The sequence below is a fragment of the Anaerobacillus sp. genome, from assembly GCF_046314235.1.
Taxonomy (GTDB): domain Bacteria; phylum Bacillota; class Bacilli; order Bacillales; family Anaerobacillaceae; genus Anaerobacillus.
Genome location: NZ_JBKBWN010000024.1, coordinates 1 through 40,745, shown reverse-complemented (window position 1 = coordinate 40,745; position 40,745 = coordinate 1). Strand labels below are relative to the sequence as shown.

Below are 40,745 nucleotides of genomic sequence, written 5' to 3'. Positions count from 1 at the left end.
TTTTTATAATCATGAAAGATACCAAAAAAGATTAAACGGCCTTAGCCCTATGGAATTTAGAGCTAAAGCCGCTTAAATCATTTTTATTATTTCCACTGTCTACTTGACAGGGGGCAGTTCATTTATTATGTGATCGTCTTTTTGCACTTGACTAGATAATATAGATAACTTATGGTAGTTGCTCCATCAGGTACCTCTTCCTCAAATCCACATATCCCTCAATTTCCTTCCAATACTCCTCCTCATTTTTAGGAATAGGAGACCAATCTTTATCTGGCCAATTGTTTTGGACCTCTTCGAAATTTTTCCCCTTCAAGTATTCATAATCAACTGTGCAGCCCTGCTGTTCTCTTATTGGCTTTGTGAAGATGTAGCCGTCGGACACTTCTTTTAGGGTGAAGTTTTTATAGGTCCTAGAAGCACGGGGACGGTTCTGCTGCTTCATAGGATAAGCACCACAATTATCAGTAAAATTCAAACATGCCAGATTAACTCATGTATTACGCAGTAGACTAGATACAGCGCAGCAAGGAATTAACCAACTACTCATAGATACGAGTAGTTGGTTAATTCTTTTCACACCTAATTTGTTATTTTCTGGTATGATTTATTTATGAAATTACTTTAGATTTGTGATTCGTTTCACTTAAAGTAACGAAGCAGAAGAGTTGAATAAGCAGTAATAGACTTTTTGTAATTCTGGATGGAAAATCTATCAAGAAGTGGAACTTAAAATTTTTTCAATCGTATCAAAATATTAGGGTGAAGGAGTGAAAGATTTGAAGAAAATATTTGTATTAGTATTTTTGGTATCTATTATATCAGCTTGTAATTCATCAACATTGAGTTTAAGCGAAGTTAAAAATGTACCTAATAATGTACAAGACAAAGTTGATTCCGATTTAAAACTTCAATCAATCACTGATGGTGGGAAAGGTTATTATATTGTTTTTCACTCAAGTGGAGATGTAGAAACTGATTTAGAAACAGAAGGGGATACAGTTATTATAAAGTTTAATGAAACCAATTTAGGAGAGAACGTTGTTAAGCAAAATACATTTTATCTAACAACAGACCCAGAACCCAATGTAATAGATGTTCACGTAAATGGTGAATCAACGCCTTTTGATAACGTGACAGTTCAATAACTAAATTGATGTTCCTGTATTAAGTTTAAGCGAAGAAACTTTAAAATAATGGGGAGTCCTTATTAAGCTAAAGAGTGCGATAGCTTAATAATGGTTATCGCCTTTTCTTTACCGAAGTATTGAGCAGAATACATCAGCAAATTAGTTGGTCCTATGTAACAATTTAATAATTAAATAAAATAAAATTTAGGTGATTGAAACTATGTTAGACTTTAATGAGCTTGTATTTAAGCTGAAACAGAAGAATAAAACAGAACCTAACAATACAACCATAATGAATGAACTTGCAATTGCTCTGATGGAAGTAAACGAATATGAAGAAGCTTTGTTGTATTTTGAAAAGGCTGCTCACATAAAACCTTCTATTCAATCACTTCACAATTTAGGCTACTTCTATTATACAGAGGGCGTCCCTCTAGGCGACGGAATTTGGGAGTATCGAGAAGACAAAGCTCTTGAGATTCTAAAAAAAACAATAGAACTAGAGCCTGTATCTCACTATCCGTATACGTTGCTAGGGGAAATTTATTCAGTAAAAGGGGAGTATACAAAGGCAATAGAATTACTAAAAAAGTCAATCTCTTTTCAACCTACGCTGGAAAATTTAAATAATCTTGGGGTTTGCTTATACCACACCTGTGAAATAAAGGATGCAACCAACTACTTTCGTCTTGCAAGTTTAGAAAGAGGGAATGGCAATAATAGTTTACATCCCTTACTTAGTTATGGTTACTGTTTAGCGAAATTAGGAAAACATGCAGAAGCTAGGCTTATTGTTAATGATTTAATCACACTATCTAAAGAGCCTGATTCAGATATAGAACGTGAGCAAATAGCGGATATTTTTTATGAGACGAATGATTTTGTCGAAGTTGTAAAAATTTATGCAGATACCATGTTTGAATATGCGAGTTATTGGGTTCCTCTCTATATGTATTCTCTTAATCAAATCGGTGATAAATACAAGATGAAGAAAGTTCTTGATGATGTTCTTTTAAAAACAGAGGAAAAAATTGAAGAAACACTTAATGATGATGATGTAGATTGGGATTACAAAGACAAGATGAAGTATATTGATGAATTGAGAGATGAGTTATCTTTCTATAAAAACTCATATAAAGAAATCTTAGTTGGTAAACGTCCAGCCTTAGAATATCTACCTAGCATTGAAAGAAACTGTTATCTTTTTGGTTGTACTAGACACAACAATCCAAATTGTAATGAATAAGACTGTTGAAAAAAAGTAATGAAGCGTTAACAGCCTTTATTTATTATTAAAAAGATAGATGTACGAGATTGCGAAACTACAAACTTAAACTAAAGGATGCTTTAGTTGAGGAACTGTTGTAACGGCAGTTCCTACTGTTGTTCAAGTACGAGCAGAGCGTATACATTTGTAGTTAATCATAGGGGTGAAAGAATGACCAAAGATGAGTTTAAAGAATTTCAAGAACGAATTGGTTGGGGAGAAGAATTTAATTTCTATTATAGAGATGCAGAATATTGGATTAGTCAAAATTCAGATGGATATTATTTAACAAAAGTTAAAGGTGCTATTACCCAGAAGTTTAATACAAGTGAACAGCTTTTCGAACTGGGGACAGTTGGGGGTAAACAATTAACAGAAATATTCGGGGAAATAGATTGGTAATACATTTTATCAAAATTCGTTACCGATATTGAAGTACCCAATGCTTACTAAAAATCAAGGAGGAAGTAATGAAGTTGCCAAAATGTAATGTGTGTAACCATCAATTTGGATGGAAAAAGACCTACAAATCACTCTGTAAAAGTAAGACAATACATTGCGAAGAATGTGGAACGGAGCTTAAAGCAACTAATAATGGAATGCTTATTTTGTTAGTAATAATACCAATGATGGTAACAGGTATTATTACTAATAGGGATGATTCTGATTTTTATTTTGCTATTAGCTTAGGAGCGAGTGTTTTTGTAGGTCTTTTAATTACATTACTTTTACCCTATTTAATAAAATACAGTTCAGACAAGTAACTTTTCAACTAACGAAGGCAATAGTTTAACAAGGTGTTGCTGCCATTGATGTGCTAACGAGCAGAAGAGTTGAATAAAATTTCTAAAATCGAATGCTTTAGGCAACTTTATTATTTGGAGGGGTAAAGGTTGAATTATCTATTAAAGTGCATTATGTGGATTTTTTTCCTACTTAGTTCAGCGTGGCTTTTCGAAACATCCTGGGGATGGGAAAATACCACATTTTGGTCTACAACACCATTTTTACATTTTTTATCAATTGTAACGCCAATATCGATACTAATTTTGTTTGGGGTTCTTCTTGGTGGAGGGCATTTGATTAAAGAGTTAAAAGCAGATGGAAGATGGAAAATTAACTTTAAAATGATGATTACGCTTGGCATCTTACCACTTGGAATAGTTCTACTCCTATTAACTTTTTATGTAAAAGGTTTAGTGGATTTAGGTAGATTTAATCATATCTATTTACGGAACTTTGCTTTGATTTTATGTGGTTACTATATTTCCCATAGCATACATAAAGTAAAAAAATAATTATCGCTATTGAAGTAATGAAGCAGGTTTGTTAAATAGTAACGACAAAGAAAGGAGGGATTTAATTTGAAAAATAAATCATCAACAATACTAATTATATTATCAGTTTTGATTGTTATTGGTGGTATGGTTCTTAATTTTAATGAGTTTTTAATGGGAAGCCCTGCAACAATAAAGAATGTAATTGTCACATGTGCTTATATACTATTTTGGATTCTAATTTTAATCATTGGTATAAAAAATAAGGACAGTGGAGTAATGAAGTATTGTTCTATATTTTGGATGTTAACACTGCTTACTGCCCTTATAACTGGATATGTTAATGTAACAGACGCTAACATTGATTTTGTAATTATTTTTGTGATTTTACTCTTAGGACAATGGTATGGTATCAAGTTTATTGTTGGGAGCTTTCTTACTGCTTCAATTATAATTGCTGTTATATCTTTAATTATGTTTATTATTTCCGACACCTATTACACCCATTGCGATACAATAATATAAGACACCAAGACCTCGACTTATCCCATCGGTTTCAGTTAAGTACCACCAGACACTTCCTAAACTTAAGATAGCAACATTTAATAAAAAACCCGATAGAAACGGTATCAAAAATTTTTCAGTCCTTTTCATTTGAAGCCGTCCTATAATTATCGAAACCACCAATGAAATTATCATCAATCCAAAATATATAAATAGCTTCATATTTTCCCCGCCCATCTAACACTCGTAATAATTTCATTACCTTTTATCTAATCTACTCGTTAAACGACTGGCATTTCCTGTTCCGCTAAAGCTTAATATCAAACAGTAATTTACTGATATTTGTTTGTATCTTTGATTGAAAAAACACATTTATAGTAATGGCGCTAGAGGTGGTTGAAAGTGTGATGGAGGCCCATATACCGACATTGTTAGGGTTTTTAACAATAGTTTACTATATAAACTTCTTAGAAAGTAAAGTTGGAATTAGTAGTAAGTTAATCTGGATTAGAAATATAATTCTTTCCTTAATATTGGCTGGCATTTATTTTTCTTTATACAAGTAAACTCACAATTCTCTCAATAATCAGGGTGTTTAAGTTGTACAATTAATAAACAGATTAGTAGGCTTCCAGATTTTTTGAAAGCCAATTCCATTATAAAAAACAACATTAAATATTAATAGAGCCATTTAGATACCACTATATATTCACGAAGCAATTTATTAGGAGCAAATGTGTTTTTAATTCAACTAACGGAAGCGATAGCACAGTGGTTCAGCGTGAAAGGAGATGGTTTAAATAAAAAACTTGAGTAGGTTATTACTTATCATTCTTATGTCAGTAATGTTTTTGGGTTGTTCGGCAAATGAAGTAATTCGTATTGGTACTCCATTCAATGATAAAAGGGGCGAGGGCGTAGATTTTCATACAGAAGTTACTGATACGGAAGCAATAACTAAGGTGCGAACTATCATTAATAACTTAGAGGAAATAGAAGAGCCACTTTATTTAAAGGATATTGCTGATGTTTTTATATCGTTAGATAGATTAGCAGACAGTGTTACTGAAATAAGACGATATATTTGGTATCAAGATGATGGTAGTGCGATTTTATATGGTGATGGAAATGCTAAATATTACAATATGACAGAGCAACAACACAACGAGTTGAAAAGAATATTAGAGGAAAGTTAATGTGTCTTGTTAAGCTAACGAATGCGACAGCTGAATAAAGGTTATCGCATTCCCTTGTTAAAATAACAAGGCAGAATACATCAATAGCGGAAATCTAAAAGTGTGGTGATAGAGTGAATTTCAAAAAAAAGGTGAATTTAATACTTTAGAACAGTTAGTTAGGTCAATTGATTCAATTTCTAAAAAACAATCAACCTTATTAATTGGAATAGATGGATGTGGGGGTTCAGGAAAAAGTACATTCGCAAAAGAATTGAAGGATAAATGTTCTAATGTAACTATTGAACATATGGATGATTTTTATTTACCATCCTCACAAATTATAAAAACACATCCAGAGAATAAGCCAGTAGGTGCAGATTTTGATTGGAAACGTGTATTAAATCAAGTTCTTGAAGCTATTAGTCAAAACAAAGAAGGACATTATCAACGATATGATTGGGAGAATGATGATTTAGCAGAATGGCATACTGTTCCCACTGGGGGTATTGTCATAATAGAGGGTGTTTATTCTATTCGTAAGGAATTAGCTAAAAAATACGATTTTACTATTTGTGTTGATTGTCCACGAGAACTAAGGCTTTTACGAGGTCTTGAAAGGGACGGAGAAGAGGCGCGTGATATGTAATCGGGGCGTCACAGTGACTTAATATCGAAACAAAGCCTAAAGAGAGTGTGATCATTGAAGCAACAGCCATTGACCTTAAGCTTTTGTATAGCCTGTTAACTGGAGACGAAAAAGAAATAAAAGGAACAAAGAATGATATTTATGAGGCGATCTTCCGTAATATTCGTGCTAGAAGAAGAGGGGAAGCGTTTATGAAGACAGTGTGATAGACGAATCTATTTGAAGGTCTAAAAGGTTTAATTCCAAAGACTTTAAGGAGCTCGTTTCCAAAAAACGGCTTCTTTTTTTGTAGTATAGCAAAAATGAAAAAGAGGGTCCATGTCTTATACAAGCGACCCTCTACTTATATGATTTTTAGAATTAAGGATTATTGCTGTTGTTGGAGGAGTTTAATTTTTTGTTCGTGTCGCAAGGTCTTTGTGGCTACCCAGTGTAATGTTTCCAGTGTTTCGGAGAGTTCTGTACTTTTCCCGTCAACTTTCTTTTCAAGTTCGTCAAAGCGACTATCCATGCGGATTTCTAGGTTGTCAATTCGTTGGTTCAATTCTTGAGCATTTTCATTAATTGCTAGAAGGATCATCTTTAAAGTAACTTCCATCTTTTTTCACCTCCTTTTCTACGTTAAATTATAAATTTAACGTAGAAAAAAGTAAATGGTAATCATAGTCTGAGAACTATGTCATTTTCCGGTGCCTGGCACTCCTCGAAATAATTAACAAAATAACAGACAAAGAGGTATGGCTAAAGTTTAATTATCAGCATCAAACAAACAATTGAAAATGGAGTGATTAGATGAGGTTTACGACTTCCGGTGCTTGGCACTCCTCGAAAAGTCTTGTTTCACACCCATGTTTTGAAATCTTCACAGTGACAACCCGAAAAATCTTGTTTAACAATGAGCGCTTATGAAACAAGAAAATTCGGGGCGTCACTGTGACTTAATATTTATAAGTTCAGTCTTCTGCAAAGGGACCTAGAAAAACTACTGTATTACGCAGTAGACTAGATACTGTGAAATAAATTTATTCTTTGGAGAAAGAAGTAAAAAAGAGCTTTTTTTCAGCTCTTTTTATTCGTTAAAGCAAAGTGAGTGCACTTATAATTTGCTAATTTTATGTTATAGTTGTATCAATTTTGTTTTTAGAAAAAACGTCTTAAAAGAAGAAGAGATGTGATTAGAAAGAAGGGAATAAATATCCTTCTAAAGGGTGATGTGCGAAGAAATAAACCTCTTTGTTGATTTACACCTTCGATAATTCCTGTATGAATTCCACCATAAGTATCTCTAATTTCTACCATTTGTCCTTGATACGCCATTGCTAATTGGTCCATTAAATCTTCACCTCCGTTCCAAAAGTGTTACTATACTTTATGTTTTAGTTATAGGGAGGTTTGGACGAATTATATCGGTTATATATACATTTAAGTATTTAGGATATTGTACATTACGAAACTGACGAGTAAGACCAATTATTCACAGTTACAAAGAGGTGAATTATACAAAGAAGAATTAAGTGAAAAAAAAGCGAACACTTATGAAGAAGCATTCGCATCAAAAAAGGTTTCTAATAATGTGATCTAACGAAAGCCGTGCCAACAATAATCAATAAAATGAACAAGACAACGATTAACGCAAAATTATTGTCTCTTCTGTGACCATAACCACTCATGAAGTTTCACCTCCATATATACAGGATTATTTTACTTTATGTATTGTCTGGAAATATGTCTGGACGAACTATGTATGGCAAAAAAACATTTTATGTAATTAAAGAAAAAAGTGAATTTATTGCTCAGTACAACCATACTATTCAATAGAAATTTCACCTTTTTGGTTCAGACATAAACTTCAAGACCTTTTTAATAAAGGAAAGGATTTCCACTAGTAAATAGAGAATTTTACTATTGTAATGAAGATTTAAGGAGTGAGGGTAATGAATCATTTTCAAGAAAAGCTACAGCCTCTTTTAAGAAGCTTTGTTGAAAGAGGTCCTGTTGGATGTGCATTAGCAGTTCATCGTGAAGGAGAAAGACTTTTTGAGGATTATGTCGGATATGCAGATCTTGAAACGAAAAAGGAAATTACAACCGATACGATTTACCGTATTTATTCGATGACAAAGGTTGTTACCTGTACAGCAGCACTCATGTTATATGAGAAAGGACTGTTTTTACTCAATGATCCATTAGAAGAATATTTGCCTGAATTCAAAAATCCAAATGTGTATCGGGAAACTGAGTCAGGAGAAATTTACACCACTAAAGCATCAAGGTCAATAACGGTAAAAGATTTATTTACAATGACTTCAGGGTTAACGTATCCTGGAGAAGGGAATGAAACCGAACGTCATGTGGCGAGAGTTCTAATGGAAATAGATCAAAGAGGGGAAAAAAGGACAACTCGTCAATTATCTCAGACTTTAGCTAGCATCCCATTAGCCTTTGATCCTGGAACGAGATGGCATTATGGATTAAGTCATGATGTACTAGGAGCGTTTATTGAGGTGCTAACCGGTAAAAGCTTTGGGGAATTTTTAAACGAAAAGATTTTTGAACCTTTGAAAATGGAGGATACCTTTTTCCGCATTCCAGAATCAAAAAAGGATCGTCTTTGCTCCTTCTATAATCGTGATGATCAAGGGAATTTTATAAAGAACACAACAATGGATAGTAATATTCAAGCCGATGCGAAATTTGAGAGTGGCGGTGGTGGTTTACTGTCTACACTTCATGATTACAGTCGCTTTGCTCAAATGCTGGCAAATGACGGGACACTTGATGGTGAGCGCATCATTGGAAGGAAGACAATCGATTTAATGGCAACGAATCATCTTCGCCCAGAAAATCGTGAAAACTATAATTGGAATTATCTCTCAGGGTACGGGTATGGCTTAGGTGTAAGAGTCATGTCTGATCAGGCATTAGGCGGGGCGAATAGTTCACTTGGAGAATTTGGTTGGTCAGGTATGTTAGGTACATGGGTGTCTATTGACCCGAAAGAAAAAGTCTCAGCTGTCTATATGCAGCAAATGTTACCTAACCTAGAAGGCTATCACCAACCAAGATTGCGTTCTGTCATCTATGGTGCACTTTAACAGTTTTTATTGAAGCTGATTAGTCGTTTTTTAGACAAAACAGATTTCATAATGTCGTTCTTCCGGCACTCCCCGAAGAAACTTGTTCCACACTTAGGTTTCACAAACCTATCATAACCAACATTAAAAATATTTTTACAAGAGGCAGTATATAAAACGCCTCTTAATTTTTTCCGACTGGTGTATTGAAGCCATGATCAGAGGAGTTAATGCTACTATTATTCATTTGCGATTGATCATTCCTTTGGTTCCGATTTTGAAAGAATAAAATAAAAGTTGCAATTTATCTCTGAGCTGTTTGCAGTTCCGTTAAGCAAGCCAATCTATTAAAATAGAAGACTTAGCGTACACTCGCGTAATGGTGGCGGTCTGTATATAAAAAAGAGAAGAGTAGTATTTTACGTCAAAACGTTAATACTACTCTTCTCATATATTGAATGTCAGGATCGTTCAATTGAAAATGCTTCAGCAAAGTTTTATGTTTAAAAGATAGGCCATATTATTTACAATACATTGAAAAGAAAACGATATTATGGTACCTTTATATAAATGTATATTATAGTATATTGAATTTGGCTATATTTAACCTATTATAATTATACATTATAGTCGCTGCACTAGTCAACCTTTTTATCAAAATCTTATGTAAGGAGTGTTTGGATGAATTCGGAACTTCAGCAGGAGCAAAAACGAGTAGACTGTGTAATGGAGACAATTACGGAGGAAATACACAGATTGGAAGAAGAAACTGCCAAGAGTAAGAATGAAGTGGTTCAGATCCGCAAGCACTTTTGGGATGAAGTCAAGGTGAGTACGGATACCTTTGATGATTACCTCGAGACTATTATCGGCTTACGGCAAGAGGCACAAGCTCTCTCTGTTAGTCAAAGCACTCATCGGCATGCATCTAAGCGTTTAGCGACGCTGCGCCGAATGCAAGAGGTTCCCTATTTTGGAAGGATTGATTTTGTCGAAGAAGGAAACGCAACGGATGAAAAATTCTATATTGGTATCTCTTCACTTCAGGATAGTAATGGAGAAGATTTCCTGATTTACGACTGGAGGGCTCCTGTCTCAAGCATCTACTACGATTACCAGCCGGGTCCGGCCAAGTATGAAACACCTGGAGGCACAATCGAAGGTGTTTTGGAGAAAAAGTGGCAATACCTTATTCGCAGAGGTGTTCTTCAATCGCTGTTTGATACGAGTCTCACCATTGGAGACGAGATTTTACAACAGGTTTTGGGTAAAGGTACCGACAAACAAATGCACAATATCGTAGCGACCATTCAAAAAGAGCAAAACCATATCATCCGTCATGACCGCGGGAGGCTATTGATTGTACAAGGTGCAGCAGGAAGCGGGAAAACATCGGCTGCTATGCAGCGAATTGCTTATTTGCTCTACAAATATCGAGATCATCTAAATGCTGACCAAATCATTCTGTTTTCTCCTAATTCCTTGTTTAGTAGTTACGTGTCCAATGTACTGCCAGAACTTGGTGAAGAGAATATGCAACAGGTCACATTTCAGGAATACTTGAATCATCGTCTGGGTGAAGAGTTTCAAGTTGAAAATCCTTATGAGCAATTGGAATATGTTTTAACTGCGACGACTACGCCTTCGTACAGGTCTAGGCTTATCAGTATCCGATTTAAAGCATCTACCCGATTTTTTGAGGCGATCCAATCATATAGACAGTCACTTGAATTATCAGGAATGCAGTTTAAGGACATTACCTTCAGAGGAAAGCCGATTGTTACTGCACAACAAATAGCAGATCGTTTTTACAGTCATGATACTTTACTCCGCTTTCATAATCGACTTGAAAAATTGAGGGATTGGCTTCTTGTAAAAATAAGGGAAGTCCAAAGGGTTGAAAGAAATAAGTCATGGGTACAGGATGAAATCGAGCTGCTAAGTAACGAAGAATACCATAAGGCACATCGTTACTTAGCGGAAAAACGAGGCTTTAAGCGAGAGGCGATTGCAGACTATGAGATGGAACCAAATTCACTTGCCCAATTGATTGTTCGCCAAAAATTGAAGCCGTTACAAAAACGCATCCGAGCCTATCGTTTCATTGACTTTAAGGGGATGTATAAGCAGCTCTTTTTTGATCCCGCCCAGATCCAACGTTTGATCGGGTAAACACCAGTAAGGTGGACGGATATTTGTCAAACGACGCTAGAAATGCTAGATGAAGATAAACTATTTCACGAGGACGCTACGCCGTTTTTACTTTTGAAAGAGCTGATCCAAGGCTTTCAAACGAACAGTTCAATCAAACACATCGTTGTTGATGAGGCCCAGGATTATTCTCCTTTTCAATTTGAATTTTTAAGACGTTTGTTTCCAGCCGCAAAGATGACAGTGCTTGGCGACTTTAATCAGGCGATATTCGCCCATGCTAATGAAATGGTTGATTTCAACACACTTAGCAGCCTTTACGGATTAAATGAAACGAAATTGATCAATATTACAAGGAGTTACCGATCTACCAAACCAATCATTGAATTTACACGAAGACTTGTTCCTAATGGAGATAAGGTTGTTCCTTTTGAACGTGACGGCGAGAAACCCGTGCTTAAACAAGTCGCAGATCACGGAGAATTGCACAGCTGCATTGCCTCCAAAGTCGCAGAATTACAAAGTCTTGGGCTAAATAGTATTGCGATCATATGCAAATCTGCAGAGGAAAGTATCATTGCCTATGAAGCCTTGTCTGGCATTGATGAAATAAAACTCTTAAAGAGCAACTCGAGTGAATATGTGCAAGGAGTTGTAGTAGTGCCAACGTATTTGTCCAAGGGTATCGAATTCGATGCTGTCATCATTTATGATGCATCTAAGCTTGCATACGGTGATGAGAGCTTACGCAGAGTTTTCTACACTGCCTGCACCAGAGCTATGCATTATTTGTATATTTACAGCGTAGGAGAACCGAGCCCATTTTTACAAAAGGGATTGCGGGAAGGTTTCATCCAAGCTTAAGAAGCAAGGGGAAGCAAGGGGACGGTTCTGTTGCTTCCTAATTTAGTAAAACTATAGATAAAAGAACATAAGTTCGTTATAATTATTATATGTAATTACATTAAGCGGATGGGCGGTTGACCATCTCCCGAAAGAAGGGAGGTGGGGGTAATGACGACATATGAAGCAATTATTGTAGCACTTCAATCAAATTTAGTTTTGATAGGGGTTGTATCATTGATCATAGTCATCGTCAAAGACAGAAAAAAGTAACCGTCCAGCGCCCCGACAAAGGTTAGGATGTTACTTTTTTCAGTAATAAACAATATTTTGGTCACCCTGCTACCTTCCTGAGTGACTTCTTTGCAAAGCATGCGACGAGTAATCGCAGGAGCAGCAGTAGCGGATGTAATTGCTTGACCGGACGTTGGAGCGTTCGGTCTTTTTATTCTCTGTCTGTTTATGATTAGATTATACACTAATACGTAGTTTTTAATCAATTATTGAGGAGAAGCAACAGCTCCGTCCCGGCGCTTCCTATTTTTTTAGGTTAGGGTATCGCCAAGTAAATGGATATTTATGGTGTTATAATAAAGTAAAAATTATTAATCTAGTTTTGAAAATCTACGTAAATGGTAGATAAGAATGTAAAGTAAAACTATTCCAATGAAAAATAAAAGATGAGAGATAGGAGCTAAGCACTGTGAATTTTGCTAGTGAGAAAAAAACTGGTGGGAAATGGAGATTTATTTTTAAATATGGTATTGCATTTGGTATTTGTGGTTCTATTCTGATTTTTATATTAGATGTAATTTTTGGGAAAATTACAGAAGATACATATACTATAGTGATAGCAGAAATTTTAATCCGTGCTATTTTTTATACTTCTTTTGGTATGCTTTTAGGATATATAGCTTGGAAGGGAAGAAAGCATTCCAAGTAAATGGCTTGACAGGTTGGTGGGAAGCAAGGGGACGGAGCTGTTGCTTCTTTCGTTTCGCAAAACGAAAAGATACAAAGCCCGTCATGTCGCTTCCTTTCATTTTTCCGTCAGGTAAATAAAAACATCGCAGGTATGCAAACGCTTAAAAATCTGATAATAATGAGCGAATATTGAGATAATTAAGCAGGGATACACCGTGACGATCACGAAATACTCCCTATCGTAACTGTTAGGGGGGATTTTTTTGTTAGGAGAGACGTACAAAAACTATGATGCACTTGGATTAGCCCAATTAGTTCAAACGAAACAAGTAAAACCTGAGGAGTTAGTGGAAGAAGCCATTAAGCAAATTGAAACGCTAAATCCAACCTTACATGCGGTGATAGATAAGTTTTATAAACGAAATTCGAACCTCGTTAGTGCGAATGAAAAGGGGAGATTTTCTGGCGTACCGATGCTTGTTAAAGATATTACCCAAGCGGTGAAGGGCGAGCGCATCACGTCAGGGTCAAGGGCATTTAAAGATTATGTTGCCAAGGAAGACTCATATTTTGTAGAAAAGCTACGGAACACAGGGGCAATAATGTTAGGATCTACAAATGTTCCTGAATTTGCCTTAATGGCGGTTACCGAGCCTGCTTTTCATGGAGTGACAAGAAACCCCTGGAACAAAGCTTACACACCAGGTGGTTCTAGCGGTGGCTCAGGTGCTGCTGTAGTATCAGGAATGGTTCCATTGGCAGGAGCTAATGACGGTGGTGGCTCCATTCGAATTCCAGCTGCTTATTGTGGACTTTTCGGTCTAAAACCGACAAGAGGGAGAACTCCAGTAGGGCCAACAGTGGGCAGAAATTGGCAAGGAGCTTCCGTTGACCATGTCCTTACTAGATCAGTGCGGGATAGTGCGGCGATGCTTGACGAACTACAAGGTAATGCAAAAGGGGCGGCATTCCACGCACCACCTTTTACAGGCAGTTATTTAGAGATACTAAACCAACTATTGAATCAAAAGTTAAGATTTGCGTTTTCTGTGCAGTCACCACTTAGTACAGACGTTCATCCAGAGTGTAAGGATGCCGTTCTAAAAACGGTTAAAATGCTCGAACAAATGGGACACATCGTCGAGGAAAAAGACGCACCAATCGATGGCAAGAAAATTGCTAATAGTTATTTAATGTTGTATTTCGGGGAAGTTGCGGCAACCCTTGCTGAGCTTGAAGGTGTCATTGGCCGAAAAGCTAGGTTTGCTGATGTAGAGCCATCTACTTGGCTATTAGGGCAAATTGGTCAATCTGTGTCTGCAGGAGATTTTGTCACTAGTTTAAAAGAGTGGGATAAAGCGGCTTTTGCGATGGAAAGCTTTCATGAGACGTATGATTTTTACATTACGCCAACAACGGCCCAACCACCTGCAAAAATTGGAGAACTCGCACTAACCTCCGCCGAAAAAACCATTGTTAGTCTTGTCAGTAAAATAGGACTTACGAAGTTACTATTAAAAACGACCTTCGTAGACAAGCTTGCTGAAACAAGCTTAATGCGGACACCGTTTACCCAGTTAGCCAATTTAACCGGCCAGCCGGCCATGTCAGTACCGCTTCATTTAACAAAGGAAGGCTTACCTTGTGGAGTTCAATTTATGGCAGCTAGAGGTGGGGAAGATCGCCTCTTCCAACTAGCTGGTCTGTTAGAACAAACCGAGTATTGGTTAGATTGTAATCAGCATATCAAAACTTGATTTTTTCTTAGAATTTCAGAGGCAAAAAGACAAGCTATAAAACTTAGGCCTTTAACAAGAGATGATATTCATTTTGTAATAAGCTGGAGTAAGGACAATATTTTTATTGTGCCGCTAAAGTCTGGGGAAAATAGGAACCGAAAAGAACTCTCTAGTTAGTTGCGTCGTTGGGTAAATAATAAAGCTTAATTTTTCATTTAAAAGGACAATACTCCAGTAGCTCCGTTATAATCAATAGAATAGAAGTTAGGTAGATAAGAACTATGGCTTTGGCTGTAGTTCTTATTAATTTATGAACGGAAAAATTTCACTTACAGATATAAGAATTACATAAATTTTATTTCAATACACTAGTAAGAAAGAAGAAGTTATTATTACAACGCTATAGTACTAATAACTTACGTAGTTTTAATAAAGTTTGTTGTTTTAAGAGGATTGTTCAAGAAAATGGCAAATTATATAAAAGAGGGGAGTGAAGTTTATGGAACTTGGTTTTTGGTTGGTCATCTTCTTTGCGTTATTATATGAACCGATCATCGGGTATTTTGATTTCAGAAAATTTAAAGTTAATGTGAGAGGAAATGAAAATGCGAGGTTAAAATTTTATCAAAATACAATCATTGGTCTTTGGATTCCAACTTTATTCATATTACTCTTAGTTATTTTTACAGAATTAACTTTAAAAGATATTGGTCTATCTGCCCCACAAATTAACACTGATACTTTAGGAGTATGGGTGACGTATGGTGCGCTTGCTTTAGTGGCTATCTACTTTGTTGGAATTTTGTATTATTCGGTTGGTTATCACTTTAGCGATAAGATTAAAGCAAAATTGACACAGGTAAACCAGAAAGAATGGGAGAATGTCAGTTTTTCAGAAATATTGCCCGTTACTGACAAAGAGAAGAGAGTCTGGAATTATGTTTCGTTAACTGCTGGGATTACGGAAGAGATCATCTATAGGGGGTTTCTTATTTTTGCTTTAGGTTATTTATTTCCTGATGTCTCTATTTGGTTTGTTATCGTCTTTTCTTCACTTTTGTTTGGATTAGCTCATACCTATCAAGGGTTTGTTAGCGGAGTTTTAAGAACAACTGTGTTTGGATTAATCTTTTCTATTCTCTATATTGGCATTGGTTCAATTTTGCCGCTCATTGTCTTTCATTTCTTGATTGACTATCTAGCAAAATTGGGGGAAGTGAAGTGACAAGATTGAGTTAGAGAGGTTGTCAATTTCTATCATTCTTTTTAACGTGTCCCATGTGCCCTTTACGTTGCTTACTTCATGCTAAAGGGAACGTGGCGTTGTCCCATGTGCCCTTTATGTTGATTACTTCGTGCTAAAGGTAACGTGGCGGCTGCCCACGTGCCCTTTACGTTGCTTACTTCATGCTAAAGGGAACGTGGCGTTGTCCCATGTGCCCTTTATGTTGACTACTTCATGCTAAAGGTAACGTGGCGGCTGCCCATGTGCCCTTTACGTTGACTACTTTATGCTAGAGGTAACGTGGCGGCTGCCCATGTGCCCTTTATGTTAATTACTTCATGCTAAAGGGAACTTGGTGGTGAAATTACTTAAAGAACAGAGTGTTTTATTTTATGTTCGTTAGACACTTTTATATGAAAAAATTAGAGTATGAAGAAATATACCATTGTTTACCAAAAAGGTAAAATAAGCCTCTATTCCATCTTTGAATAGAGGCTTTCGAAATTGTTATTCCGTGGGAACGAAGGGACGGAGCTGCTGTTGCTTCTTTCGTTTCGCTAAACGAAAGAAGCACAAGAACCGTCCCGGCGCTTCCTTAATAAGCATTACCTTGATCATCAATATAAATAGATTTAATTACCGTACGTTGGAACTTGTCTCCTGATGGGCTTACGCCTTCAATATCAACAGTGATGTTATAGGCACCTTCACCACGGTCAGGGATTGTTACTTGGTTATTTACATTATGCTTTTGGTTTTGTCTAAAGTCTCTCATTTTTTGACCAATTTGTTTGTTGGTGTTACCTTTACCTGGAACAAAATCAATTTCATAAAACAACTTGAATGGCGTGTTGCCTCGATTTTTTCCAGGTTCGTAGTCTACAATATATCTCCAGTTTTTCTTATTTCCATCTTCTACAAACTTAAGTTGTTTGTTTAATTTCGAGTCAAACTTAACAAGTAGCGCGTAGGCTGAAGTTTCATTTGTATGTGTTCGGATCTTCCATTCACCTTTCTTTGGATTTTCAATCTCAATAAAGTGATGCCATGCTCCGTTAAAGTATTCAGTGTCTTGAACACCAACTACTTCATATGTTTTACGTTCGTTATTTCCAGCTCTTACTAGTTCTACAGAGTCTAATTTTGTAGCGCTCATCCAGTTAATCGTAATCGTCTTCACATCATTTTCTACGAAAAATGTTTCTTCAGCTTTTCCGTATTGTGCACCACCGCGAATTAGTAAATCAATTTCTTCTGATGCTATTTTGTCATAGAAGTATTCAAGAGCTGCTTCTTGCATAGGCTTTGTTGTTGTTACTCTATCTCTAAAAAGTGGAAGTGCGTTTGACCCTTGGTGTACTTCACCATGATTCCAGTTACGAACTGCTAGTTCATTCGCATATGGAAGGCGTGTACTTACAACGGAAACAACGCCATCGCTAGGCCCGGAGATAAATGTACCGCCCCACTAATAGTTAGAGAAAAAAGGACCAGCTCGGTTACCTGCGATCGTGTAATAACGGTTTTGGTTCACTTCCCAACGATTGTCAGTAATTGCTCGGAAGTGGTTCATTACACCAGTTTGTAAGCTTCTTGTTCCTTCGCTATTTTGCCCTATTAAGGCTGCTAGCCAACCTAAAGATGAGCTATTTGCTAAGTCAGCCAATTCACTTCCCCAGTGAGGAGAACCTATTGTTACGACATCAGATACTAAATGGTGTTTTCCTTCGTGAATTAAGGCAACTTGAGCATCAACGCCACCTTTACTATAGCCCACAATAACTAGCTTCTTACCGCCAAAGTATTCAGAAATCTGCTCTAACTGATTGGCTAAGATTGCACCGTTGTCCCAATAACTTTTCGGCGTTCCACCTGAGTCGTAGAGTTCAACAAAGGCCGTTTCAAAGCCATTTTGTCTCGCTAAATCATACATATTGTTTCCTTGATACCAAGTCGTTGAGTTGTTCGTTAATCCTTGGACAAATACTAGCACGGGCTTTTCTGGGTTAGGCTCAGCAGGCAAAGTACCAATGTGGATCGTTCCAGGTTGATTTCCTTGTCCTATTGTCTCGTGAAAGTGAGAACTTGCAAGTGACTGAAATGCTAAGGTAAATAGGAGTGTGATTGTTAAAGAGATGCTGAAAAGTTTTTTTCTCGTCAAATTTAATTCCTCCTCTTAATTGAAAGGTAGTCAAACTAAATTCAAGTTCACCCCCTTTTTAATATTCAGAAAGTTAAAATTATAATATATTTATTCTCTATAAACCCATATAAAACCTATCAAGACGGCGTTCTTTCTGTAAATACTTTCCAACATAAAGTGAGGTTTTTTTCGTATATACATGAGAAAGTAACAAATTTTTCGTAGGAAGCAAGGGGACGGTTCTGTTGCTTCTTTCGTTACGCTAAACGAATGGAAGAGCCGTCACGCTGCAATGTGATAAATCACATTCTTTGAGCTTGTTAATTTATTTACTCTATTAAAAGCAAAGGAAATTGCATGGATTTGGTGTAAAATAAGAACAACAAGTTAGATTGGAGAAATCTTTATGAAAATTAAAACCGTTTGTACTTGGGACGATGAACTTTGGCAGGACGTGAGCCCACTCTATATGGAGGCATTTGGTGAAAAGGGGGCTAAGCACATTAAGATTATCAAAAATATGTTTGTACAAGGAATTGCCGAGCTTCATGTGGGGTACAACAACTCCGTAGCGGTTGTTATGGCCCTCACAGGGAAGCTTTTATCTGATGGTGTGATGATCATTGACTATTTGGCAGTAGCTGAAAAAGAGCGGGGACAGGGACTTGGCAAACATTTTGTTATGTACCTGCGACAGAAAGCACTTGCTAAGGGTATTCAGAAAATAATTATTGAGGCCGATTCAGAGGAAACACCAGAAAATACAAAGCGTATCCAATTTTGGCAATCATGCGGTTTTCTTCTTACCGAGTATGTCCATCACTACATCTGGGTACCAGAAACATACCAGGCTACTAATTACCGATTCGCCTAGAGTAACGGGAGAAGAACTGTTTGTGTATATTAATACCTTTCACCGGCTATCGTTTCGTGGTGGTGGGAAGAAGGAAGAGTAGAGTTTTCTTCTTGCTTGAAAGGAAGAACGAAGGCTATGTAACCTCGTTCTTTTTTTCATGAGGTTATGTCAGGCACTTGACTTTTTATTTTAGATTATAAAACTATAGATTTAAGAACTAATGTTCGATAAAAAATTATTTAGCAGTTACATAAAGCGGATGGGCGGTTGACCATTCCCCAATAGGAGGGGGGTGGCAAGAATGACGACATATGAGGCAATAATTGTAGCACTTCAATCAAATATAGTTTTGATAGGAGTTGTATCATTGATTATAGTCATCGTCAAAGACAGAAAAAAGTAACCGTCCAGCCCTGACCAAGGAATAGGATAGTTACTTTTTTCATTAGTATCGATTTTTGGTCACCCTGCTACCTTCCTGAGAGACTTCTTTGCAAAGCATGCGACGAGTAATCGCAGGAGCAGCAGTAGCGGATGTAATTGCTGACCGGACGTTGGACCGTTCGGTCTTTTTTTATTGTCTGTCTGTTTATGCTTAAATTATACACTACAACGTTGTTTTAAATCAATTTTTTGGGATTTAATTTAAACTAAAGGAAGCACAAGAACCGTCCCTTCGCTTCCCCACCTTTGAATAGAAGCTTTTGAAAGTGTTATTCTGGAATATGAAATGTAACAATGGTGCCTGCGATAAAATCGTGGATGGCACGCTTATCTTCTCTAAATATCACCATGAAAAAACTAACAATAGACGCAATCCCAAATGTAAATGTGTAAATAAATCCTGAAACAAGATCTCGTAGTAGCATCGTACCAATTCCAACTTGGTCACCGTTAATCTTTACAATTCGGATCCCCATCATTTTCTTGCCGACAGTGAAGCCCTTCCAAATGACTGGAAGGATGATACCGTATAAAAACATTAAGAATTCAAAGGGGAGAGTTAGTTCTCCAGTCAAAATATAACTAATGATGGTAATTGGAAGAAAAATAAATAGGAGATCTAATATCTGGGCAAAAAATCTTTCCCCAAATCCAGCAGGATTTTCGTAAGCAGGGGTCTGGTTACTGTGCATAAATTACCACCTCATGTTAAAATATTCATAATATACATAGTTTACAGACTATTTTACCATAACATTGGTAAAATGTGAGATTTATCTTTTCGTAAGGCTTATCGTCTCTTCATTTTTTATCGTCTAACCTCATAATCAGATCAGCGGAGGTATTTTGTTAGCCTTCCTAGTTTCGAATTAAATTTGGTGGAATCATGTCTATGATCGCAGGTTTATTTCTTGCTTTAGCACACTCTATTAATCTAGTTTTTTCAGATGGTGAAGGTGTTTTATTGGGTAAAGTTATTGTGTTTTTGGGCACCACTTCTTTTTGTAATAGGAATGATATTCGTTGGTATTTCAATGATGAGAGCGAAACTATTACCGTCTGTTATAGGGTTATTACTTATTATCGGAACAATTGTGTTTGCCCTTGGTACAGTAGCAGGAAATTTAGAACCTCTTATCTCAACACTAGGGTCGATTATCACCGGATTAGGTTTTATATGGGGAGGGTTCTTTCTTTTTAGAAGGAGTTCTCAGTGGACAATAAAAAATTAACTGGTCTTTAAAACGGGTAAATTTAGTATGAAAACTTGATTTACTCGTTTTTTTGTTGGCTTTTTCGTGAAACATCGTTCCTATCCCCTGTTTCCTCTTAAAAACCAAAAATTACAATGAGTGAACCCAATTCCTTATAAACAGGAGTTGGGTTTTTACCTTTTCATGCTAACTGTAACGAATTTACAAGTAAAAGTGCGTTTCGCATAGATAATTTAAAAGAATTGTTCTTTTTGGCTGTCTGGCACCTTACAGCGCGGTTCGATTTGTACCGTTTAGGTAAATTTTGTGCTTATTTTTCTAGGTCCTTGCATTTTTTTTTACCGAAAAGGAGTGTTGTTTTTCCTAACGACAGTGAAGAGCGATCGAGTAGAGTAAAGGTAAGATACATGAGGAAAAGAAAGCGAAAATAACCATCTATTCTTTTCTTAGCTTCATGGATCTCATTAATGCAAATTAATTAAAGGGTTTTCATTGAGAATTGAGAGGAGAAAGAGGATGAAGAATATTGTTCAAGGATTTAGTTCCCCTAGTCAAAGAATTGAAGTATTAAAAGAACAGATTTTAGATGCTGTGCCCCGTATTGAAACTGAAAGAGCGCTTCTTATTACGGAGTCTTATAAAGAAACGGAAGGGCAACCAGCAATCATAAGAAGAGCAAAAGCTCTAGAGAAAATATTAGCAGAAATTCCTATTGTCATTAGAGACCAAGAGTTGATTGTAGGAAGTTTAACTCAAGAGCCAAGATCTTCACAGGTGTTTCCAGAATTTTCAAATAAATGGATTAAAGACGAATTTGACCGAGTCGGGAAGAGAAATGGTGACGCTTTCCAAATTTCTGAAGAAGCGAAACTTCAACTAGAAGACGTCTTTGAATACTGGAGTGGGAAAACAACAAGTGAACTTGCTACATCCTACATGTCTGAGGAAGCGAAATCTTGTTTAAATCATAATGTGTTCACAGTTGGAAACTATTATATGAATGGTGTTGGTCATATTTCAGTAGACTATGCCAAGGTGTTGAAAAAAGGATTTAAAGGGATTTTGGAAGATACCGTTGTAGCGATGAATGAGGCAGACGATAAAGATCCTAGTTATATTAAAAAGTACCAATTTTATAAAGCAATCATCATTATTTGCGAAGCAGCGATAAAATATGCGCAGCGTTACGCTGAGAAAGCGCTTGAATTATCTCAAGTAGAGTTCAATCCTGCTAGAAAGAAAGAATTAAAACGAATCTCAGAAGTTTGTATGACTGTTCCAAAAAATGGAGCTACCAATTTCTATGAGGCTTGCCAATCATTTTGGTTTATTCACGCCATTATAAATATTGAATCAAATGGTCATTCGATTTCACCTGGACGTTTTGACCAATATATGTACCCATACTTCCAAATGGATCAAACAACATCCAAAGAAGAAGCTCAAGAGCTAGTAGATTGTATTTGGGTAAAATTGAATGATATTAACAAAGTACGTGATGAAGTATCTACAAACGCTTTTGGTGGATATCCAATGTTCCAAAACTTAATTGTAGGTGGTCAAACAAGAGAAGGAATGGATGCAACCAACGAGCTTTCCTACATGGCAATTGAGGCTACTGCACATGTTCAATTACCTCAACCATCGTTTTCAGTTCGTGTCTGGTCAAAATCACCAGATCAATTTTTAGTCAAAGCTTGTGAATTATCTCGTCTTGGTTTAGGTGTTCCTGCTTATTATAACGATGAGGTAATTATCCCAGCGTTAGTAAACCGAGGCTTAACATTAAGTGATGCTAGAAATTATGCAATTATCGGTTGCGTAGAGCCACAAAGTCCTGGAAAAACAGAAGGATGGCACGATTCAGCATTCTTTAATCTTCCGAAAGTATTAGAGATTACACTGAACAATGGAATGTGCAATGGTGAGCAAATCGGACCTAAAACAGGTGATATCAGTCAATTTACGAGTATTGAAGCCATCATTGAAGCTTATAAAAAGCAAATGGAATACTTTGTAAGTCATTTAGCTGCAGCTGACAATTGTGTGGATTATGCTCATGCTGAAAGAGCACCACTACCGTTCTTATCGTCTATGGTTGACGATTGTATTTCAGTTGGAAAGTCGTTACAAGAAGGTGGGGCGCACTATAACTTTACAGGACCACAAGGAGTTGGTGCTGCAAACGTCGGTGACTCATTTATGGCAATTAAAAAGTTAGTGTTTGAAGAGAAGACTTTTACATTACAACAATTAAAAGAGGCGCTTGATTGTAACTTCGGTGCAGATAGTTGTAATAACCAAGCTCTTGACGCTGATAAAACATATGACCTTGTATTAGCAGCTGTTAAAAAAGTATTAGGCGAAAGTGGTAACGCAAACATTTCTTCTATTACAGATAAGTTAGATATTCATCTTGGTCAATCAACTACTGGTGTAGCTAGTAACAATTTCGAGTCAATTCGTCAAGCTCTTATTAAGGCTCCGAAATTCGGAAACGACATTGATGAAGTTGATATGTTGACACGTGAGGGAGCACTAATCTATTGTCGCGAAGTGGAAAAACACACAAATCCAAGAGGTGGAAAGTTCCAAGCAGGTTTATATCCAGCTTCCATTAATGTACTAATGGGTACTTGTGTAGGGGCAACTCCTGATGGAAGAAAAGCGAAAGAGCCGCTTTCTGATGGCGTTTCACCATCTAGAGGTGCAGATACTAGTGGACCAACCGCTGCGACAAACTCAGTAGCAAAATTAGATCATTTTATTGCTTCAAACGGAACATTATATAATCAAAAATTCCATCCTTCAGCTATTCAAGGTGATTCTGGACTACAAAATCTTGCTTCACTCGTTCGTGGTTACTTTGACCAAAAAGGGATGCACATTCAATTTAATATTATTGATAAAGCAAAGCTTGTCGCAGCGCAACAACAACCTGAAAAGTATCGCGATCTCGTCATCCGCGTAGCTGGTTATAGTGCACAATTTATTGCCTTAGATAAAGCTATTCAAGACGATATTATTATGCGTACAGAACACAATTTTTAAAGACTAACTTAAAATTATAGACTGGTTGAAATTTGCTTTATTGGAATTTAGATTCGGCCTTTCTTGCAAGAGGTGACAAGAAATGGAGAAAATTGATTATTCGAAAAAAGGTGTTGTCTTTAATATTCAAAAGTTTTCAGTGCACGATGGTCCGGGTATACGAACAATCGTATTTTTAAAAGGTTGTCCTTTAAGATGCTTGTGGTGCTGTAACCCAGAATCACAGGATCCTAAACCTACTGCTGATTTTGGAAAAGAAATGACTGTCGAAGAAGTGATCGAAGAACTAAAAAAAGATGCGGTTCATTATCGACGTTCAGGTGGTGGAATTACCATTTCAGGTGGTGAACCTCTCATGCAGGACAGCTTTGTAATTGAACTATTAAAAGCATGTAAGGTACAAGGCTGGCATACGGCAATGGAAACGACAGGATTAGCTAATGAAAAGGTTTTAACAGATGTAATTCCACTTTTAGATTTAGTGTTATTAGATGTTAAAGGGATTGAATTTGATGTACATGAGAAATTTACAGGCATCTCTAGTAAACCCCTTTTAAAAAATTCAATCGTCATTGGCAATCTAGCTAAAGAAATTGCGATCAGAATTCCAGTTATTCCAACATTTAATGCAGATGAAAAAAGTATCGACTACATTTGTCAGTTTGTAAAACACATTAACCGTGTGTCAAGGGTCCATTTATTGCCTTACCATAATTATGGTGAAAATAAGTACGAAGTTGTTGGAAAGAATTACGAAATGAAAGAGATTCCATCGTTATCAATACGCGACTTAAAAGACTATCAATCAATTGTTGAAAAACATGGTTTTATGTGTGTCATTGGAGGCTAAGATTGAGGCTCATAAACCCATATTCCAGGAGGTTACGAGAATGGAAGACAAATTAATAGAAAAAATTATGCAGGAAGTATCAAAAGAATTACAGGCTCCACTAAAGACGGAGACGGCCAGAAGTAATGGTACTCAACAGCAAGAAACGCAAACTTGTCAGTTAACAGAATTTATTGGTACTGCAATGGGAGATACAATCGGGCTTGTAATTGCCAACGTCGACCATGCAATCCACGAGAAGATGGGAATTGACAAGAAATATCGTTCTATCGGAATTATTGGGGCGAGGACAGGTGCCGGCCCACACATTATGGCGGTAGATGAAGCAGTCAAAGCAACGAATACAGAAGTATTAGCAGTTGAACTTCCACGAGACACTAAAGGTGGAGCGGGCCATGGTAGTTTAATCATTGTTGGTAGCCAAGACGTTTCTGATGTGAAACGAGCAGTCGAAGTAGCCCTTGCGACTGTTGAACGAACAATGGGTGATGTGTATGCAAATGAAGCTGGTCATCTTGAATTTCAGTATACAGCTAGAGCAAGCTATGCCGTAGAAAAAGCTTTCGGAGCTCCAGTTGGTAAAGCTTTTGGATTGATTTGTGCTGGTCCTGCAGCAATAGGTGTAGTGTTGGCTGATACAGCTGTAAAATCAGCGAATGTTGAAGTTATCACGTATTCATCACCTGCTAATGGAACAAGTTACTCGAATGAAGTAATTATTACGATCAGTGGAGATTCAGGTGCAGTTAGGCAAGCTGTTATTGCAGCAAGAGAAGTAGGGATTAAATTACTAGGAACATTAGGCGCAACACCTCAATCTTTGTCTACACCTTACATCTAATAAATAGGTTTATAGCCAAAATATATCAACTAAAAACTAGGAGGAAATAAAAATGAATTCAGATGCATTAGGGATGATTGAAACAAAAGGATTAGTAGCAGCAATTGAAGCAGCAGACGCAATGGTTAAAGCATCAAATGTGAAACTAGTAGGTTATGAGAAAATCGGTTCGGGACTGATTACTGTCATGGTAAGAGGAGATGTTGGTGCAGTAAAAGCAGCAACTGACGCTGGAGCAGCTTCAGCTAGAAATAAAGGTGAGGTAGTTTCGGTTCATGTAATTCCACGTCCGCATATCGATACAGAAAAATTACTTCCAAAATTCCAAGGTTAATCGTTTCGTCTAAGAGGGTAGGGTAGTATTTCTGCCCTCTTTAGAATTATGCCGTGGATAAGGAGGTAAGGAACTGTGATTGAATCTGAAAAACTGATAGAAACGATTGTTAAGGAGATTTTAAAACAATTGCCAAATATCCAAACGGTCGGATATACATCGCTCAAAACAAAAAAGACAATTAGTATCGTTTCACCAACGAATAGAGATGATTTACTAACCAATGTCTTGCCTTTTTTGAAGGAAGATTATTATTTAATAAATATTATTACTTCTACACTAATAGAAGAAAGAAGCGATCATCAAGAGCAATTTGATGAAGTTATTTTAAAAGAAGAGTGGGACTTTAATCAAAAGCATACAGATATCGTGATTTTTACAGACCTCTCAAGGGCGATTATTGCAAAAACGGCCCTTGGCATCAGTGATACGTTTGAAACACTATGGATCGAACATTGTTTGGCCACAGGAAAAGAAATCATTATGTTAACAGATGGTTTTGTACCGTTTACAGGTAAGGAACCTCAACCGTATGTAGCAACATTTGAACACTATTTCGAGACGATGAGTAGTTTTGGAATTAAATTACTAGAGAAAAAGCAGTTACTTCCATTTTTTACAACAGCCAATCAAAGTGATTGGGAAATCGATAAGAAAGTTATTACAAATGAGGATATTCTTACTGTCGGAGAAGGTGGTTCACTTACTGTTGTAAGTAATGCAATTGTTACGTTACTAGCTCAAGAAACCGCTAAAGAACGAAGTGTAAAAATTCATTATAAAGGTATAAATCCTTAAATGGGAGGTGTTTGGTTTGAAACAAGCTTTAGGGTTAATAGAAGTTATTGGTTTATCCGCAGCAATAAACATCGCTGATACAATGGCGAAGGTTGCTGATATACAGGTGATAAATCTAGAAAAGACCGATGGATTTGGCTGGATCACAATTAAGATCGAGGGCGATGTTGCAGCTGTTCAAGCTGCAGTTCAGACAGGTGAACAGGTTGCTCATCAAGAGAAAAGTTATGTTTCTAGTAAAGTAATCCCTCGGCCAGTGGATGATGTAGTGAAAGTACTGATTGAACAACAACTACCCCAAACAAATTCCGTTCGTGTAGTAGAGCAAGAACAACAACCAAACGATTTAAAACTACAAAACGGAGTACAAGAAGCTAAGCAAGAAGTACAGCTACAAAACGAAGTAGAAGAAGTAAAGCAAGAAGTAAAACAAGAAAAAGAAGCAGAAAAGGTTTCTGCAACGGTAAAAGACAAAATCGAAAGAAAGACAACAAGTACGAAGGTGCCCAAGAAACCAGCAACGGTTTCACAAAGTACTCCAGATGTCCGAAAAGAAAATGAACAGACGCTAAACTAGATTTTGATGATGTCCTATATCTAATTAATAAATTAAGGAGGTTATATGATGAATGATGCACTCGGAATGGTTGAAACAATTGGTTTAGTTGGTTCGATTGAAGCCTTAGATGCAATGGTTAAGTCAGCGAATGTGACAGTAGTTGGCTATGAAAAGATCGGTTCTGGACTTGTAACCGTTATGGTAAGAGGAGACGTAGGAGCTGTTAAGGCAGCTACAGAAGCCGGGGCCCAAGCGGCATCGAGAGTCGGCGAAGTGAAATCGATCCATGTTATCCCGCGCCCGCATATTGATGTGGAAGTAATTTTGCCTAAAGGTGTCTAACGATGAAAATGAATGATGTTGAAGTAATCGTCAAAAAGGTATTAGAAAAAATCGCCACGGAGCTGTCAATTCCAGTAGGTATATCAAATCGACATATCCATTTAACAGAAGCTGATTTTAACGAGCTTTTTCCTAATCAACCAATAAAAATTCAAAAAATGCTGAAGCAGCCAGGTGAATTTGCGGCCGAACAAACGGTTACTGTTGTTGGACCAAAAGGGAAAATCGAGCGAGTTCGGATCTTAGGTCCATTTCGATATCAATCACAAGTGGAACTTTCAAAAACCGATGCAAGACAAATTGGATTGTCAGTTCCGATTCGCATGTCAGGTGACCTAAAAGGGTCACCTGGTATCCAACTAGTTAGTGATTATGGGAAAGTAACGTTATCAAAAGGGGCGATTATCGCCAAACGACATATTCACATGTCACCAATGGAAGCTAGGCTATTACAAGTAAATGATGGAGACGATGTTGCTGTTCGGATTAAAACAGCCACTCGCTCAGTGGTATTCGAACAATGTCATGTTCGTGTCGGTAATAATTTTTCATTAGAAATGCATATTGATACGGACGAAGCAAACGCTGCTGACATCGGTGGGGACGCTGTTGCAAAAGTGGTCAAATCTTAATTCATTTCACATAGATAGCTCTAATTTTATGCGAAAAAAAGCTTATCAAATAGCCAAATTAACCTGGAAACAAACTGGCTTCACCTAAAGCAATTAATCATTTACAAGTTAGGAAGTACGGCTGTTAAGAGAGGGTTGTAGCTATAAATGAATATGGCAAAAGTAATTGGGAATGTGGTTGCAACAAAAAAAGAAGAGTCGTTGACAGGATATAAGCTGATGATTATTCAAATCGTTGATTCTAATTCTCAACCTACCGCTATGGAAGAGGTAGTAGTTGATTGTGTCGGCGCAGGAATAGGAGATCATGTTTTAATCACAAAAGGAAGTTCAGCGAGAAAAATTTTAAGAGATCAAAATTCCCCTGTTGACGCAGTAATTGTTGGAATTATTGACCGCTTAGATAAATAACAGAGAACGTGCGTAAGAGAGGAGATTTAAAAATGACTACAAAGGAAATAGAGGAGCTGGTAAGGCAAATTATGCTAGGCCAGACAGACATCAAGAAAGAAGGAAGTATCGGTGGGAGCGGTGTGTTCAATACGGTTGATGAAGCAGTATGTGCTGCTGTGAACGCTCAAGCTGAATACTTATATGTATCTCTTGAAATTCGTCGAAAAATTATTACGTCAATAAGGGAAAAAATGCTTCCATTAGTTGAGGAACTTTCCACGCGTACCTATGAAGAAACAGGCATGGGCAATATTGAAGACAAAATTCATAAGAATCGATTAGCTATCAACCAAACACCAGGGGTGGAGGATCTAATTACGAATGCGGAAACAGGCGATTATGGAATGACGCTATATGAGTATTCTCCATATGGAGTTGTTGGTGCTATTGCTCCAAGTACGAATCCAACGGAAACATTAATTTCTAACACAATTGGTATGTTAGCTGCTGGAAATGCAGTTATATTTAGTCCACATCCAGGTGCAAAAAATATTTCTCTATGGTTAGTGAAGAAATTAAACGAGATTGTTTGCGAAGCTAGTGGCATTGATAATCTAGTAGTAACGGTTGCAACGCCTTCTATTATAGCTGCTCAAGAAATGATGAATCATCCAAATGTTCCACTTCTTGTCATTACTGGTGGTCCTGCAGTAGTAAATGAAGCAATGAGAACAGGAAAAAAAGTAATAGCAGCTGGAGCTGGAAATCCACCAGCCATTGTCGATGAAACGGCCAACATTAAGAAAGCAGCGATCGATATTGTCGATGGGGCTTCGTTTGACAACAATATACTTTGTATTGCTGAAAAGAGTGTTGTCGCTGTTGATTCAATTGCTGATTCGTTAATCGGACAGATGGAGAAAGCAGGCGCTTATCTCATAAAAAATCCTGAAGATATTCGCAAATTAGAAGTCTTATGTTTAACTGAAAATAATAAGCCAAACAAAAAATTTGTCGGGAAAAACGCGGTCGATATATTACAAGCCGCAGGCATTCAATATACAGGAACTCCACGTCTCATAATTGTTGAAACTCAAAAAAATCACTATTTTGCCGTGGAAGAAATGCTGATGCCAATTCTTCCAATTGTAAGGACACCAAATTTCGATTCAGCATTGAGGACAGCACTTGAATTGGAACAAGGTCTTCATCACACTGCCACTATGCATTCACAGAGCATTGCTAATTTAAATAAGGCAGGGCGTCAATTACAAACATCCATATTTGTAAAGAATGGACCTTCCTTTGCAGGATTAGGATTTAAAGGAGAAGGAAGTACAACTTTTACCATTGCTACACCAACTGGAGAAGGAACCACTACAGCTCGTCATTTCGCTAGACGTCGTCGCTGTGCTTTAATAGATGGTTTTTCGATTAGGTAAATTGAGGAGGAAAGCCCGTGCAAAAATTTGCGATTCCTACTGCGGTATACAGTGGTAGTGGAAGCTTGGAGCAATTATCCGTTATTAAAAATAACCATATTTGGATCGTTTGTGATCGTTTTTTAGTAGAAAATAAGGCAGTGACAAAGCTATTAAAACATATCGATGACACGAATATGGTAGATATCTTTCCTGATGTGGTTCCTGATCCGCCTCTTGAGAATGTTGCTCGTGGTGTAGAAGTTGCAATTCAATTAAAACCACAGATATTACTAGCTTTTGGTGGTGGTTCTGCCATCGATACAGCAAAAGGTATTTTACTCTTCTTAAAAAAGAGCGGATCAAATCCGATCAAGAAATTTATAGCGATTCCGACAACTAGTGGAACGGGCTCTGAGGTAACCGCAGCAACTGTTTTAACTGATCGTAAATCAAAAGTTAAATATCCAATTTTTACAGAAGAAATAATTCCTGATGAAGCGATTTTAGATCCTGAGTTAGTAGTTTCAGTTCCACCAACGATTACTGCGAATACAGGGATGGACGTTTTGACACATGCATTAGAAGCTTACGTTTCGAAAAATGCTAACTCGTTTACAGACGCATTAGCAGAAAAATCATTTCAACTAGCCATAGAGAATCTAGTTGACTGTTATAAAAATGGTGCAAATATAGCTAGTCGAACGAAAGTCCATGACGCATCAACGTTAGCCGGAATGGCGTTTAATAGTAGTAATCTTGGATTAAATCATAGTATCGCTCACCAGATCGGTGCAAAGTTTCATATCCCACATGGTTTAGCCAATGCTTTGTTGCTTAAGCCAGTTGCACAATTTAATGCAAAAGCTAGTCCTTATGCTCTAAAAAAATATGCGCATTTGGCAAGAATTTCAAGAATTTCTGAAGCAGAGGATGATGATGAGGCATTAGTAGATTTAACGAATCTATTTGAAAGATTAATGGTCGCGATGAAAATGCCTTTAACGTTATCGGAATGTGATATTCAAAAAAGCAGCATTCAAAAAGAGCTTGATACGATGTGTACGGCTGTTCTAACAGATGCGTGTTTCGCTACAAATCCGGTTCAGCCAACAAAAGATGAAATAAAAGCAATAATCTTATCCGTTATTTAGAAATTGTACATCAATTTACTGATTAAAACAGAAAAATCCAGATAAATATTGTCTGGATTATAAACGAGGAGGAAATTAGGATGTCACCATATGTTGCAGAATTTATCGGTACAATGATTCTTATTTTGTTTGGTACGGGGTTAATGGCTGGCTTAAGTTTAAATAAGACGTATAGTGGGGGATTTAATTGGGTCGCTGTTACATTTGGGTGGGGTTTCGCAGTGATGATCGCAGTCTATGCTGCTGGTCCTTTTAGTGGTGCTCACTTAAATCCCGCCATTACACTTGCATTCGCAATGGAAGGAAGTTTTCCTTGGGTTGATGTATTTCCGTATATAGTATCACAAATAATTGGAGCCTTTGTTGGTGCTTCAATTGTCATTCTTTATTATTATACTCATTTCAAATCAACACCGAAGGAAATTAATACAAAAGGTATTTTCTCGACTGGGCCAGCAATTAGAAATACTCCTTTTAATCTAATTAATGAAGTAATTGCAACATTTGCGTTTGTCTTTTGTTTATTATTAATTGGTTTTAATCATTTTACAGAAGGACTCAACCCTTTAATCGTCGGCTTTTTAATTACTGCGATTGGTATGTCTTTTGGTTCAACAACTGGTTATGCAATTAATCCTGCTCGTGACTTTGGTCCTCGACTTGCATATTTTCTCTTGCCAGTTCCAAATAAAAGTAATTCAGATTGGACATACGCTTGGGTTCCAATTATAGGGCCAATATTAGGAGCTTTGCTTGCGGTAGGTATTTACAATTATATTAGTTAAATTTTATTAATGACCAACTTTTCAGGTGGAATCTCTTCCACCTGAATTCAGCTGTATATATGTCAATGCAGAAAAAAGTATATTTTGAGGTGAAAAGATGCAGAAAATTTTAGCCATTAATGCTGGGAGCTCTTCTTTACGTTTTCAGCTATTTGAAATGCCTAAAGAAACCGTAATTGTTAAAGGATCCTTTGAAAGAATTGGTAACGAAGGCGGTTTATTTTCAATAACGACGGAAGATGCTAAAAATGTTGAGTCTGTTCATGCGGCCAATCATAAACAGGCGGTTGAATACCTTCTCGAACGTTTACGAAAAGATAAAATTATTCAAGATCTAAATGAGATTGCTGGTATCGGTCATCGCGTTGCCCATGGTGGTGAAGAATTCACAGATTCCTGTGTGATTGATGATAGTGTACTAAAGAAGATTGAAAGCTTAGCAGATTTAGCTCCTCTTCACAATCCAGCCAATTGTATGGGCATTTCAGCGTTGCGAGCTGTTATACCTAATGCGGTATCAGTAGCTGTGTTTGATACTTCTTTCCATCAAACGATGCCAGAAGAAACATTTCTTTACCCAATTCCTTATGAATTATACACAGAAAATCGCATTCGAAAGTACGGCTTTCATGGAACAAGTCATAAATATATTGCAAGTCAGGTTGCAGAGGTTGTTGGTAAACCGCTTGAAGCATTAAGAATTATTTCGTGTCATCTTGGTAACGGTGCAAGCATATGTGCGATAGATAAGGGACGTTCTATTAATACTTCCATGGGACTTACACCAATTGCTGGATTAATGATGGGAACACGTTCTGGTGAAATTGATCCGTCGATTATCCCTTATATTAAAGAGAAAACAAATCAACCGTTAGCAACGATTATGGATATGTTAAATCGACAATCTGGTTTGCTGGGAATTTCAGGTTTGTCTAATGATTTACGTGATCTAGAAGAAGCAGAGGATAATGGAAATAGTCGTGCAGCTCTTGCATTAAACATGTTTACAACGAAAATTCGTGAATACATTGGAGCGTATGCCTCGACCATGAATGGCTTTGATGTTCTAGTATTTACGGCTGGTATTGGAGAGAATTCATCACGGGTCAGAAAAAAGGTACTTGATCGTCTATCATTTTTAGGGATTTCTTATGACCCTGAGCAAAATAAAACTAATGATGTGATTATTAGTAGGGAAGATTCCTTAATTAAAGTGTGCATCATCCCAACTAATGAGGAGGTAATGATCGCAAGGGATGTCCACCGTTTATTAAATGGCAATACTATGAACAATCTTGTGGGGGCAAGCTTCTATCAACTATAATGAATGTATCCGCTTTCCAAAACAACGTTTCTACTAGTCGTGTTATTTATTATTAGTAGAAACGCTGTATAATTCAATCTCATGAACTTATTAAGCTACTAGAGTATTAATTTTTTATAATGGAATTTGGATAAAAAAATCTTACTAAGAGGTAGTGCAAATGAGTCATTCAAGAGAGGAATTATCTAAAGACAAAGCATTCATTGATATCGGCATTCAAAAACTAGTAGATACGAATATCCTTCAACAAGTTCAAGAAAAAATTGCAAAAGTGACAATGCTTTCGATGATAACAGTTAACAATAAGGGTGAGCCTATCACAAAGGAAACGTCATTCTCAGAGTTTTGTCGAACGCGTAGAGAAAGCACCAGTTGCAAACAAATCTGTTATTTTTCAGACGCTTATGGGGCTTTAAAAGGAGCAATGAGTAACAGCCCGTATATATACCGTTGCCCAGCCGGGCTAGTAGACTGTGCAATTCCAATTATTATTAATAATCAGCATGTAGGGGCTGTATTAATGGGGCAGGTTAGATGCTCAGATCAGGATTGTTTGGAAAAGCTAGAAGACATTGTTAAAGAGGATACTGCTTGGCGGAAAATTCCTCATTTAGTTGAAAAGTATGAAAGAACACCAATCATTGAATTTGAGAAAATTAAATCCACTGCAGACCTTGTTTTTTTTATTATTAACCAAATGATTGAAAGGGAAGTTGCCTTGCTTATTCAAAATGAGTTCTTACGCAAGGAAAAAGAATTATTGGAGGAAAGAAAGGTTAATTTCGAGTTAAAAAAGAAGCTTGAGGAAGCAGAACTATACAAGTTAAAGCATAACGTTAAGCCTCAATTTATCTTAAATGTCCTAAATTCTATTAGTAACTTATCATTACTCGAAGAAGCTGAGCAGACAAATGAGATGGCCAATTTGTTTGCGGAGATATTACGATTTAATATGGAACATACGGACAATATTGTATTCCTTGAACAAGAGATAAATAATATCGAATGTTATTTAAAATTTCAAAAAATCCGTTTTGGTGCGAAACTCGATTATGAATTAATCATTAATACACCTATAGACCAACAAAAGATTGACGCTTTGTTGCTATTACCGATCGTAGAAAATTCAGTAGTGTACGGAATATTAGCAAAGGAAACCGCTGGATTTATTCGATTAACGGTTGACGCTGATAAGGATCATATTGAAATTATCATAGAAGATAATGGAATTGGCCTAGCTCCTAAGGAAATAGATCATGTATATAAACAATATCAATTAATCTACGAAATTAAGCAACAGGGAGTAAGAGCAGAAAATAGTCAAACGCTTCATTCTGAGAAATTAGGTTTGGATTATGAGATTCAACTCTCTAGTGAAGAAAATGTAGGAACAACAGTAGTAGTGAAAATTCCCAAATAGGTCGAGGATAAAGGATTGATTGCGGATGCATAAGGTATTAATTGTAGACTCGGAATATCTCAATAGAGAAGCTCTAAAAGTAATGATCGAAAAACTCGACAGCTTTCAAGTTGTAGGGCAAGTAGAAACTAGTAAAGAGTTATTGACCCTTTCGAAACAGTTATCACCAGATATTATTCTTATGGATATGATGCCTTTTAATTCAAACAGTATTGAACTATTAAAAGCAATCAGAGAAATCAATTCGAAAGTTGCTATCTTTATTCTATCAGTTTGTAATGATGCCAAACTCATCCAACAAGCAAAACAAATAGGGATTGATGGCTATTTAGTCAAACCATTTACTGTTTTGAAATTAAAAACGATTCTTAGTAACTATGAAAAAACTAGAAAAAATCCGTTTTATGCGGAAGCCTTAACTCAAAGCATCGTAAAGAAAGATTTTGAAAAAACATATCGAATTCTGCCAAGAATGGCACAAGACTTACTTGACTTATCTGCAACCAATCCAGAAGCTGCTCTTTCAGAGTGTGAGTTTTTGTTAGAAGTATTTCTAAAACTAATTAATTGTGTAGATGAAAAATATAAAATGAGATATAAAAGAAAATTTTCAATTCAAGAAAATACATTTGAAAATGTTTATACTGTTGAGTATTGGTTGTTTACCATCGTAGATGAAGCTTATAAACAGCTAAGTATTCAAAAGTATCACCAATTGGCTCGAGTTTTTTCCTATACAGATGAAAACATTGAGCTTGATATAAGTTTAAATGAAACATCCCGAATATGCGAAATTAGTCAAGGATATTTAAGTCGAATTTTCAAAAGACAATTTACGATCGGATTTAATAATTATATACACTTTCGAAAGATGCAGTTAGCTAAGTTGTATTTTACTCGGGATAATTTAAGTGTGACAGATATATCGTTTCAACTTGACTATAATGACGTTAGCTATTTCTGCAAGGTTTTTAAACGAATTGAAGGGTACACACCAGCACAATTGAAAAAAATAGAAATGAAAATGAAGCAATCATAATAACTGGAGGTGGTATAGTTTGGGGAAATTGCTTGTCACATCTGAATCGGTAACAGAAGGTCATCCGGACAAATTATGTGATCAATTGTCAGATGGATTACTAGATGCATATCTTTCAGAAGATCCAGATTCTAGAGTAGCAATAGAATGCGTCGCATCCAATGGAATAATTTTTATAACTGGAGAAGTGACGTCAAAGGCAGATGTCGACATAACGGCTGTTGCTAGAAACATAATTGAGGAAGTTGGTTATACACACAAAGATTATGGGCTCGATTTTAAAACATGTCTGATTGTTACGAATATCAATATTCAATCACCAGACATTGCTCTTGGTGTTCAAAAAGCAGTGGAATTCCAGGAAACATCAAAAGAAGGACTTGAAGCAATGGGAGCAGGCGATCAAGGTATTATGTATGGTTATGCTTGTACGGAAACCGATGCTCTGATGCCCTTACCGATTTATTTAGCACATCAATTAGCTATCCAATTGGCAACGTTACGTAAAAATGGTCGGTTACCATACTTACGCCCTGATGGAAAAACACAGGTAACCGTTTCCTATGATGATAATGGGGACCCCGAGGAAATTACCGATATTGTCATATCAGCACAACATGATGAAATGATTAGCCAAGAAACGATTTGGCAAGATGTAATAAAGGAAGTTATTGAACCGATTATTCCGGCCAAATGGCTGACGAGTAAAACACGTTTTCATATTAATCCAACTGGAAGATTTGTCGTAGGTGGTCCTCAAGGAGATACTGGATTAACAGGTCGAAAAATTATCGTCGATACATATGGTGGAGTCGCAAGGCACGGTGGCGGTGCTTTCTCTGGAAAGGACCCTTCAAAAGTCGATCGATCTGCGGCCTATATGGCCAGATATGTTGCTAAAAACATAATTGCAGCTGGTTTAGCTAAAAAATGCGAAATTGCCATCTGCTATGCGATAGGCAAAGCAGAACCCTTAGCCATAAATGTGAATACATTTAATACTGAATTTGTACCGAAAGATACCATTGATCAGTTTATAAAAGAAAAGTACAACTTCTCGGTCGGAGCAATTATCAACCATTTACAATTAAGACAACCGATTTATCGTAAAACAGCGGCTTACGGACATTTTGGGAGAAATGATACAAATTTCCCTTGGGAAAGAGTAGATCGAGCTTAAAATAGAATGATCATAGTTTCTTAGTATGAGGCGTTGGCATTTTAACGCCGGTGGGAGTAATGACGACAAATGAAGCAATTATTGTAGGACTTCAATCAAATTTAGTTTTGATAGGGGTTGTATCATTGATCATAGTCATCGTCAAAGACAGAAAAAAGTAACCGTCCACCCTCCAACCAAGAGATAAGGATTGTTACTTTTTTCGGTAATAATATGATCTTGGTCACCTGCTAGCTTCCTGATATACTTCTTTGCAAAGCATGCGACGAGTAATCGCAGGAGCACCACTTGCGGATGTAATTGCTCGACCGGACGTTCGCAGCGTTCGGTCATTTTAAATTTTGTGTTGTAATAAGTTTATTGAATACGAAAATTAGAGGATATTTCAAATGTTTGTTTTATTATTCTCGTTGCTTTTCACTAAGAAAAATGCAGTAATCCAGGAGGTAATTGGAATAACCAATGTTACGCCAATCCCAGCACAAAGAATTGTGATGATCTCCGCACTAAAGATCTTTGAATTTACAATCTCTCCTAGAGAATAGGATAAATCTTTAAACCAAATAAGCAATGCTAAGTACCCTCCAAAGAAGGCAAAAAATAATGTATTCGTGCTTGTTCCCATTATATCTCTTCCAATACTTAATCCAGATGAGAATAATTCTTTTCGACTAATTGATGGATTATGGTAATGGATCTCACGCATAGGTGAGGAAATAGCGATAGCTGCATCAGTAATTGCGCCAATGGTGCTCATAATGATTACAGCAACTCCAACTTTAACAAAATCGATACCAATATAAAGGGAAAACATCGTTAGTTCTTCAATTTCTTCTTCTCCAAACCCTTGGATCATTGCTTTCTTTGTTAAAATGACAATGAAAAGAAGCAAGGGGACGGTTCTGTTGCTTCTTTCGTTTAGTAAACGAAGGAAGCACAAGAACCGTCCCGTCGCTTCCAAAAGGACAGCCTGTCGACGCTGTCCTTTTGGATTTATACACTTTTAATCTCTCTTTGCAAATAAGCGATATAATCGATAGGTGTAGTGTAAACTTTTTCCCATTTACTTGTTACAAGTTTCTCGTCCCGGAAGGTGAGGGTTTCATAATCTGAAATATAATTTACTTCGATAAAATAAGGAGTGCCATCTGAAGTTAGTCCGATATCAATTCCAAGGTCTCCGATATGAGGGAGTTTCGTACTTAAATATTCAGCTATATTTATACAGAAATCATTAATATCTGCATATACTTTTTTGGCTGACAGACCAGGGAGGCTTTTAAGAATAGTATCTAAATCATAAACAGTTCCTCCTTGCCCGACATTTGTCACAACCTTGCCTTTTTCTGCTACTTTTGCTATAAAAGCAGTTGTTTCCCATGCACCAGTGGAGTTTCTTTGAACAGCTACTCTCACATCAAATGCATTATTATTAAACTCTGCTAGTTGAATTCTTTCCTGGACTATATATGAGTATTTTTTTATACGTTGACTTAATATCCGAGGCAGTGCCCCTTCAAAATATACTTTTTCCCATTCGTTCATTGAAGTTTTATAAGTGATACACCATCTTTCTCCTGCCTTTTTTAGAAACATTATTCCTCTTCCTACAGCTCCAATGTTTGGTTTTAAAATTAGTTCTTTATGGTATTTCATCATTTGTAAAATACTCCTTCTTGAGGCTCTGCGCGTGTCTGGGAGGTTTTTAGCCAAATTTTGATTCAGTGACAACAGTTTCCATATAGGATATTTACCATAATCATAATTTCTTACATTAACAATTATTTTACCGTCGTTTAAAAGCTTAGCAATGTGTTTACGTTTCTTTACACCATCTACAATCCTATTGTAAAAAACCTTTGGACAGGGAACTTTTTTAATTTGATAGCCTACTTCCCCTTTAATGTAAGCATTAATTTCCTTTTTTTCAGGTTGTACTTGATCTAGTGTGACAAAGCAGGGAATCAGGTGGTTTTTGTTTGCAGCAGATTCAATATACTCCAGTTGTTTCCTGAATCTTTCTCTTGGAGAAGAGATACTGTTCCACCTTCGTTTCGGGTAAACAATTCCAATATACTGCTGAGGCTGAGCTAGTGATGGTAATATAAAGGGCTTGTTAAACAATGAACTCTTCTTATTTAGTAGAAACGCTGCGTAATCAATAGGGGTAGTGAAGACCGCTTTCCATTCGTCAGACACCAGCTTTTTGTTTCTGAAGGTAAGAGCAGGGTAATCAGAGCATTGGTTCAATTCAATAAAATACGGGAGGCCCTTTTCTGAGATACCGATATCCATTCCCAGGTCAGCCATATGCGGATAACTAGCCTCATAAAATTCAGCAATCTTCAGGGTTAATTTTGTTATCTCTTTTTTAATTTTGGAAGCAGATAAGGTAGGGTGTTTTTTTAATAGTTCTTCAAGTGGATAAGTGCTGCCCCCTTGATGGGTATTTGTCAGGAAGTGATTTTTCTTAGCGAGCTTTGCAATAATTCCACTCACTTGCCATTCCCCTTTACCGTTTTTTTGCACGGCTACTCTCAAATCAAAGGGAGAACTGTCAACTTCTGCAAGGTTGATTCTTTCCTGGACAATAAATACTTTTTTCATAATTTTTCTTGTCAGGACCGTTGGGAGTTTCGTTCTGAACTGTACTGTTTTCCATTCCTCTCCTTCATTTCTTTTACCTTTATAGTACAAAGTCCATATTCCATTTGCTTTCTCCATTTTCATAATCCCTGCACCAATAGCCCCGCTATTGGGCTTAATCATTAATTCAGAGTGTTTTGCCATCATTTTTTTAATTGTAATGGCAGAAGCTTTGTATGTTTCGGGAAGGTGAGCTTGGATTTCCTTGTTTTTCTTAAGAAAAATGTAATCATTATATTTCCCATAATTAGATCCTTTAATGTTATAAACTTTTATATCACTCCTTAAGAGAGAAGTGAACTTCTTCCTGTAGGAGCAGCGGCGAAAGATCACCTGTGGGATATCTACAGTGTGCTTCCTGTACCCTGTTTCATCTTTTATATACGCATTAATTGTTCTATTTTTAAAATCTAATGAATCAGGACAAAAATAGCACAGAGTTAAACCGCTTTTCCTAGCAGCCTCTTCATAATAGGAAATAAATCTTTTTTGCTTTCCTTTTAAACGGGGCATCTTTTTATAAAGTCCCCTTGATATTGCTATACCTGCATATTTTCTTGTACTCATTTATAGGCTCCTTTATAAAACTTTTACTATATGTATATTGAAATCAAAGGAGTATGCATGGGTTTTGTGCCTAGAGAAATATTAATTTCAAAAAATATCTTTATTAATTGGATAATTTTGGTTCTACATAAAAAACTATTTTTACGTTTTTTGTGCGTATCCCTATACTAATTTCTAAAATATACATATCGTGACATAGAAAATGAAACTTTATTGAGGGAGGAAAAAAATGTATAGGACGATGATGAAAGGAAAATTACACCGGGCCCGAGTGACTGACGCAGACTTAAATTATGTTGGGAGCATAACAATAGATGAAGATTTAATGGAAAAGGTGGGTATGGTGGCTAATGAGAAAGTCCAGGTGGTAAATAACAACAATGGCGCCCGTTTCGAAACATATATTATCCCAGGTGAGCGGGGAAGCGGAGTGATTTGTTTAAACGGTGCAGCCGCGAGACTTGTAGAAAAAGATGATATAGTCATTGTCATTTCCTATGTACTGGTAGAAGAAAAGGATTTAAAAAATCATAAGCCGTTAGTAGCTGTGCTTGATGAAAAAAACAAAGTAACAGACTTAATAAAAGAATAGCGGAAGCAAGGGGACGGTTCTGTTGCTTCTTTCGTTTCGCAAAACGAAGGAAGCACTAGAACCGTCCCCTCGCTTCAAAATACAGAAAAAAGTAACCGTCCACCCTCCAACCAAGAGATAAGGATTGTTACTTTTTTCGGTAATAATATGATCTTGGTCACCTGCTAGCTTCCTGATATACTTCTTTGCAAAGCATGCGACG

The 40,745-nt window shown here is 36.8% G+C and carries 39 protein-coding genes and 3 pseudogenes; 32 read left to right on the top strand and 10 right to left on the bottom strand.

Going from position 1 to position 40,745, the window contains the following annotated elements:
* Positions 1 to 169 precede the first annotated feature (169 nt).
* Positions 170 to 445: a hypothetical protein gene (locus ACK4M9_RS20820; protein ID WP_409854693.1), complete on the bottom strand. Its 276-nt coding sequence runs from the start codon at positions 443 to 445 to the stop codon at positions 170 to 172.
* Between the two features lie 334 nt (positions 446 to 779).
* Between ACK4M9_RS20820 and ACK4M9_RS20815 the strand changes: the two genes are divergently transcribed.
* The 9 genes and pseudogenes from ACK4M9_RS20815 to ACK4M9_RS20775 all read left to right on the top strand — a co-directional run bounded on the left by ACK4M9_RS20815 (position 780) and on the right by ACK4M9_RS20775 (position 6,208).
* Positions 780 to 1,148: a peptidylprolyl isomerase gene (locus ACK4M9_RS20815; protein ID WP_409854692.1), complete on the top strand. Its 369-nt coding sequence runs from the start codon at positions 780 to 782 to the stop codon at positions 1,146 to 1,148.
* A 202-nt stretch (positions 1,149 to 1,350) separates the two neighbouring features.
* Positions 1,351 to 2,376 carry a tetratricopeptide repeat protein gene (locus tag ACK4M9_RS20810; protein WP_409854690.1) on the top strand — a complete coding sequence of 342 codons (1,026 nt, stop codon included), beginning with the start codon at positions 1,351 to 1,353 and terminating at the stop codon, positions 2,374 to 2,376.
* Positions 2,377 to 2,568: 192 nt separating this feature from the next.
* Entirely contained in the window at positions 2,569 to 2,799 is a 231-nt protein-coding gene (locus ACK4M9_RS20805; RefSeq protein ID WP_409854689.1) for a hypothetical protein, read from the top strand.
* Between the two features lie 68 nt (positions 2,800 to 2,867).
* Positions 2,868 to 3,161 carry a TIGR04104 family putative zinc finger protein gene (locus ACK4M9_RS20800; protein ID WP_409854687.1) on the top strand — a complete coding sequence of 98 codons (294 nt, stop codon included), beginning with the start codon at positions 2,868 to 2,870 and terminating at the stop codon, positions 3,159 to 3,161.
* Between the two features lie 129 nt (positions 3,162 to 3,290).
* Positions 3,291 to 3,695, top strand: coding sequence for a hypothetical protein (locus ACK4M9_RS20795; RefSeq protein ID WP_409854686.1), 405 nt, complete (start codon positions 3,291 to 3,293; stop codon positions 3,693 to 3,695).
* 66 nt (positions 3,696 to 3,761) lie between these two features.
* Positions 3,762 to 4,199, top strand: coding sequence for a hypothetical protein (locus tag ACK4M9_RS20790; protein ID WP_409854684.1), 438 nt, complete (start codon positions 3,762 to 3,764; stop codon positions 4,197 to 4,199).
* A gap of 788 nt (positions 4,200 to 4,987) precedes the next feature.
* The gene (locus ACK4M9_RS20785; protein ID WP_409854682.1) at positions 4,988 to 5,374 is read left to right on the top strand and encodes a hypothetical protein; all 387 of its coding nucleotides are present in this window, start codon (positions 4,988 to 4,990) and stop codon (positions 5,372 to 5,374) included.
* 166 nt (positions 5,375 to 5,540) lie between these two features.
* Positions 5,541 to 5,999 (top strand): annotated as a pseudogene (locus tag ACK4M9_RS20780) (uridine kinase family protein); the annotation flags it as partial.
* Between the two features lie 50 nt (positions 6,000 to 6,049).
* Positions 6,050 to 6,208 carry a hypothetical protein gene (locus ACK4M9_RS20775; protein WP_409854680.1) on the top strand — a complete coding sequence of 53 codons (159 nt, stop codon included), beginning with the start codon at positions 6,050 to 6,052 and terminating at the stop codon, positions 6,206 to 6,208.
* Between the two features lie 161 nt (positions 6,209 to 6,369).
* Here ACK4M9_RS20775 and ACK4M9_RS20770 read toward each other — a convergent pair whose 3' ends face one another.
* The 3 genes from ACK4M9_RS20770 to ACK4M9_RS20760 all read right to left on the bottom strand — a co-directional run bounded on the left by ACK4M9_RS20770 (position 6,370) and on the right by ACK4M9_RS20760 (position 7,672).
* The gene (locus ACK4M9_RS20770) at positions 6,370 to 6,600 is read right to left on the bottom strand and encodes a hypothetical protein (protein WP_409854679.1); all 231 of its coding nucleotides are present in this window, start codon (positions 6,598 to 6,600) and stop codon (positions 6,370 to 6,372) included.
* A gap of 542 nt (positions 6,601 to 7,142) precedes the next feature.
* Entirely contained in the window at positions 7,143 to 7,334 is a 192-nt protein-coding gene (locus tag ACK4M9_RS20765) for a hypothetical protein (protein WP_409854677.1), read from the bottom strand.
* Positions 7,335 to 7,567: 233 nt separating this feature from the next.
* A complete protein-coding gene (locus ACK4M9_RS20760; RefSeq protein WP_409854676.1) occupies positions 7,568 to 7,672 on the bottom strand; it encodes a YjcZ family sporulation protein in 105 nt (34 codons plus the stop codon).
* 264 nt (positions 7,673 to 7,936) lie between these two features.
* Here ACK4M9_RS20760 and ACK4M9_RS20755 point away from each other — a divergent pair, with 264 nt between their 5' ends.
* The 5 genes and pseudogenes from ACK4M9_RS20755 to ACK4M9_RS20735 all read left to right on the top strand — a co-directional run bounded on the left by ACK4M9_RS20755 (position 7,937) and on the right by ACK4M9_RS20735 (position 15,958).
* Positions 7,937 to 9,097: a serine hydrolase domain-containing protein gene (locus tag ACK4M9_RS20755; RefSeq protein ID WP_409854675.1), complete on the top strand. Its 1,161-nt coding sequence runs from the start codon at positions 7,937 to 7,939 to the stop codon at positions 9,095 to 9,097.
* Between the two features lie 660 nt (positions 9,098 to 9,757).
* Positions 9,758 to 12,091: pseudogene (gene helD, locus ACK4M9_RS20750) on the top strand (RNA polymerase recycling motor HelD).
* 682 nt (positions 12,092 to 12,773) lie between these two features.
* Positions 12,774 to 13,013, top strand: coding sequence for a hypothetical protein (locus tag ACK4M9_RS20745; RefSeq protein ID WP_409854673.1), 240 nt, complete (start codon positions 12,774 to 12,776; stop codon positions 13,011 to 13,013).
* Positions 13,014 to 13,257: 244 nt separating this feature from the next.
* Positions 13,258 to 14,751, top strand: a complete 1,494-nt coding sequence (locus ACK4M9_RS20740; RefSeq protein WP_409854672.1) for an amidase — start codon at positions 13,258 to 13,260, stop codon at positions 14,749 to 14,751.
* Positions 14,752 to 15,232: 481 nt separating this feature from the next.
* Positions 15,233 to 15,958, top strand: coding sequence for a CPBP family intramembrane glutamic endopeptidase (locus ACK4M9_RS20735; protein ID WP_409854670.1), 726 nt, complete (start codon positions 15,233 to 15,235; stop codon positions 15,956 to 15,958).
* Between the two features lie 595 nt (positions 15,959 to 16,553).
* On the opposite strand, the gene ACK4M9_RS20730 is transcribed toward ACK4M9_RS20735, so the two are convergent.
* Entirely contained in the window at positions 16,554 to 17,258 is a 705-nt protein-coding gene (locus tag ACK4M9_RS20730) for a hypothetical protein (RefSeq protein ID WP_409854668.1), read from the bottom strand.
* Between the two features lie 168 nt (positions 17,259 to 17,426).
* Positions 17,427 to 18,119 (bottom strand): esterase/lipase family protein, encoded by a 693-nt coding sequence (locus ACK4M9_RS20725; protein WP_409854666.1) that lies wholly within the window; start codon positions 18,117 to 18,119, stop codon positions 17,427 to 17,429.
* Positions 18,120 to 18,507: 388 nt separating this feature from the next.
* Between ACK4M9_RS20725 and ACK4M9_RS20720 the strand changes: the two genes are divergently transcribed.
* A complete protein-coding gene (locus tag ACK4M9_RS20720; protein WP_409854665.1) occupies positions 18,508 to 18,975 on the top strand; it encodes a GNAT family N-acetyltransferase in 468 nt (155 codons plus the stop codon).
* A 695-nt stretch (positions 18,976 to 19,670) separates the two neighbouring features.
* Here the strand turns inward: ACK4M9_RS20720 and ACK4M9_RS20715 are convergent.
* Positions 19,671 to 20,093: an RDD family protein gene (locus tag ACK4M9_RS20715; RefSeq protein WP_409854663.1), complete on the bottom strand. Its 423-nt coding sequence runs from the start codon at positions 20,091 to 20,093 to the stop codon at positions 19,671 to 19,673.
* Between the two features lie 1,038 nt (positions 20,094 to 21,131).
* On the opposite strand from ACK4M9_RS20715, the gene ACK4M9_RS20710 reads away from it, so the two are divergent.
* The 16 genes from ACK4M9_RS20710 (at position 21,132) to metK (ending at position 36,738) form a co-directional block, all read left to right on the top strand.
* On the top strand, positions 21,132 to 23,666 hold the full coding sequence (locus ACK4M9_RS20710; protein ID WP_409854661.1) for a glycyl radical protein: 2,535 nt from the start codon (positions 21,132 to 21,134) through the stop codon (positions 23,664 to 23,666).
* Positions 23,667 to 23,748: 82 nt separating this feature from the next.
* The gene (locus tag ACK4M9_RS20705; RefSeq protein ID WP_409854659.1) at positions 23,749 to 24,516 is read left to right on the top strand and encodes a glycyl-radical enzyme activating protein; all 768 of its coding nucleotides are present in this window, start codon (positions 23,749 to 23,751) and stop codon (positions 24,514 to 24,516) included.
* Positions 24,517 to 24,556: 40 nt separating this feature from the next.
* Positions 24,557 to 25,357 (top strand): propanediol utilization microcompartment protein PduB, encoded by an 801-nt coding sequence (pduB, locus tag ACK4M9_RS20700; RefSeq protein ID WP_409854658.1) that lies wholly within the window; start codon positions 24,557 to 24,559, stop codon positions 25,355 to 25,357.
* Positions 25,358 to 25,409: 52 nt separating this feature from the next.
* Positions 25,410 to 25,691: a propanediol utilization microcompartment protein PduA gene (gene pduA / locus ACK4M9_RS20695; protein ID WP_409854656.1), complete on the top strand. Its 282-nt coding sequence runs from the start codon at positions 25,410 to 25,412 to the stop codon at positions 25,689 to 25,691.
* A 75-nt stretch (positions 25,692 to 25,766) separates the two neighbouring features.
* A complete protein-coding gene (locus ACK4M9_RS20690; RefSeq protein WP_409854654.1) occupies positions 25,767 to 26,489 on the top strand; it encodes a hypothetical protein in 723 nt (240 codons plus the stop codon).
* Between the two features lie 16 nt (positions 26,490 to 26,505).
* Positions 26,506 to 27,066, top strand: a complete 561-nt coding sequence (locus ACK4M9_RS20685; RefSeq protein ID WP_409854652.1) for a BMC domain-containing protein — start codon at positions 26,506 to 26,508, stop codon at positions 27,064 to 27,066.
* Between the two features lie 48 nt (positions 27,067 to 27,114).
* Positions 27,115 to 27,390 carry a BMC domain-containing protein gene (locus tag ACK4M9_RS20680; RefSeq protein WP_409854694.1) on the top strand — a complete coding sequence of 92 codons (276 nt, stop codon included), beginning with the start codon at positions 27,115 to 27,117 and terminating at the stop codon, positions 27,388 to 27,390.
* Positions 27,391 to 27,392: 2 nt separating this feature from the next.
* Positions 27,393 to 28,022 (top strand): phosphate propanoyltransferase, encoded by a 630-nt coding sequence (gene pduL, locus ACK4M9_RS20675; RefSeq protein WP_409854650.1) that lies wholly within the window; start codon positions 27,393 to 27,395, stop codon positions 28,020 to 28,022.
* A gap of 147 nt (positions 28,023 to 28,169) precedes the next feature.
* Positions 28,170 to 28,433, top strand: a complete 264-nt coding sequence (locus tag ACK4M9_RS20670; protein ID WP_409854648.1) for a EutN/CcmL family microcompartment protein — start codon at positions 28,170 to 28,172, stop codon at positions 28,431 to 28,433.
* Between the two features lie 32 nt (positions 28,434 to 28,465).
* Complete coding sequence (locus ACK4M9_RS20665) at positions 28,466 to 29,857, top strand: aldehyde dehydrogenase family protein (protein ID WP_409854646.1); 1,392 nt, start codon at positions 28,466 to 28,468, stop codon at positions 29,855 to 29,857.
* 17 nt (positions 29,858 to 29,874) lie between these two features.
* Complete coding sequence (locus tag ACK4M9_RS20660) at positions 29,875 to 30,990, top strand: 1-propanol dehydrogenase PduQ (RefSeq protein WP_409854644.1); 1,116 nt, start codon at positions 29,875 to 29,877, stop codon at positions 30,988 to 30,990.
* Positions 30,991 to 31,070: 80 nt separating this feature from the next.
* Positions 31,071 to 31,775 (top strand): MIP/aquaporin family protein, encoded by a 705-nt coding sequence (locus ACK4M9_RS20655; protein ID WP_409854643.1) that lies wholly within the window; start codon positions 31,071 to 31,073, stop codon positions 31,773 to 31,775.
* A gap of 97 nt (positions 31,776 to 31,872) precedes the next feature.
* Positions 31,873 to 33,099 (top strand): acetate/propionate family kinase, encoded by a 1,227-nt coding sequence (locus tag ACK4M9_RS20650; protein WP_409854641.1) that lies wholly within the window; start codon positions 31,873 to 31,875, stop codon positions 33,097 to 33,099.
* Positions 33,100 to 33,259: 160 nt separating this feature from the next.
* Entirely contained in the window at positions 33,260 to 34,519 is a 1,260-nt protein-coding gene (locus ACK4M9_RS20645; RefSeq protein ID WP_409854639.1) for a PocR ligand-binding domain-containing protein, read from the top strand.
* A 25-nt stretch (positions 34,520 to 34,544) separates the two neighbouring features.
* Entirely contained in the window at positions 34,545 to 35,558 is a 1,014-nt protein-coding gene (locus ACK4M9_RS20640) for a response regulator (RefSeq protein WP_409854638.1), read from the top strand.
* Between the two features lie 19 nt (positions 35,559 to 35,577).
* Positions 35,578 to 36,738 carry a methionine adenosyltransferase gene (metK, locus tag ACK4M9_RS20635; RefSeq protein WP_409854636.1) on the top strand — a complete coding sequence of 387 codons (1,161 nt, stop codon included), beginning with the start codon at positions 35,578 to 35,580 and terminating at the stop codon, positions 36,736 to 36,738.
* Positions 36,739 to 37,123: 385 nt separating this feature from the next.
* On the opposite strand, the pseudogene ACK4M9_RS20630 reads toward metK, so the two are convergent.
* Together ACK4M9_RS20630 and ACK4M9_RS20625 are read right to left on the bottom strand one after the other, a co-directional pair.
* Positions 37,124 to 37,636: pseudogene (locus tag ACK4M9_RS20630) on the bottom strand (YibE/F family protein); the annotation flags it as partial.
* Between the two features lie 95 nt (positions 37,637 to 37,731).
* Positions 37,732 to 39,951 carry a YheC/YheD family protein gene (locus ACK4M9_RS20625; protein ID WP_409854635.1) on the bottom strand — a complete coding sequence of 740 codons (2,220 nt, stop codon included), beginning with the start codon at positions 39,949 to 39,951 and terminating at the stop codon, positions 37,732 to 37,734.
* Positions 39,952 to 40,180: 229 nt separating this feature from the next.
* Here ACK4M9_RS20625 and panD point away from each other — a divergent pair, with 229 nt between their 5' ends.
* Positions 40,181 to 40,543 carry an aspartate 1-decarboxylase gene (gene panD / locus ACK4M9_RS20620; RefSeq protein WP_409854634.1) on the top strand — a complete coding sequence of 121 codons (363 nt, stop codon included), beginning with the start codon at positions 40,181 to 40,183 and terminating at the stop codon, positions 40,541 to 40,543.
* Here the strand turns inward: panD and ACK4M9_RS20615 are convergent.
* Positions 40,529 to 40,745, bottom strand: a 217-nt coding sequence (locus tag ACK4M9_RS20615; RefSeq protein ID WP_409854633.1) for a hypothetical protein, incomplete at its 5' end; no start/stop codon positions are given. The two genes, panD and ACK4M9_RS20615, sit on opposite strands and share 15 nt — an antisense overlap.

Coding starts and splice junctions, on each gene's coding strand:
- ACK4M9_RS20820 (WP_409854693.1), bottom strand. CDS start 445: ATGAAGCAGCAGAACCGTCCCCGTGCTTCTAGGACCTATAAAAACTTC.
- ACK4M9_RS20810 (WP_409854690.1), top strand. CDS start 1,351: ATGTTAGACTTTAATGAGCTTGTATTTAAGCTGAAACAGAAGAATAAA.
- ACK4M9_RS20805 (WP_409854689.1), top strand. CDS start 2,569: ATGACCAAAGATGAGTTTAAAGAATTTCAAGAACGAATTGGTTGGGGA.
- ACK4M9_RS20800 (WP_409854687.1), top strand. CDS start 2,868: ATGAAGTTGCCAAAATGTAATGTGTGTAACCATCAATTTGGATGGAAA.
- ACK4M9_RS20770 (WP_409854679.1), bottom strand. CDS start 6,600: ATGGAAGTTACTTTAAAGATGATCCTTCTAGCAATTAATGAAAATGCT.
- ACK4M9_RS20765 (WP_409854677.1), bottom strand. CDS start 7,334: ATGGACCAATTAGCAATGGCGTATCAAGGACAAATGGTAGAAATTAGA.
- ACK4M9_RS20760 (WP_409854676.1), bottom strand. CDS start 7,672: ATGAGTGGTTATGGTCACAGAAGAGACAATAATTTTGCGTTAATCGTT.
- ACK4M9_RS20755 (WP_409854675.1), top strand. CDS start 7,937: ATGAATCATTTTCAAGAAAAGCTACAGCCTCTTTTAAGAAGCTTTGTT.
- ACK4M9_RS20735 (WP_409854670.1), top strand. CDS start 15,233: ATGGAACTTGGTTTTTGGTTGGTCATCTTCTTTGCGTTATTATATGAA.
- ACK4M9_RS20730 (WP_409854668.1), bottom strand. CDS start 17,258: ATGCAAGAAGCAGCTCTTGAATACTTCTATGACAAAATAGCATCAGAA.
- ACK4M9_RS20720 (WP_409854665.1), top strand. CDS start 18,508: ATGAAAATTAAAACCGTTTGTACTTGGGACGATGAACTTTGGCAGGAC.
- ACK4M9_RS20715 (WP_409854663.1), bottom strand. CDS start 20,093: ATGCACAGTAACCAGACCCCTGCTTACGAAAATCCTGCTGGATTTGGG.
- ACK4M9_RS20710 (WP_409854661.1), top strand. CDS start 21,132: ATGAAGAATATTGTTCAAGGATTTAGTTCCCCTAGTCAAAGAATTGAA.
- ACK4M9_RS20705 (WP_409854659.1), top strand. CDS start 23,749: ATGGAGAAAATTGATTATTCGAAAAAAGGTGTTGTCTTTAATATTCAA.
- pduB (WP_409854658.1), top strand. CDS start 24,557: ATGGAAGACAAATTAATAGAAAAAATTATGCAGGAAGTATCAAAAGAA.
- pduA (WP_409854656.1), top strand. CDS start 25,410: ATGAATTCAGATGCATTAGGGATGATTGAAACAAAAGGATTAGTAGCA.
- ACK4M9_RS20680 (WP_409854694.1), top strand. CDS start 27,115: ATGAATGATGCACTCGGAATGGTTGAAACAATTGGTTTAGTTGGTTCG.
- pduL (WP_409854650.1), top strand. CDS start 27,393: ATGAAAATGAATGATGTTGAAGTAATCGTCAAAAAGGTATTAGAAAAA.
- ACK4M9_RS20670 (WP_409854648.1), top strand. CDS start 28,170: ATGAATATGGCAAAAGTAATTGGGAATGTGGTTGCAACAAAAAAAGAA.
- ACK4M9_RS20665 (WP_409854646.1), top strand. CDS start 28,466: ATGACTACAAAGGAAATAGAGGAGCTGGTAAGGCAAATTATGCTAGGC.
- ACK4M9_RS20655 (WP_409854643.1), top strand. CDS start 31,071: ATGTCACCATATGTTGCAGAATTTATCGGTACAATGATTCTTATTTTG.
- ACK4M9_RS20650 (WP_409854641.1), top strand. CDS start 31,873: ATGCAGAAAATTTTAGCCATTAATGCTGGGAGCTCTTCTTTACGTTTT.
- ACK4M9_RS20645 (WP_409854639.1), top strand. CDS start 33,260: ATGAGTCATTCAAGAGAGGAATTATCTAAAGACAAAGCATTCATTGAT.
- ACK4M9_RS20640 (WP_409854638.1), top strand. CDS start 34,545: ATGCATAAGGTATTAATTGTAGACTCGGAATATCTCAATAGAGAAGCT.
- ACK4M9_RS20625 (WP_409854635.1), bottom strand. CDS start 39,951: ATGAGTACAAGAAAATATGCAGGTATAGCAATATCAAGGGGACTTTAT.
- panD (WP_409854634.1), top strand. CDS start 40,181: ATGTATAGGACGATGATGAAAGGAAAATTACACCGGGCCCGAGTGACT.